Origin of the sequence: Bacillus sp. ISO11 (assembly GCF_003458115.1) — a bacterium.
GTDB lineage: Bacteria > Bacillota > Bacilli > Bacillales > Bacillaceae_G > Bacillus_A > Bacillus_A cereus.
The window spans coordinates 1-57,671 of record NZ_QXCO01000030.1; the positions used below are offsets into that span (position 1 = coordinate 1).

Here is a 57,671-nt window from a genome sequence, read left to right on the forward strand (position 1 = left end):
GCTTTTTTTATATTATAAAATCCCCAAAATTTTATTTACGCAACTTATAATAATAACCATAGATACGGCAACGCACATGACAACCGTATTACGATCTTGCTTTTCTTTTTTTGAAATTTCTTCTTTTGAATTCATGTGTATGATCTCCTTTTAAAAAAAGTGTGAGATAGGAAATTTTTCTTATCCGATGCGAGGTGAATACGAAAACCCTCTCTATCTCACATACACAATAGAATGGAATTGTCATTTTATAAATAAAATGACATGACGTTATGTCGCAACATAGGGTATTTTGTGTCGCTACGTTTTTTATTATAAAAAATAGTTGTGCAAAACTAGTGCATTTTTTATGTCAATTACTCCGAGCGAAAAAATCATCCCTCCATTCAATCACATAAAAAGAGTTTTTTATTATTTTCATGTAAACTATACAAGTAGAATGAACAGTTTGGGGTGCACAAGATTATGGTAAAAATTTTATTAGTAGACGATGAAGAACGTATGTTACGATTATTAGATCTATTCTTAAGCCCTCGCGGCTATTTTTGTATGAAAGCTACCTCTGGCCTTGAAGCACTAAAATTAATCGAACAAAAAGAATTCGATATTATTTTATTAGATGTTATGATGCCGAATATGGATGGATGGGATACTTGCTATCAAATTCGTCAAATTTCTAACGTTCCTATCATTATGTTAACAGCTCGCAACCAAAACTACGATATGGTGAAAGGCCTCACGATGGGCGCAGATGATTATATTACAAAACCATTTGATGAGCATGTATTAGTCGCACGAATCGAGGCTATATTACGCCGTACAAAAAAAGATGGCTTTGTTAGTTTCAATGGTATTGAGTGGGATAAAACAAAACATACCGTCACAGTGTACGATGAAAAAATCTCGCTAACTCCTATCGAATTTTCGTTACTCGGACTATTTTTGCAAAATACAAACCGTGCTTATAGCCGAGATGATTTAATCGAAAAAATTTGGGGCTATGAAACAGATATCGAATATAGAACAATTGATTCACACATTCGTAATATCCGTGATAAACTACGCAAAAAAGGATTTCCGATTGAAGATTACCTAGAAACGGTCTATAAAGTCGGATATAAATGGAAAAGTGAATAATTACTTCGGTCAGTGGGAAATCGTATACCACTGACTCTTTATTATGAATAAGGTATGGTGAGAAAATGAGTAAACTTTCCCTTAAAATTGGGACATACTTTTTAATATTAGCTTTATGTATTGAAACAATTGCTTTCGTATCTTTTTATAAAAGCCTTTCAACAATGCGTGTGAAAGAAGAAACCGATGCTCTATTAGAGAAAGGTAATCGGTATCGTGATAAGATTGTAAACCGTGCAAGATGGAATGATCATTCTAAACAACAGCAATACACAGAACGTCCTAAACACCCTCGGTATCAGGATTTCACTATCGAGCATGCAGCTGAAGATTTAATCGGTTCCGAATTAATTGCTAATACTGATATCACAATCATTATAACTGACAATAACGGCAAAATTATTTCTAACTCAGAACCCATAACGAAAGAAATGCAAAAACAACTTATTTGTAAAACAAAATCTATTCCAAAAAGCGGGTTAATTGTAGAAAGAAACTGGAAAAAATCAAAATTCATCTCAACAGTAAGTCCACTTGAAATTCAAGGATTTCAAGGTAATTTACATATGTTATTAAAAACATCTTTCTTAGAAAAGATGTTACTTAAACTCCTGCATCAATTTCTTATCATTAGTATTTTGACGATTATTTTAACAACTATTTCTGTCTTTGTTTTTTCTAAACTTATTACAGATCCTCTTATAAAAATGAAGAGAGCGACAGAAAAAATGTCAAAATTAAACAAGCCAATTCAATTAGGTATTAAACGAAATGATGAACTCGGAAGTTTAGCAAAAACAATTGAAGATTTATCGAGTGAGCTTACGTATATGAAAAAAGAGCGCAATGAATTTCTCGCTAGTGTCGCTCATGAACTATTAACTCCATTGACCTATATGAAAGGTTATGCAAAGGTAGCAAAGAGAGACTCTTTAACAAAAGCGGAGCGAGAAGAATACTTACAAATCATTGAGGATGAAACGGATAGTGTAACCGATCTCGTCCAAGATTTATTTATGCTTGTACAATTAGAACAACACCAATTTGTTATAAAAAAACAAAAAGTGCTTCTTCAGCCATTTTTAGAACGAATGGTTGAAAAGACAAAAACAACATTAACGAATAAGCAAATGCAACTTCATGTATATTGCAAAGATGATTTAGAAGTTTGTATAGACGAAAGACGTATGGAACAAGTTATGTTAAATTTATTACACAACGCTTATCAACATTCGCCAGAAAACACATCCATTACGATACGTGTACTCATAGAAACAGATTCTTTTACAATAAGTGTACAAGATGAAGGTGAAGGTATTCCTGAAGAAGATATCCCGCATATTTTTGACCGTTTTTATCGTGTTGATAAATCTAGAACACGAGCTACAGGCGGAAAAGGCATCGGGCTAGCTGTTGCAAAGGAAATTGTAGAATTGCATAACGGTTCTATTCTAGTAACAAGCCAATTAGGAGCGGGAACAAACTTTATAATCGAGCTACCTTTTGAATAATATGCGTGTGAAAACACCAGTAGTAGTAAACACTACTGGTGTTATTTTGTTCATAAAAACAGCTCATATAAGCTAAGCTTTTGAAATTATTCTTATTTCAATATAAAATAAAGGTACATTTGCAAAGATTTGGAGGGTGATATAATTGGATATCCATGTATTAACAAAAGACGAAGCAGAAATTTACTTAGAACTTCGCGTAGAAGGATTAAAGCAAAACCCTGAAGCATTCAGCTCTTCTTATGAAGATATTATTAATAAAGAGTGTGCGATTGAATATAAAGCACAAAAATTAGCACAAGATGAAAACTATACGCTAGGTGCATTTAAAGATGGAAAATTAATCGGGGTTGCAACACTGGAAACGAAACCATATGTAAAACAAGAACATAAAGCTAAAATCGGTTCTGTATATGTATCTCCAAAAGCACGCGGACTTGGAGCAGGAAAAGCACTTATTAAAGAATGTCTTGAGCTTGCTAAATCTTTAGAAGTAGAACAAGTTATGCTTGATGTTGTTGTTGGCAACGATGGAGCGAAAAAACTTTATGAATCATTAGGTTTTAAAACATTCGGTGTACAAGAACGTTCATTAAAATATAACGGACAATATTGGGACGAAGAGCATATGGTCTTATTCTTAGATGAAAATAAATAATAAAAAACATCCTCATGTTTGGAGGATGTTTTTTACTTTCTTGTAAACCATGCCGTGTGTAATAATTGAATCGCTTTCGCAATCTCTTCCTCTGATAATATCGCAAACCCAAGTAAAACTACACTCTCAGGCGCCATACCGTCTTTATAGTACGTAGACACAGGATATATTTTAATACTATATTTCGCAGCTTCTTGAATTAATTCTTCTTCCCGCATTCCATTATGCACTTTTAATAAAATGTGTAATCCCGAATCTTCTCCTATCACTTCAACACGATTAGAGAAATACTTCTCTATTTCAAAAACAAGTCTATCTCTCTTCTTTCGGTAGACAACACGCATTTTATGAATATGTTTTTCCCAATATCCTTCATTTAAAAATCTTCTAATCACTTCTTGATCTATTCTTGAAACACTTTGTGTATAAAATAAATATTGCTGTTGATACTTTTTAATTAATTTCTTCGGCAACACCATATAGCTCATCCGTAGCGATGGCAATAATGCTTTAGATAGCGTCCCCATATAAATAACTTTCCCCTCTGTATCTAACCCTTGCAGCGCCGGTATAGGCTTTCCAGAATAACGAAATTCACTATCGTAATCATCTTCAATAATATACCTGCTCTCTTCTTTCTTTGCCCATTGTAAAAGCTGCATCCTTCTCGTAATAGGCATAATCATTCCATATGGAAACTGATGGGAAGGTGTAACAAATACAACATTCGCATTGCTATTTTCTAAATCTGCAATACAAATTCCATCTCTATCTAAAGATAACATTTTGACTCTTGCTTCTCCCTGTTCAAAAACAACCATCTTCCTATGATACCCTGGGTTTTCAACTGCATAATTGCTTCCCTTTAACAATTGAAACAATAGTTTCACTAATATTTGTGTTCCCGCTCCTAATACAATTTGACTAGCTGAACAACGCACACCTCTAGATTCATACAAATAATTCGTAATCTCTTCTCTTAAGCTTGCTTCCCCTTGAGGGTGTCCTAGAAAGAGAAGTTCGTTATTATGCGGCTGCCATACTTCATTTACAATTTTCCGATACATATTAAATGGAAAAGCATTTGTATCAATTCCTGTTTGTGTAAAGTCAAATTTATAACACTTCTCCTGAAACGGGACTTCTTCTATCCTCTCTTCGCTATCCTCTACATGAACCATTTGCTCAATCTTGCATACAAAATAACCTTTTCTCGATATCGATTCAATATAACCTTCTGCAAGTAATTGTTCGTAGGCTGCCTCTACTGTATTTTTACTTACTTGTAAATGTATCGCTAACTTTCGCTTAGCCGGTAATTTCGTAAAAGGGACAATCGATCCATCTTTAATCTCTTTTTTTATATACTCATACAATTGCACATACAATGCCTTTTTACTATTCACATTTAAATTAGGCGTTAATTCTAACATAATATCTGACCCCTTAATAAAATTAAAATCTGATACTTTTTACAGTACCAGATTTTATATATAATTCCTTTTATCATGTCACACATCAAAAATCAAATACCGGAGAGGAGAAACATGATAATGAACAATGGTAGACGTATCGGACTCATTATGATTATTACAGGGGCTACATTATGGGGATTATCTGGTCCAATGATTCAGTGGCTATTTCAGCATACTAATGTATCCTCAATTGATTTTTTAACAATTCGATTGTTACTTGCAGGAATATTTATTTTGTCTTTCTTACTTATAAAGAAACAAAACATATTTCAAATTTGGAAACATCCTAGATATTCTATACAACTTATTATTTTCTCTATTCTCGGCATGCTTGGTGCGCAATACGCCTTTATCGAAACGGTTCATATTAGTAACGCGGTCACAGCAACGCTATTTCAATTTCTAGGTCCTGTTCTTATTACCATGTATGTTGCATTTGAACAAAGAAAATTCCCTGCTTCCATGCAACTATTCGCAATTATAGCCGCGCTAATAGGAACATACTTTATTATTACAAATGGCTCAATTGAAAATATTGTTTTATCTAAAGAAGCTATTATTTTTGGACTATTAACAGCAATTGGATTTGCATTTTATACCCTTCATCCAGCTTCACTTATTAAAGCATGCGGAACAACTATAGTAATTGGTTGGGGGATGTTAATCGGAGGAATTGCACTACTTATTTATAATCATTCATTCGGGTGGAATCAATTTTCACAAACCTTTACACTAAAAACTTTTTCTATGCTTATTCTTATCATTATTAGTGGTACCCTTTCTTTCCTTCTGTATATCGGTAGTCTTAAATATTTAGCAGCAACAGAAACAAGCATTTTATCTAGCATTGAACCCCTTGTAGCTGCCATCGTTTCAATCACTTGGCTAAATGAATCTTTTGGAGCATATCAATTATTAGGCGGCATATGTATCGTTCTGTCCGTTATTTTTTTGACGATGCCTCAAAAAGAAACCGAACCAACCTATACAACGGAACAAATATAAAATGAAACTTTAATTAGTCGAGCTATCTCCCACTGATTATTAACCTACACCAATCGGGCTTTTACGGGATACAAAATGTCAAAAGAGGTCGTACAAAACTTACGACCTCTTTTGACATTTTAAAGGAATTGTCCCGCCTTCTAGCAAATACAATTACACTAACAATAAAAACTAGGAGTGTGGCACCATGAAAAAAATCGGAACTATGCTACTTCTCTCCTTCCTCATCACTGGATGCACACAAGCACAACCTGATTCAAAAGCATCTAAAACTGAAGCTGTCGCAACGTCCAATCAAGTGAACGCACCTTCCTTCTTTCATCTTAGTGTTTTAAAAGATGTAAATTGGGAAGAAGCACCCTCATTCATAGACGGAAAAATACCTTTAAAAGGCATCGAAGGAAAAATCGCAATGGCTGATAGTCCTATTATCGCAAATGAACAAAATGAAATAATGTGGTACTTTCTAGATTCTGAAATACCAACTGGAAAATTGTCTATTATTGCGCTAAAACAAGGATCTGTAACGCCAACACCAGTACTCTTTCAAAAAGAAATTTCCAAACAAACTTGGACTACTTCAAATACAATCAATTCTACTACAAGCGAACTCCCTCTCGCTATGTCACTACCTTCATCTGGATTATGGTTATTAAATATATATGTGAATGAAAAATATTATGATCAGTTTGTAATCACCGCTGAGTAAAGTGACAAAAATAAACCACTTTCTTACAACAATGTAATTTCTACGTCATGTACTTCGATAGTTGAATTATCTCTCTTCTCTTATACTTAAAGTAAGAAATGAACGAGGAGAGATGAGAGATGAAAAAAATGATAGAAGTAATCGTAGCAGTAACTGAGGTTTTAGTGAATGGTAAACAAGTTGCAATGGAATTAAATAAATAGTGAAGAAACATAAATAATTCTACACTTCTTCATTATTTTGATTTCTTATCTCAAAAAAGCAGTGCCTTTTAGGCACTGCTTTTAGCTATTAATAACGTGGTATTTTCGTAATTTGTGCCACGCCTGAATCAATAGCTGCTTTCGCTACTGCTTCCGCAACACTTGGAACAACTCTTTTATCTAATGGATTCGGGATTACATAATTCGCATTACGTTCTTCATCAGTAATGATGTTAGCGATCCCATATGCTGCCGCTAATTTCATCTCTTCTGTAATATCAGTTGCGCGCACATCTAACGCACCGCGGAATATTCCGGGAAACGCCAATACATTATTTACTTGATTCGCATAATCCGAGCGCCCAGTTCCTACTACAGCTGCCCCAGCCTCTAATGCATCCTCAGGGAAGATTTCTGGAATTGGATTCGCCATTGCAAACACAATTGCTTTCTCATTCATCGTCTGTACAAGTTCTTTCGTTAATACGTTAGGAGCAGATACGCCAATAAAAATATCAGCTTGGTTAATCGCTTCTTTTAACGTTCCACGCACATGTTCACGATTTGTCTTTTTTGAAACTTCAATTTGTGCTTCGTTCATCCATGTTTCACCTTCACAAACAATACCTTCTAGGCTAACTAGCGTAATGTGCTTTGCACCAGCCTTTAATAATAATTTTCCAATTGCAATTCCTGCCGAACCCGCACCGTTAATAACGATTTTCACATTATCCATTTGTTTGCTAACAACTTTTAATGCATTAATAACAGCTGCTAAAACGACAATAGCTGTTCCATGTTGATCATCATGGAATACAGGAATATTCGTTTCTTCTTTTAATCGTTTTTCAATTTCAAAACAACGCGGTGCTGCAATATCTTCTAAATTAATCCCTGCAAATGTAGGCTCTAAATTTTTCACAAGGGTAACGATTTCATCTACATCCGTTGTGCCTAAACATAATGGGAAAGCATCTACATTCGCAAACTTCTTAAACAAAATACTTTTTCCTTCCATAACAGGCATAGCCGCTTTCGGTCCAATGTTTCCTAAACCGAGTACCGCTGTTCCATCTGAGACAACTGCCACCATATTACCACGTGCTGTATAGTCATACACCGTTTCTTCATCTGCCGCAATTGCTTTACAAGACTCCGCTACACCTGGTGTATACGTCAGGCTTAAATCATCCGCTGAATTTACTTCTACTTTACTTGTAATTTCAATTTTCCCTACTAATTCTTTATGCAATAACAATGATCTTTCATTAATTTGATTTGCTAACATACTTATAATCTCCCCTTAATTTGACAAGCTAGCTATATGAATATAGCTAGCTTGTTTGATCATGAAAACATCTTTAATAATATTGTCGCTGTTACAACCATTGCCGCTCCGCCTAAACGAGTCGAAATTTGCGCGAACGGCATTAATTCCATACGATTTGAAGCTGATAAAATAGCAACATCTCCAGTTCCACCTAAACCGCTATGACATCCAGTTACAATCGCTGATTCAACTGGATACATTTTCATCACTTTCCCTACAAGAAAACCTGATGCTACCATTGTAAGAACAACCGATGCGCACACAACAACATATCCTACTGAAAGAACTGCTGCTACGTCTTTTAACGGAATATATAGCAATCCTAATCCAACCATTAAAGGCCAAGTTAAATTCTTCGAAATAAATTTATATAAATGGAATGCTCCTTGCTCCATTTTTGCTGGCATTAATTTAAAGTATTTCACAAGCGCTGCTGAGAAAATCATAATGATTGCCCCAGGAATACCGATGAACTTAGAAGCAAATCCTCCGAAGATGAAGAACGTACACGCAATTAATAAACCTGCTCCCATTAATGAGAAGTCAATTGGCTTCTCTGTATTTTGTTCTTTTAATAATTCTGCTTGATTGTCTGTTTTCACTAATACACCGTTACCACTAAGCTCCGGTTTCTTCTCACCTAAACGCTTCATATACCCTGCACTTACAATTGCGAACATATTTCCAATAATAGCTGCTGGAATAAGCTGTGATACAAACGTTGCTGATGATTCATTTAAAATATCACTATAAGCTAGCGACAATGGTAAAATCCCTTCCCCGATACCACCACTCACAATTGGTACGATGATAAAGAAGAATGTGTGCTTCATTTCAAATCCAAATAATGAACCGACCAATAATCCTACTGCTACAGAAGCTAACGTCCCTACTACTAAAGGAATAAACATGCGAACGAAACCTTGTACTAACACTTTACGGTTCATTCCTAAAATACTTCCGACTACTAAACAAGAAATATATAAATATAAAAAGTTCGATTTTTTCATTAACATAGTCGCAGCTTCCATTGAAGCTGGATTCATCCAGTTAAAAAATACAAGTAATGATGGAATAAATAACGAAAGTATTGCTGGACCACCGATATTTTTTAAAATTGGAATTCTCATCCCAATATCACCTAAGAAAATCCCCATGATCATAATAACTGCAAATCCACCAATCATATCTGCTGGCAATTTATTATATACAGATGCCCCATAAATAATAGCAGCCAATACTACATATAACGGTAAAGGTATAACACCGATTTTTACATTCATAATTTTAGAAGCGAAAGATTCTCTTTGTACTTCATTTCCTTCAGAAAATGATACCGCTTCCACATTCTTTTGAATTCCCATATGGCACCCCCTCGTTTTCTTAATAACAATATTAAAACGCTTTCAATAGTAAAAATAGTTTTTGTAAGTTTTGTAATTGATTTTGTAATTAAAAAAAGTATAAGCGACTTATATTAAATCGCTTATACGTAAAACTCTATTTTCTTTTGATCAACACATCTTAATTTACTTACAGGTCTTCCCACATGTTGGTACATCATTTCGTTTTCTAACACCCCAATGTCAGTCAGAAACATTACATATTTTCGAATAGAAACTCTTGAAATTCCAACTAATTGTGCCATTTCATCTGTTGTAAATACTCTTCCATTCAGAGACTCGATCTTCTGCCAAATTAATTGCAACGTTTGCTTCGTTAACCCTTTTGGAAGCTCTTTCGTCACAGTAGGCTCCCTTTTTTCTTTTTGTAAAATTAACGAATCTAATTCCGATTGACTAATTTTTTGTTGTTCTTTCATGAAAGTAAGTTTTTCTCGATATATAGTTAATGCCTCTTTAAATCGTTCAAATGTAAATGGTTTAATTAAATAATCTACTACGCCATATTGTAATGCTTTTTTTATACTTCCCATATCATGTACAGCTGAAATCATTATAATATCGCTTTCTTTTTCTTGGTTCCGGATATACATTAAAAGCTCAAACCCAGTCTCTTCAGGCATAAAAATATCAAGTAATACTAAATCTACTCGTGATTTCTCTAATATTTCTATCGCTGACTTTACTGAGTTAACTGCTTGAACAAGTTCAAACCCTCCTACTTGCTCTAAATAATGCGTATTTAACATTGCTACCATCGGGTCATCTTCTACAATTAAAACTTTAATCATATTTGCCTCTCATCCCTACCTTTAGGTATTTCAATCGTTATCGTTGTTCCCTTTCCTACTAATGAATGCATATGAATTTCCCCATTTATTCGCTGTATACTTTCTTTTACAAGATACAAACCATAACCGCGGTTATCTCCCTTTGTGGAATAACCTTTCGTAAATAATTCCTCTATTTCTTTTTCTTGTATACCTTTTCCCGTATCTTGCACTGTAATAGTTAGTATATCCCCATGTTGTATCTTAACTTCAACTCGCTTCTTTTCACAATTCGTAACTGCCTCTAATGCATTATCAATTAAATTTCCGACAATCGTAATAAGTTCATGAGTAATACTTTCATCATCTATTTCCGGCATATAAGAATCTTCACTTATAATTAATTTTATATTTTTCTCTCTAGCATAGCTGAGCTTACCTAGTAAAAAACCAGCAAATACTGGACTTTTTATTCTTTTCATAACTCCACCAATTTCATATTGATGCTCTGATACCATGCCGCTTATATACTTCTGTAATTCTTCATACTGTTTCATATGTGTAAGCCCTAATACGACATGCATCTTATTCATAAACTCATGAGATTGTGCCCGTAATGCTTCTGCATATAGTCTAATACCAGTTAGTTCCTCTGCTAGTTTTCTAATCTCTGTTTTATCACGAAATGTTGCAATTGCACCAACTATTTCTCCTTTTACATATAAAGGAACTCGATTCGTCACAATCGTAATTCCATAAATATTTTGTTCTTCGTTTAATTGTACTTCTCCCGTTTGCAATACTTCTTTTATACGTGAATTTGGCATATACAACTCAACATCTTTACCGATAAAATCTTCTTCAAGTCCGCTTTTTTTAAATAGACGTTTCGCTTCATTATTAATTAACGTTACTCTAGCCTCTTTATCTACAGCAATAATACCTTCCTTTACAGATTGTAGCATCGTATTTCTTTCTTCAAGAATTTTTGCTATCCTGTGCGGCTCAAGACCGAATAAACTTTTCTTTATATGTCTAGCTAGCAATATTGCTCCTATAATTCCGACTAATACACCCACTCCGACACCAATATAAATGATATGTCTACTTTCCTTAACTCTCTCTTTTACATTATCTGCTGAAATACCAACAGCCACTGCTCCAAGTTGTTCACCTGTTTCAGAAAATATTGGTACAAACACTCGCATGGAAATACCTAAAGTTCCTTCTGCTAACGATACATGTTCTTTTCCTTTCAATGCAGGCCCTTCATCTCCCCCAATAAAATGATGCCCTATTTTTTGAGGATTTGGATGTGACTTTCTTATTCCATTCATGTCCATAACTACAATAAATTGAACACCTGTGTTTTGTAATATTCTATTTGTATACGTTTGGATTGCAGAGGGATCTGCTTTCCCAACCAAGCCATCGATTACAATCGAATCATTCGCCACAATGTGTGCAATTGTTTTTGCTTTCTCTGCTTGGCTATCCTCCGTCGTCCGTTCTACATTATGACTAATTAATATATCTGTCACAAGTAAAGAAAAAATTACAACTGTACAAACTAACAATGTAATCGTTTTCCATAAATTCCATAGTCTTTTTCTTTTTTTCATCCTGTTAATGACTCCCCTAATTGCTGAATAGAAAAATAAGTAAGGTGATATTATTTTCACCTTACTTATCTGCTGTTATTATACTTTAAATTTACTAGTCATCGCTTGTAGTTCTTCTGCCATCTCAGCTAAGTTTTGCGAAGCTGAACTAATTTCCTCCATGGAATTAACCTGTTCTTCTGTTGAAGCTGCAACACTTTGCATACTAGCTGTATTTTCTTCTGCAGCAGCTGCAATTTCATCAATAGCATTTGTCACTTCATTTGCATCTCCAGCAATTCTCTTCGTTGTTTCTACCATTTGATTAACTTGAGAAACAATATGTGTAGTAGCACTTAAAATTTCCGTAAAACTTACTTTCGTTTTTGTTACAACATCAAGGCCTTGTTGAACTTCTCCATTCACATTATCCATCGCCTTAACAGTATGTTCAATATCCGCCTTAATTTCTGCAATTAAATTTGCAATCTCTCCAGATGACTCTCCTGATTGCTCTGCTAATTTTCTAACCTCATCTGCTACAATAGCAAATCCTCGTCCCTGTTCACCTGCTCTTGCTGCTTCAATAGCCGCATTTAAAGCTAATAAGTTTGTTTGAGTTGCAATGTTTTGAATTGCTTCAGAAATAGCTCCTACTTGCTTTGATTTCTCATCAAGAAGTTTAATAATAGCATCTGACTCGGATACCGACCTAGAAATAGACTGCATTTGTTTTGCGGTTTGTTCAACTAAATCTTCTCCCTCTTCAGCTCTTTCACGGGCATGTAATGAGGAAATAGAAATTGACTCTGCGCTTCCAGTTACATCTTGAATTGCTGTATTTACTTGTTGTAATGTAGCAGCACCTTCTTCAACACCTTGACTTTGTGACTCAGCCCCACCTGATACTTGTTCCATCGCAATTGTAATTTGATCTGTCGCATCATTTGCTTGCTGTACGCTCGCTGTTAACTCTTCAGCCGATGCTGCAACATGTTCTGCTGAAAAGCTAATTTGGGTAATAACATCTTGTAAAGACGTAGACATTTCATTAAATGAATTCCCTAATTTCCCTATGTCATCCTTGGAATGGATTGTAATTTTCTCTGTTAAATCTCCCTTACTAATTTTATATGCCGATTCAGCTATTTTTCGTAATGGCCCTGTAATAGACTTTGTAATGAAATAAATTAATATACTACCAAATGCAATAGCAATAGCAATGACAATCAAAGTCTTATAAAACACTGGACTGGCAGCTTGGTTAATTTCTTCATCGAACATAACACCAACTACTTTCCAGCCTGTTTTCTCATTTGTTGCAAAGATTAAATTCTTTTTATCATCTTGTTCTGTATAAGAGACATTTCCTTGTTTTTCTTCATAAATTGGTTTAATCCAAGGATCAGTAACTTTTGCACCTGGTTTTCTAGATGGATGACTAACAATTTGCTTATTTTGATCTAAAATAACTGCATAACCTTTTTCACCAATGTTAATCATTTTGGAAATTTTCAAGATGTTATCTAGATTTAAGTTAATTCCTATAACACCTTTACCATCTTTTACTTCTTTAGCAATTGTCACTACCATATTTTTTGTAGATGCTGATTGATATGGTGCAGTAACAATTACTTTCCCTTTATTTTCATGTGCTTCTTTATACCAAGATCTATCTCTTGGATTGTATCCATCAGCCATTTGGATAAATGGTTCTCTTATAAACTTTCCCGTCTCTGTTCCAATATAAATACCTTCTACTTCTGGATGAAGTTTTATATATTGCGCTAGCTTCGTTCTTACTATTTCTTCCTGTCCATTTAGATATGTATCTTCTGTTAAGATGTCTGCAAAGTACGTCGCATCAACAAATTTCTCTTCTATATTTTGAGAAATAACAGTATTTAAAATCGAAATATTCTCCTTTGCTTTAGCTGTCATTTGATGTTCAAAATTTGTTTTGGCAGTTTGATATGAAACACCACCAATAATAATTCCTGGTATAGTTAAAATAATAAAGAATGAAATGATTAATTTTTTATTGATACTCATACATTTAACCCAGTTAAATATTTTTTGCATAATAAGCCTCCTTTATGTAATGTGGATACTTGTGTCATTTTATACAATTAACATGCATAAAACAATATATAATGATAACATGTAAATTTTTCGTCAATTATGCATTTTTGCATATCCACTCCTTATACGTATTTTAATCATAAAAATAAGAGAACTTTAGCATTATATATGCTAAAGTTCTCTTATTTCTTAACAGCTTCTACTCTATAAAACTTCTCTTATAATCCTTAAATCTTTACCCTTCGCCTTATAGTCATATTACTAAAACTCTTCGTCCTAATTTATTTGACGCTCTTTACATAACTAATTGCCTGACTTCCCATTTGTACCCATGCCTGTTCAAAGGTTTCTCTCGGTACTTTTACATCTAAGCTATCCTCAAGTGGATCTCGAATATATACAGATTCCTGATCATATCCAATAAGTACAACACAATGTTCATTATACGTAATAGAAACATCTCCACTATTTGTTTCCCATGTAGTAAATTCAGCTGCATCTAATGGTGCAAATGTTGCATTTGTGATCATGACTACAGGTTGCCCTGCTTTTATCCTCTTATAAATTTCTTCTATATTCTTCCCTGTTAAGTCTACAGCTTTATTAGGTAAATATTTTTCCGCTAACTGAAAAAGTGGCCCATGATATACACCATATCCCGATTCAGAAAATGTATAAATATTACCTACAAATCCTTCATTTGGATTCCCTCGCACACCATCGTCTATAAAATCAACTTTTTTTATTTCATTTGCTAATGTCATCTTATCCACTGAAACACCAGCGTATTGTAACATCATCGCTAAGCTTGTCACTTCACAGCCTCTATCTAGCTCTGGTAGTTGCTGAATTAATGGTACACTTGATAAAATGGCCTTTTCATCATTATTACTAAATTCCGGTTCTTTCCCGTTTTGTATATTGAAGAATGTCCACTTCTCCCCATACTTTGTAATTCCATTTGTATATACACTCCATACCGCTATAGCTAGTAATGCTATACATATATACCACTTAAACCTCCGTATCACTCTCACGCCCTTTTTAGTTAGTTAAATAAGAATAAAATGCGTCAGCATCCGTTCGAATCACTGGTACAAAATTTAGTTCTTTTTCTCTCTCAGGTTGATCTTTTTTTATTTTTTCTGTTAGCTCTTGAATATTCATGTTCGCTTTGTCCATATTAAGCTCATCTGCCAATTGTAGCACCTTTTGTTCATTAATTTCTCTTAATACTTGATATATATCTTTCCCATATAAATCAATATTATATTTTTTTGCTTCTTCCTGCACTTTTTGTTCGTACACCTCTTGTGCTAACACTTCTATCTCTTTTCCTTTTGGTGAAATACCTAACTTCCCTGCTTCCTCTCTTACTTTCGTTCCATAGATTTCTTCTGCAATGTCCTCTATTTCTTTTCCATTTGTCGAAATACCTAATTTATCCGCTTCATCATTAATTTTAATCGTATTAATTTGATTAATTAAATTTACAATTGATGTATTTTCTATAGATATGCCTAGTTTTAACGCTTCTTGCTTTACTTTTGTTTCATAGATTTCTTCTGACAGCGTCCCAACATCTTTTCCTTCAATCGAAATTCCTAGCTGCTTCGCTTCTCTTCCTACTTCTGTCTCATGAATTTCTTTTTCTAACGTAATTTGTTCTTTCCCTTCCGTTTCAATACCTAGATTCTCCGCCTTTTCTTCTGTATGCACAGCATGTATCTTTCCATTATTTAATTGTTCTTTGCTACGTTGTGTGTAATCTGTCTTTCCTTTTGATGTTTCAGAAGGAGAGGCACCCCCTAATATACTTAAGCTCATTACTCCAATAGTGAATACCGTCATCATTTTCTTTTTCAAAATTAATTCCTCCCTCTTATACTTTCTTTCCCATCATTCCCCTAGTTTTTTTAATACTATACATACATCTCATCGCTTTTTGAGATAACATTATGATTGATAAACCCCACTCACATACACCTAGTCTCTTCTTCATGTAACGAACTTTCTTCATGCCATATATAATATAAATAGTTTCTTAACTTTGTCTTAAAAAAAGACGACCTTGTAAAAACAAGATCGTCTTCTTACTTATATTTTTTGGTTTTTAGGGAAAATCACTTCAAAACAAGTGCCATCTCCCCATTTGCTCTCTACTGATATTTTTCCGTAATGCTTTTCTACAATCCAATTTGCGATTGAAAGACCTAATCCAGCTCCTTCTGACGTACTTCTTGCTCTATCCCCTTGATAAAAACGATCAAATAATTTCGGAATATCTTCCTCTTTCACTCCTATCCCGTCATCTTTCACCTGTATGCGAATCGAACTACTCGTCTGCGTGCAATCAATTTGAATATGCCCGCCTTCGTTTGTATACTTCATCGCATTATCTAACAGTATGACCATCATTTGATGAATCCGCTCTCTATCAGCCATAAAAGATACGTCACGTTCTACTTTTAGTATCATTTCTTTTTCTTGATAAGAAGCAATCTCTTTATATGGAGCTACTATTTCTTCTAACAATTTATCAAGTTCAAATGTTTTTTTATCCATCTCAATTTGATTAGAATCAGAACGTGCTAGTAATAATAAATTACTAACGAGTTTTGATAACCGCCTACATTCTTTTGAAATTGTAGAAATATCCATCGCTTTTTCTTCTATCGTAGCGGATGGTGACTGAAATAACACATCCGTTTTTGATTGAATAACTGCAAGCGGTGTCCTTAGTTCATGTGATGCATCAGAAACGAATTGCTGCTGTTTCTCCCATGAATTTTGAATAGGTACGAGTGCTCTGCCAGCTAGGAAAAAGCCGATACCTATCGCACATAAACTTCCTATGCTACAACCTATAACGAGGATTAAAAATAAAGTATTTAACATTCCTTCTTCCGCTGTTATATCTCGCACGATTTGAACTATTTCTCCATCTTTTTGAAGCGAAAATGCTCTAAAATATCGTCCTTGTACTTTGATATCTTGTAACTCCCCTATTTTTTCCGGAGAAAACTTTTCCAAATTCTCTTCAAAAATTGAACGGAATTTACGATTATCGCCCTCTATTTTCACTATTTTCCCATTCCAAGTTATTCTAGTTACTCGCGGATCTCCAATTTGGATATTCTCCATACGTTTTCTTGGTGGTATTTTAACATCTAATTTTTCTCTATACTGAGCCATCATTTTTATAGATTGATCCACTTCATTATAAATACGCTTATATGTGTATGAATAAATAATACTACCTAATATACCTATTAATAGGATAAATACTAATGAATTCACTATAGTCAAACGAATGCGTGTCTTTTGAAACATACTTCCCTTTTTCATTGTTCTTTTAATATATATCCAATACCTCGAACAGTTTGAATATCTTTCTGATAACCGAATGGTTCTAATTTTTTACGCAAATGATGCACATACACTTCCACAATGGCTACTGTCGTATCTGAATCAAATCCCCAAACACGATCAAAAATTTGTTCACGCATTAAAATCTTCCCGCTATTTTGAATGAGATACTCTAGTAGCTCATATTGTTTCAATGTCAACTTAATACTTTGTCCATCTACTTGAACGTCTTTATCTTTTCCGAACAATTCAATCCCTTTATAACGAATCGTTTGCTGCGTTGTTAAACTACCACTTCTGCGTAGTAAAGCGCGAATTCTCGCTTTTAATTCAGGGGCCTGAAATGGCTTAACGATATAGTCATCTCCACCAAAATCCAATCCCTTCACCCGATCTTCTAAAGAATCTCTCGCTGTCAAAAACAGGACTGGTGTTTCAATCTTTTCATCACGTATTTTTTGAATTACTTCAAATCCATCCATCCCTGGCATCATCACATCCAGCAAAATTGCATCATATATATTTTGAAGCGCTAAAAACAATCCATCTTCTCCATTTATTGCCGTATCTACTTCAAATTCATCACGCAAAATTTGTACGATAGACTCTAATAACGAGGCATTATCTTCTACTACAAGTAAGCGCATGCTCTCACCTTCCATCAAATAGTTCAATTCTATTTATTATTACATTTCTTCTCTTCATAACAAAAGAATGTAGTTACATTACGTATTTTCATTTTTAACTATTTCCTTCTAAAATTTTGAAATTTTATTATAAAAACTTTGTCTTAAATTTAGCTTAATAAAAAATTGAAAGAAATAAGATTCCTCTTATCTCTTTCAATTTTTTATTACATATACCTTTTTACTCGGCAATTCCAAACAATTTAGCTGACCACCGTACACAGCCCCGCCATCAATTCCAATAATACGATTACTACCAAAATACACTCCGCACTCCTCACTACCATGAAGCGTTTTTGTTTCCGTATGCCCAAATACAACAACCTTTTCACCGCTATATCCATTATGAAATTCATTACGGATCCACATTAACGTATATGGTTCAGATTCAGAAACTCGTTTCATCGGTTCAACCCCAGCATGTACAAATATATACTCTTCTGTTTCAATGTAATGATCTAATTCTTGAATAAACTTTATATGTTCCTCTAATACACGAGAGTGTAAAATCGGTTTTTGGAAGTCTTTCTCATTAACCGCAATATCTTCTTCTACAAATCCATAGCTATATAATGTCTTATCTCCACCATTTCTTTTTACCCAATGGTTCCATGAATGTTCCTCATTTGTCGTTAACGCCTTAATCATCATATCTTCATGATTTCCCTTTAAAATGAGTGCTCCCTCTTCTTTCAATTCTCTTACCTTTTCAATTACAGCACGCGCATTTGGACCACGATCTACATAATCTCCCAGTAAGATTAATTGATCCTGTTTCGCATCATATTGAGCTTCTTCCAATAACTGTTCAAACTTTTTTATCTCTCCATGAATATCACTAATAACAAGAATTCTTTTCATATTATCCCCCTCTTTCTAATTATAGTTCAAAACGACAGAAAGTTCAGAATTGAAATCCCGAATCATATTTATCTCGCATTAATGGGCCGTAAGACCCCCGCTGATTAAAGTTTCACTTTATTACAAACTAAACTATTATCCTTACAACAATGTAAGTCTCTTGTCATCCAATTCGATAGTTGTAATTACTGTATCTCCTTATACTGAAAGTAAGAAATGAAACAAAAAACAAGGAGAGATGAGAGATGAAAAAAGTAATGGAAGTTGTAGTAGCGGTAGTAGAGGTTTTCGTAAATGGTAAACAAGTCGCAATGGAGTTAAATAAATAATGAAAAGGACAACATTCACTCTAGACCCTTTACTCATATAAAAGAGATAAGACTTCATCATTTCTTTGATCCCTTATCTCCCTATAAAGAAAGCCGTATCCCTTTTAAGGATACGGCTTTCTCTTATTTTTGACTTGTACGAGCTGAAATGCTAATTGCTCTATCTGTTGCTTTGGCAGCTTCATCTAACGCTTCTTTACTATTCTTCCCGTCATACATCGCTTCTAATGCTTTTACAACTGCATCTCGTGATTCTGGGAATACACTAATTAAAGCCCCTTGTGTTGCTGGAGATTGCTTCGTTGCTTGCAGTTGATCTACTGTTACTTTCAACTGTGGGTATTTTTCATATTGCTCTTTTACTAATGGCTCATTATATGCATCTGGATTAATTGAGAAATAGCCTGTTGCAGTATGCCATTTTGCTTGTACGTCTGGCTTCGTTAAATATTTCATAAAGTCCCAAGCACCTTGTTGCGTTTCTTCTGAAACCATATTCGTCATCCATAATGATGCTCCACCAATAACAACACCATTTTGTTTCGAATCCTCTGGATATGGAATATATGAAACACCTACATTAAACTTAGATGCATCAATTAAATCACGAACACCAGCTGAAGAATCTAAATACATAGCAACTTGTCCAGACTGGAACGCGGCACGAATATCATCCCAACTTGCTCCATACTTTCCAAGGACACCAGCTTTATTTAAATCATCTAACATTCCAAATACTTTCTGTCCTTCTTTACCATTAAATACCGCCTTTTTTGCAGCATCCTTACGACCGTTTTCGTTATCTACATATAAAGCACCTTGTGTCGCTAACAATTCTTCAAAGAACCAACCGTAGTTAAGCATGGAGAATCCATATTGTTTTACATTTCCGCCTTCTTTAATCGTTAACTTTTTCGCTGCTTCTTGTAATTCAGCATATGTTTTTGGAGCTTTCTCTGGATCTAAGCCCGCCTTTGCGAAAGCATCTTTATTATAAATTAATACTGGTGTAGATGAATTAAATGGCATAGAATACATTTTTCCATCAACTGAATAATAATTTGTAATTGCTTTTTCTAATTTTGACGTATCGTACTTATCTTTTTTTATCCAGCTATCAATTGGTGTGATTTTTTTACTATCAATCATATATTTCGTTGTAATTTCACTCGATTGAACAAGAGCTGGCGCTTCTTTCGTTGCAGATATCGTTCTAAATTTCGTTAAAGACTCTTCATATGTTCCTTGGAACTCTGCCTTTATCTCATATTTATTTTGTGACTTATTATAGTCTGCAACAAGACTATCTAGTACTCCTTGTGTTTTTCCACCCATCGCATGCCAGAAGCGAATTACAGTTTTATCACCATTTTTTTCAACTGGTGCTACTTTTGCCTGTGCTTCAGGTTTTCCTTCTGTTTTACTATTTGAACAAGCGGCACTAGATAATGCCATTGTTGCTACCATTAATAGAGCAGCACCTTTTTTAACTAGACTCATTTAAATCTCACCTTCTCTTAGTTATTTAATTGCACCTTTTGTTAATCCTTGTTGTAATTGCTTTTGCCCTAAAAATAGTAAAATCAATGTTGGAATAACGATAACCGTAACACCGGCCATTACGCTTCCCCAATCAGTTGCAACTTCTTGAGACTGAAGCTGCTTCACACCGATTTGCACTGTTCTTACTTTTTCATCAGTGGTCACTAAAAGTGGCCATAAATACATATTCCATGTTGTTAAAAAGCTATATACTCCAAGCGTAATAAAACTCGTTTTACAATACGGAATTACAACGCTGAATAAAAATCTTATATTTCCAATCCCTTCAATAAAAGCAGCTTCTTTCAGTTCATTCGGAAGTGTCATAAAATGTTGACGTAACAAGAAAATACCGAAAGCTGTTGCAAAAAACGGCACTGTCATCCCGGCGAAACTATTGATCCAACCAAAGTTTTGAATTGTTAAAAAGTTAGGCACCATCGTTGCTTCCCACGGAATCAGCATCGTTGAAATAAACAGGAAGAAAATTAAGTTTCTCCCTTTAAACTGAAGAAAAACAAAAGCATAAGCTGCTAAACTTGATACGATAAGTTGTCCAATCATAACGACTGTCGATACAATTAAACTGTTATATAAGTATGTAAAAAGTGGTACTTTTTGAAAAATATTAATGAAATTATCAAAAGTAAACTGGGTCGGAAATAACCTTCTCATTTGAATATCGTCTGGTGTCATAAAGCTTATTAAAAATGAATACAGTACAGGAAAAAATACCATTACTGCACTAATAATGAGCAGCATGTATAATAGGAAATTTTGTTTCCACTGTTTAACAATCATTTATAATGCACCTTTCTCTCAGCAAACTTAAATTGAAGTAATGTAGCAAGGAAAATGAAAACAAATAATACCATTGCTTGTGCACTTGCTGTTCCAAATTGATGATTCACAAACGCCTCTTTGTAAATCGAGTACACAATCAAATTCGTTGCATCATTTGGTCCACCGTGCGTTAAAATATCAATTTGCCCAAAGCTTTGGAACGCACTAATTAATGTTACTGTTACAATAAAGAATAAAGTTGGTGATAGCATCGGTAATGTAACACGGCGAAGTTTATATAAATAACTAGCACCATCTATAGATGCACTCTCATATAACGACGTATCGATATTTTGTAAACCACCTAATATAACTAAAAATGCAAAACCTGTATTCACCCAAACTGTTGTAACTGATACAGAGAATAGTGCCCAGTCCGGACTCGTTAACCATGGGATTGCAGGAAGGTTCATAGAGGCTAATATATTATTAAATAATCCTACACTTGGATGAAATAAAAATAGCCAAATCACTGCACTAGCAGCTACTGATATTCCCATCGTCGAAGAAAACAGAACTCGGAATAACCCAATACCTCTTACTTTTCCATTTGCAATCAATGCAAGAAACAAAGCAAATATAATACTCGTAGGCACTGTATATAAAACAAATAATAAAGTTGATTTTATACTTTTGTAGAAGGCTGGATCAGAGAATAAGTATTGATAATTTTCTAAGCCAACGAAAAGATTAGCTTCCCCATGTATATCGGTTAAATAAAAGCTATAGTAAATTGTCCTAAACAATGGATAGAACAAAAAAATCGAAAATAACAAAATAGATGGCGCCAAAAACAATAATCCTATTCTTAAATCTTTCGTTCTCCCCCATAATTTTTTCTTTTTTGACACCTTTGTTTGAACTGGTAACTTACTTACATCGATCATTATTTCGCCACCACTTTCAACTCTTCTTCAGCTACCACTTTTAAGCGTTCATTCGTGTTTTCATTAAAGAAGCATAACTTTTCTTGCGAGAATAATAATTTTACTTTGTCACCTTTGTTCAAGAGTAACTGTCCGATGACTTTCGCACTCCAAGTTGTTCCATTTACCGCAAAGTTCAATATAGATTCATTCCCTAATACTTCTACAGATTGCAACGTCACTTCTTGTCCCTCCTCAGACAGTGCAATATGCTCAGGGCGCATGCCTATGCGAATTGTTCCTTCTGGTAATTGCTTTAACTGTCTAATAGATAATGGAATTTGCAATTGCCCTATATGTAATACACCTTTTTCTTTATTTACTTCCCCATCATTTATATTCATAGAAGGAGAACCTATAAAGCTTGCAACAAATTCGTTTGCTGGTTCGTTATATATGTCAAGTGGTGTTCCAACTTGCTGTATACTTCCTTTATTTAAAACCATGATACGATCTCCCATAGTCATCGCTTCTATTTGATCGTGGGTAACGTAAATCATCGTAATTCCTAATCGCTGCTGAATTTCTCTAATTTCAATTCTCATTTGCGCACGTAATTTCGCATCCAAATTCGAAAGTGGTTCATCCATTAAACAGATTGGTGCTTGACTCACAATTGCCCTGGCAAGTGCAACACGCTGTCTTTGTCCGCCTGATAATTGGCCTGGTTTCATTTTCACATACTCTTTCAGTCCTACCATTTCAATAGCTTCCATTAATCGCTTTTGTCGCTCTTCTTTTTGTACTTTTCTTACCTTAAGTCCAAATAAAATATTTTCTTCTACAGATAAGTGTGGATATAATGCATAATTTTGAAATACCATTGATAGATTACGGTCTTTCGGCTCTAGATCATTTGCAACACGTTCATTAATAATTAAATCTCCTGAAGAAATCTCTTCTAAGCCAGCGATCATTCGTAATAATGTGCTTTTCCCGCATCCCGAAGGTCCAACTAAAACAAAAAATTCACCCTTCTTAATATGAACCGATACGCCTTTAACCGCTGTCTCTTCTGCATTTTTATATACCTTTGAAACATTTTTCAATTCAATCACAAGGTTGCACTCCTTTTTTCTTCTTGTATCCATACTTCATAATGACTTGTTGAAATCGCACTTGCTCCTGCATGAATTGCAATTTCCGCATCTTCTCGCGTTTGAATCAGCCCACCTGCAATAATAGGAAACTCTATTTCCTCTACTAGCTGTTTAATTATAGAAGGCATAATCCCCGGCATAATCTCTACTGCATTTGGTTTAGTCGTTTTACAATTTTCAATTGATTTAGTAAGGGATAAAGTATCTACAAAAAAAATACGTTGAATTGTTTTCAATCCAATTTTATTAGCATTTCGAATTGTTGAACCCTTTGTTGAAATAATACCTTGTGCCCCGATAACATCTTGAATATACAAAAGCGCTTCCTCTGTATTCGTATTTAAGCCTTGTATAAAATCACAATGAAGAAATACATCATGTCCATGTTTCTGCAATTCATATACACGCTCTGGTAATTCCAGCATTGAACCAGTCATAAGAAAAACTGTTTTCGGCAATTTTTTGTATGCTTTGTATCCTTTCCAATCCTTTATCATCGCAATATAAGGTTCTTTAAACATTTTTTCCACCTAACTGTTCTCTTTTTATCCAAACTAAAAACACCTACTTACATAGAACGCCTTTCTCCTTATTTGAACTCTAGGGAATAGAGCACACCTAAGAAAGTGGCACATTATATGTAAGTGGGTGTTCTCAAATGTTCTCTACCCTATTTATTTTGTTACCTTTACTATATTACGCATTTATTAAGTCAGTTTTGATAGATTGTTAATTAGGTGTTAACCGAATGTTAATATTCACCATATCACTATTTACATTAATCCATATATTTGAATACAAACGAATAGAACGAAACAATACTTAAAATTCAATCAATATGTAAATTCATTCCATAGTTAATAAGTTTTAGTTTTCTCGCAACGGCTTGTGAAGCATAATTATTCCAAGAAGTACTATAAAGTGGAATGCTTTTTTCTTCTTTTATTGATATCGCCCAGGCTGTAACACCATCAGTACCATATCCGTTCCCTTGAAACTCCGCTAAAGTTTCCACACTTGCCTCAGCAGCTACGGGCGTACTTCTGGCACTGCAACAAACAGAAACTACCTTTTCATTTTTTACAATTGCCAAATAAGGTTGCCTCCTTATTTACTCCATTTACCATCCATTCATAATCTATTTTTCATATTCAAAATAAAAATCCCATTCAAATACACATTACTGAATCCATCATACTAACTGATTTCTTCATTCTGTCTATCTAAATGGGATTATTTTTCGTTTTTTACTCTACTGGCTGTTGTGGCTGTACTACTTCATTCGCTCCAGCTACCCTCAACATATTTACAATATCTTTAAAACCTCTTTTTTCAGCGTATTGCAGTGGCGTCAGATGTTCCTTGTTAGCCATGTTTACATCTGCACCGTGATCAATAAGCAATTGAATTACTTTCTTATGGTTTTCACTACCATTTCCTAATACAATTGCTTCTAATAACGCTGTTCCACCACGTTCATTTGTATAATTCACATCAATATCTGTATGCTCTAATAATTCTTTAACAACCTCTACATGGCCACGCTCAGATGCAGAAATAAGTGCTGTCCCACCTGACCTAGTCGTTTCTTTCGTATTAACTCCTGCATTAATTAATACTTTTACAATATCCGTATATCCTTCTCTACTTGCATAAAGAAGTGGATTACTTTTTTTCTCATCTTTAATTTCAATATTAGCACCTGCACCAATTAATGCTTTAACTGTCTCTACATGATTTTGGTACGTCGCTGCAAGGACAGGCGTTTCTCCGTTGTCACCTTCTACGTTTATATTCGCTCCATCCTGAATCAACTTCATAGCTGTCTCTGTATCTCCAAGGGTAGCTGAAAGTAACAACTGTTTGTCCATTAAATTTATACTTTTCTCTTCTTTAGATTCTTCCTGTTCTTTATGCTTCTCTTTTTTCTTTTCATTTTTCACATGAACCGGTTTCGATTCTGGTTCTTCTTGCTTATCGCAAGCCACTACCGTCATTAAAAGTCCTAATAAAATACATAATAAAATTTTTTGTTTTCTCACAACTACAGCTCCTATGAAAGATAATGTTTTCTTAACCATTCCTCCATCACATACAATAACTCTTCTTGAGTACATTTATCCATAAGCCCTTTATATTCCTTCTTTAATCGGATTATCTTAAGCTTATACTATGTTTCTCAACCTATTGAAATGATACGCCTGATGGCCCCATCATTAACATTATGAAGCAATTAGTTTAGCACGTTTTTACCGCATTTGTATACATTTCTAAAAAGTACATAAAGTGAAACTTTAATTAGTGGGGGTTTTGTTCATCCACCACTAATTATTAGCCCACACCAATCGGGCTTTTACGGGCAGCCCGACTCCACCTAACTTCTTTGCTTTCACTAAATTTTGAGGTGGGGATCTTATTGCCCGTTAATGCGGGATAAATGATTGCTTTAGGTTACTATATTCCATTGTAACCGTTCTTCTAAAAATTTTACACCTTTTCTATATTTGCACCTGAGTAATAATAGAAAAAGACAACTATATAGTTGTCTTTTTCTATCATTAATGATGTCCACCATGATTTCCTGCTTTCGGTTTCCCCATCATCTCTTTATTCATTTCCCATTTATGCTCTGCTAGCTCTTTATATGAAAGAACTTTCCCCTTATAGTTAGATACAAAGCTCTCTGCATCTTTTTTATTTTTAAATGAAATGACATTATAAGCCATCGGTGTCGTTATTGTTTTATCATATACGTAAGTAGCGTCTTCTAACGAAATCCAATCTTTCGAATCATAATCTCGAACAAATTTCTCTTTCGTCTTTTCACCTGAGTTGATCTCCATCCATTTATACATACAACCGATATCATCAAACTTTAACGCTTTTCCATTTTCTAAAATAATTTCTGTTGCAAATTGATTATCTGTTACCCCAATTTGACAAATATCACATTTATCATGTTTCTCATCAATGGCAACAGCTGCTGTTTCCTTTTTCCCACACCCGACTACCGTAAATACGAAACATAAACATATAGCAAGTACGACATATTTTACTTTCATCAATATTCCTCCCTAGAAACCGTATACTCCACGAAAAGAATACCAAAAGGTTGTGTGAGATTTGTGAAAAAACAATGTGCTTTTTGTAATAGGAAACAAAAAAAGATGTGTAGTTATTTCTACACATCTCTCATCACTCACAACCTGTAATTAATAAATCATCTTCTAATTTAACTAATAATGTATCCTCACTAATTTCCTGTCCAACTTCTACATTTACCAATCTTATATTTCCACTAATCCCGACTGCAATTTTTTTAAGCTCACCGTCATTTTTTCGGATCATCAGTAATTTCTCCCATTCATATACGTAAGAAGATTCATTAATAAAAATCTCCTCTACTTTTCCTTCATAAGAGCTATAAATCTCTTCAATTCTCGTTTTCATATAACATCTACTCCCTATTTCACACTTCACTATTTTCATCTTATTCTACCATTCTTACGAGGAGCAGCTTACTTTTTAAAAATTCAAATTAACTACCATGAACAAAATGAACAAAATAAAAATTATGCTTCTAATGATGTTATTTTTCAAATTATTTACCATTTGAATAGATGCTTTTATTATAAATAAAAAACCTTTTTCTGAATTTTTATTCTATTTTGAAAGCGCAATCATTCTTTTGAGGGGGAAATTACATGTTAGCACTACTTGGATTTGCGATGGTATTTGTCTTTATGTTTTTAATTATGACGAAACGTATGTCAGCGCTAGTAGCATTAATATTAATTCCGAGTGTTTTTGCATTAATTGGCGGATTCTATGCCAATATGGGGCCTATGATGTTAGAGGGAATTCAAAAATTAGCACCTACTGGTATTATGCTTATGTTCGCTATTTTATATTTTGGGATTATGATTGATAGCGGTTTATTCGATCCTGTCATTAGTAAGATTTTAAAATTTGTAAAAGGAGATCCTTTAAAAATCGTTGTCGGAACAGCTATATTGACTATTATCGTTTCTCTAGATGGTGACGGTACAACAACATACATGATTACAGTTTCCGCAATGTATCCACTATATAAGCGCCTTGGAATGAACCCCCTCATATTAGCTGGAGTTGTTATGTTAGGGGCGGGGGTAACAAATCTTACACCTTGGGGTGGACCCACAGCTCGTGTTATGAGCGCACTTGGACTTGAGGCTTCTGAATTATTTACACCTCTTATTCCAGGAATGATTGCTGGTGCAATTTGGGTTGTTTTCGTTGCTTACTATCTTGGAAAAAAAGAAAGAAAACGTTTAGGAATTATGGATGTACAGTATTTAAAACAAATGCAAACAATGGATGAGCAAGCTGCAACTGTCGAAGCCGCAGTGCATAAACGTCCTAAACTTCTATGGATTAACTTTTTATTAACCGCTACATTACTTGTCTGTCTCATACTAGAAGTTATGCCGTTACCTGTTTTATTTACAGTCGCTTTTGCTATTGCTGTTATGATTAACTATCCAAACTTAGAACAACAGAAAGAACGTATTGCTTCTCATGCAGGGAATGTATTAGCAGTTGTTTCTCTCGTATTTGCTGCCGGTATTTTCACTGGTATTTTATCTGGAACAAAAATGGTAGATGCAATGGCTAACAGTGTAGTAACTCTTATACCAGATGCACTTGGACCACAATTGCCAATTATTACAGCTCTTCTTAGTATGCCATTCACATTTTTCATGTCCAATGATGCATTTTACTTTGGGGTATTACCTATTTTAACTAAGGCTGCTGCTACTTACGGAATTAGTGCAGCTGAAATGGGACGTGCTTCCTTACTTGGGCAACCCGTTCACTTATTAAGTCCTCTTGTTGCATCCACTTATTTATTAGTTGGGATGGCAAAAGTTGATTTTGGTGAACATCAACGTTTTACTTTATTGTGGGCAGTTGGAACGACAATGGTGATGTTGATTACTGGCATTGTAATTGGGATTATTCCAATATAAGACGCAAAAAACAGTAGAAGAAATAAATCCTCTACTGTTTTTTATTATGAAGAAACAAGAAAATACCGTCTCTCCGGTCTCCCCACACTCCCATATATTAGCTCTGCGTGGACTTTCTTCCCAGATATTAAATACTCTAAATAGCGCCTTGCAGTTGATCGACTTACGCCTACCATTGAACTTAGTACCTCTGCTGTAATCCCTTCTTCATTAACTGTTAACATATGTTTTTTTATTTTTGCTAAAGTTAAGGGGTCTATCCCTTTCGGGGCATATTCCATTTCATTTCCCTTTACGCCTCTTTGAGACCATAAATGTTCTATTTGTTCTGTAGATAATTGATTATTTTTCTTCAGCTGCACAATCTTTTTTTGATAACTTTCCAAACTCGCCTTAAATCGATCAAACATTAGTGGCTTTACAATATAATCTGTTACTCCGCCCCGCAGGGCGTGCCTCACTACATCTGTTTCCGATGCCGCTGTAATCATAATAATATCTGTATCGTGCAAATGATGCCTAATATATGTGACAAGTTCCGTTCCTTGCATATCAGGTAAGTACACATCTAATAACACAAGCTGTGGCTTCACAAGCTCTAGCCATTCTTTCGCTTGTTCTCCAGTCGTTGCCGTTCCAATTACTTTAAATCCCTCAATTTTTTCAGTAAAACGACGATGAATGTCAGCAATCCGAATATCATCTTCTACAATTAATACTTCAATCTCCTCACCCATTACTATTCGCCTCTCTCTTTCGGTAGTGCAATAATAAATAACGCACCACCTAAATCCCCTTTTTCGATTGCAATACTTCCATTTAAATCTTCTACTAACTCTTTCACTTTTGCTAATCCATATCCTCGCTCTCCTCCTTCTTTCGTCGAAAAGCCTTTATAGAATATGCTAGTAATTATTTCATCATGAATCCCTTGCCCTGAATCTTCCACTTCAATTAATATTTCTTCTCCAATATCAGTTACAAACATCCTTACTCTCTTATCATTCTCTTCATTTTTTTCAATTGCTTCAAATGCATTCGTAATTAAATTTCCTAAAATAGAAACGACATAATTACTCTCAATATGTGGACTTAATTTGTCTAAACCACTTTCTCTATCTAGCATAAAATCAATCTTCAACTCTCGTGCTCTATTATAAAATCCAATTAAAATTCCACCTAGCCATGGATTTTGAATCCGCTTCATAATAAATTGAACAAAATCTTGATATACCGCTGTTTCCTTATGAATAAGCTCTAAAGCATCTTCGTATGATTCTAATTGGATAAGACCCGAAAGCGTATACAATAAATTGTTATATTCGTGCGCTTGCGCTCGTAATGCCTCTGTATATTGCTTCGTCTGAGATAATTCTGCTGTTAACTGATCCATTTCAGATTTCAAACGTAAGCTCGATACAACGCCAGTTACTTTATTCTTTACTTTAATAGGTAGACGGTTCGCAATAACAGCCTGTCCTTTTATATTTAATTGGCGATCAAACTGTTCTTCACCAGTTTGAAGTACATCTAGTATCGTTGAATTAGGAATTACATTTAAAATAAATTCCCCAATAATATTTTGTTGTTTATCTAGCGAAAGAATATCATAAGCTGCTTGATTGACTAAACTAATCATGCCATTTTTATCGATTACAATAATCCCTTCACGTACAGATTGAATCACTGTACTATGCTCTTCATATAAAGATGAAATTTCTTCTGGTTCCATACCGAACATCATTCTTTTTATACTTGCCGCTAAATATATAGAGCCGATTACTCCAATTAATAGCCCTATTATTGTAATCCAAAATACACGCTTTCCATACACCTCTACCGCTCCATGAATATCATCCATTGAAAATCCAACAGACACCACACCAATGATTTCATTTTCCTGATTACGGATTGGAACTTTTCCGCGTAATGAAGGGCCTAATGATCCAGTTGCTTTCGAAACATATGATTTTCCTTCTAATAAAACGCCTTTGTTATCTCCACCAATCATCGCTTCTCCTATTTTATCTCGCTCAGGATGTGCATATCGAATCCCCTCTTTATTTCCAACTACAATGAAGTCAGCCTCTGTATCCATTCGAATTCTTTCTGCAATCGGCTGAATAATAGAAGCTGGGTTTTCTTTTTGAAAAGCTTCCTTTATTTCAGGTATAGCAGCAACTGTTTTCGCAACATGCAAAGCCCTTTTGCCAATTTGCTCTTCTACCGTTTCAGATAATATGTAATAAAATAAATAACTCGTTAGCATAAGTACAACTAAAATAAGTGTACTAATAGTTAATGTAATTCTCGGTTGGAGTTTTAATTTTTTTAATTTCAAAACCATTCCCCTAACATGATTAAAGATAGAATTTAAAGAATATACAGTCTCTTTAATTATACTTAATCATAACACGGTTACTCTATATTTCTTTCTTTTTCTCTTCATAAAAAAAGAAACGAAGTAAAATTACTACCTCGTTTCTTAACATTCGTTATTACACTTTAAACTTACTAATCATCTCTTGTAATTCTTCTGCCATTTGTGATAAATGGACTGCTGCTGCATTTATTTCATCTACTGAAGCTAATTGTTCCTCAGAGGAACCAGCAATATTTTGAACGCTTGCTGCATTTTCTTCAATTGTAGCTGCAATTTCATTAATAGATGCACTTACTTGTTTTGCATCTACCGTCATTTGTTTTGCTACATCTACCATGTTATCAATTTGTACAACTGTATCATCCGTAGATTTCAATATTTCAGCAAAGCTTTGCTTCGTTTCATTTGCAACTACAAGTCCTGATTGTACTTCTACTCCAACTTGATTCATAGAGCTTACTGTTTCTTTTATATCAAATTGAATCTCTTTCACTAGTTTCCCAATTTCCGTAGAAGACTGTCCTGATTGTTCTGCTAGCTTTCGCACTTCATCTGCTACAATTGCAAATCCTCTTCCTTGCTCTCCAGCTCTCGCAGCCTCAATTGCCGCATTTAACGCTAATAAATTTGTCTGTTCAGCAATATGTTGAATCACTTCAAGGATTGCTCCAATTTGTTTCGACTTATCGTCTAACAAACCAATGATTTTGTCTGACTGCGAAACAGACTCATGAATTAATTGCATTTGATTCACAGTTTGTTCAACTAACTTCCCACCATTTTCAGCTTTTTTCTTCGTATACATAGAGGCTGTAGATACTAATGAAGAACTATCTGCAACACGCTGAATTCCTTCTGTAACTTCTTCTAACAATGTTGCTCCTTCTTCAACTTCTTTCGTTTGTATTTCTGCACCACTTGATACTTGCTCTATCGCCTGTGTAATTTGTTCCGTTGCTTCGCTTGTCTGCTTCATACTAGCTGTTAATTCTTCTGAAGATGCCGCTACATGACTTGCTGAAGTGTTTATATTGGAAATGACACTTTGTAACGATGCAGCCATCTCGTTAAAACTTTCTCCTAGCTGCCCAATTTCATCTTTAGAATGAACTGTAATTGACTCTGTTAAATCGCCTTCACTAATCTTTTTCGATGATATAACAAGTTGTTTTAACGGACTAATAATAGAAGCAATTATGAAGTAAATTAAAATCCCACCAATTACTAATGAAATACCAATAACAGTTATTGTTTTATAGAAAATAGGGTTAGCTGCTTCGATAATTTCTTTTGAAGGCATAATTCCTGCTATTTTCCATCCAGTTTTCTTATTCGTTTTAAAAGTGATATTGCGATCTTCACCATCTAATGAATAATAAAAATCTCCAGCTTCCTGTTTATACAATTCTTTACTAAGTTTCTCTTCTAATTTCTCTCCTGGCTTCATTTTCGGGTGCGCTACTACATTTTTATCTTGATCAAATATCGCTACATATCCTTCCTTACCGATATTAACCATCTTGGAAGTAGTAACAATATTATTAATGATTAAGTCAATCCCAAGAACTCCACTTTTATCCTCGTTTTGTTTTGCTAGTGTAATAACAATATTCCCTGTCGTTTTTGACTTATATGGAGCAGTTACAATTACCTCTCCACTTTTCTTCACGGCCTCTTTATACCAATCTCTTTCTGTAGGATTATATCCATCTGGCATCTGAATAGCTGGTGATTGAATGAACTGTCCATTACTAGATCCTGTATAGATTGCTTCCATTTCTGGATGCAGTTTATTGTATTCTTCTAGTTTATTTTGTATGTTTTGAATTTGATCTGCTTGGTAACTTGATTGTGTGAATAATTTCGTAAAATAAGTTGCATCTACTTTTTTACTATCCAATTCTTTATTAATTACATTATCCAAAATTTTTATATTATCTTTCGCCGAGTTTAAAATCGTTTCATTAAAATTCGTCTTCGCCTGTTGATAAGACGTCCAACCAATTACAATACTTGGAAGAATTAAAATGATAACAAATGACACAAGTAACTTTGTTTTTAAACTACTACTCCTTAATTTCCCTTGAAACATATTTCTACCCCTCCATACCGTTTTAAATGTAATTATCTCACATTTAATTTATTTATATAAATTACACGATTAATTGTATTAACTCTTTGTCTCTTTTTCTATTAAAGAGTTAATACATACCTTTTTCATTCTATATAAATTAAATAATTAAAACAATATATAAAAATGTATATTATTCGAAATATTATAATTCACAGAAGAACCTCCAGTATTTCACTTACTAGAGGTTCTTTCCACCTTACTATTCTTTATCTTTTTCTACTTCTTTTTTCTCATCTTCTACTACAGATACAACAGGTTTATCACTTGATAATTGTTGTACCGCTCCTTTTCCAGCAAATCCTTCTAATAGCTCTTTTAAGTCAATTCCAGAAGAAGCTTTTAACGTTTCTTGCATCGTTGCCATTAAATCAGTTGCATAACCCGCAACTTTTCCGGCGCCGCTATTTTTACCACCGCCGCCTGTATCAACAACTGTAATTTTATCAATGTTACTAAGCGGACTTGCAACTTCCTTCGCATAACTTGGAAGCATTTTAAGAACCATATCCATAATTGCCGCTTGGCCATATAACTCAAATGCCTCTGCAATTTTTTGCTTCGCTTCTGCTTCTGCTAAACCTTTTAATCTAATAACATCTGCTTCCGCCGTACCTTGTGCTTTTTGTACTTCCGCTTTCGCTTGACCTTGCGCTTTTTCGATTTCCGCCTTCGCTAAACCTTCTACACGTACTTCTTCCGCACGAGCTCTCGCTTCAGCTTCAATCTTATATTGATCCGCATCTGCCTTTTTAATTTGTTTTACTTTTTCTGCTTCCGCTGATTGCTCAACAGCATAGCGATCTGCATCTGCTTTTTTCTTAACTTCTGCATCATATTGCTTTTCACGACGCGCAATCTCTTTTTCTTCTAACTCGATTTGCTTTTCACGCTCAATGATTTTAACGCGCATTTGCTCTTCTGTAACACCTTGTTGTGCTTTCGCTTGTTGTAATTCGTAAGAAAGATCCGCATCTGCACGGGCTTGCTCTTGTTCCCTCTTATAGGACTGTACTTTTAATTCTTTATGTTTTTCAGCTTCAGCGATTTGTGCATCACGTTGATATTCTGCTTCTTTTGCCTCTTTTTCAGCACGTGCTTTTTCAATACGTGCTTCTTTTTCACGCTCTGCGTTCGCAATTGTTGCATCACGCTTAACGGTCGCAATTTGCGGCTGACCAAGCGCATCTAAGTATCCGTTTTTATCCATTATTTCTTTAATTGTGAAAGAAACAATGCGAAGTCCCATCTTCTTTAAATCTGTAGAAGCTACTTCATGTACCTTTTGAGCAAATTGCTCTCTATTACTATACGCATCCTCTACTGTCATAGAAGATAAGATTGCACGTAAGTGACCTTCTAAAACCTCTTTTGCTTCTACTTTTAACTCTTCCGTTTCTTTTCCTAAATATTGCTCAGCTGCAGTAGATACTTCTTCAATTGTAGAACCTACTTTAATAATAGAAACACCATTTACTGTAACTGGAACACCTTGCTTCGTATACGTATCACGTGTACCAACTTCTAATTTGTAGTTTAATAGGCTTAAAGGTTCTGCTCTTTGCATAATTGGAACTACGAAAGTACCGCCCCCGCGGATAATCTTAATCTTCTTTCCATCATCAGTGGTAACAACATTCTTTCCTCCACCAAGCCAGTTCCCTGTAACAATTAACGCTTCATCTGGACCAACCGTACGATACTTCGTAATGAATACTAAAATGAGTAGAATTAAAATTGCCAGTAAAACTCCACCGATAATTAATGGAATCGTCATGTAAATTCCCCCTTATAATTTTGGTTTCTTTAAAGAATAAGCGATGTTTTGTACAAGTAAAACACCATCTTGGACTCCCTCGATAATAACCTCTGTTCCTTGCGAAATATCTTTTTTTCCAACTGTTTTAGCTGGGATTGCATTACTTCCAAATTGGGATGAAATTAATACTTCACCAAATCCTTCTGTAGGAATTGTCGTAATGACTTCTCCTTTGCAACCGATAAATTCATCCATACGTTGTACGGTATTTTGCTCTGCTTCTGCAATCGGTTTTAAAATTAGTATTTTCATGATGAAAACACCGATAAAAGATATAGCAAATGCAGCCCCAAAAATAGTAATACTATTAAAGGAAAACAAATATTCTCCTATATAACTAAGCCCACATAACATGGCGAAGAAACTAAGTAATAAAGTAACAACGGATACAGCTCCGCCCCCAAAACTAAATATCGATTCAAATATATCTCCAAAGAAGATATAAATAACAGTGAGTATAGTAGCAATAATAAATCCATATAAATAAATTGTTTCAAGTGGATAACCAAACAAGACCATTTCTTATCCCCCTTTCTTAAACAATCCCTTTTTTGTTATATGTATGCCCCACCTCTTTCAAAGATTATAGTTCTTAATTTTCAGTTATTTACCTTTTAAAGAAAAGCCTGTAAGACAGGCCTCTAAAAAAGAACAGGAGAAACCTATTGTGACAGGCTCCTCCTAGAAAATAACCGATATATTATATATCTATATAATATACTATTTTCCACAAAAAGTAAAGTTAAACATACATTGGAAAGACACTTATTTTACTGATAATTTGTACGTTCCATCACCATTATCATATTTATATACATACAAGTAATACTTGCCTGGTTTTGCATTAAATTTCGCTTCTATATGATTCCCATTGGCTTGACCGTAAGCTGCATAATTTTGCATATCTGATTCATGGTGAAGTACCCATGTCATCCCAATTCCATACTCATTTAAAACAGAAATGTCGATATCTTTCGCTGATGCTACATTAAATGTATAAACATCAGTGTGGTCCCCGCCAATAAGACTGCCTTTTATCGTACTATTTAGCCCGATACGATTTGCTTCTTCTAGACGATTATTTGGTTCTGATTCTGTTAAACTTCCATCTTTAATCGTAACAGTTGTTTCGCTTCTGCTCTCTTTGCCTTTATCATCTTTTACTCTTAACGATACTTTATAAGAACCTTCTCTTTCATATACATGTACTGGATTCACTTCTGCACTTGTGCTTCCATCTCCAAATTCCCATAAATAAGAAACAATTTTTCCATCTTCATCGTTTGAGCCATCACTTTTAAATTGAATTCCCTCTTTTACAAGACCGCTATAAGGGCCATTTATATTAACCGTTGGAGCTTTATTTTCTCCATCATCTTTTGCGATTCCATGGAAGACTACATCATATTCAAATTCATTTGAACTATTCACACGATAATTGACGAAGTATGCTGTAACAGTTTTGTAGCCACTCCATTCTTTTTGCGCCAATTGTTCTAAAGATTCATTTACTCTTTTACTCATTGCTTTCCAATCTTCTGATTCACCTTTTGTGACACTACCTGTATACGTACCTTCTAATGTAAATGTATTAAAGAATTGAGAATTATGTTTTGTCATTTTTGTATCTTTCATAGGCAACGTATCACTAATTTCTTTTTTCACTTCAGTTAACGATTTTGGTGCATGTTCAGCTAAATAATCATCTGCTACTTCCGGTACATTATATTTATCTTGATTATCAATTAACTGCTGCATATACTCTTGATACTCTTTATTTAACTTAGGATCTTTACTTAGATTTTCACGATATGCATCATAATTTTTCACGTCATTCGCACGAATCAAATCTTGAATTTTATCAAATGTTTCAAACTGATGCGTATATAAGTAAGACTGCAATGCGAACGAGTAATTATAGAAATCCCAAGAACCGTATTTAGCAAATAGTGTACGCTCTGCTGTATAACGGCTTGCAGGATCAGATGATAATCCGCTAATTATACTCTTTCTTGGTACAACGTTATTCGTACGAGTAGATCCTGCGAAAAACTCTGCATTTCCTTCTTGAAACCAAGTTAGCCTTTCATTTTGATACATATCTCCTCTTCCAAATAAACCAGGAACTTCATATCTCCCTTGCAGATAATGAGTAAATTCATGACGGAATAACTCTTCTAAACTATAAATACTTTGCTCTGGTGTACGCTCATATGTAAAGAATGTACCTGTCTCTTCAATATAAATTCCACCGTTGTTTGTTTCATATCCATACAATTGTCTATTTAACTGATATTCATCTGGACTATTATAAATTACGATCGTTAATACATCATCCGCATTTCCTGGCTCTAACGCTTTGTCATTTCCAATTACACGGTGATACTGTGCCTTTACTTCCTTCGCAGCCCAATATAGTCTCTTAATTTTTTCTTCTGATACTTTATCTCCTGTTTTGAACACAATTGATCCATCGTCGAATGTATACGTTTTTGGTAAGTATTGCTCTTTTCCTTCTTTACGTATTTTCTCTAAATCTACTGTATTCCCGCTATAATCTTTACCATTATAATTTGTTGTAATTTGTTCTACCGCAACAAAATACGGTTCACTTAAGCGCGGGTACATATGCATTGCTTGTGTAACAACCTCTAATCCTTTATTTGGATTACTATGAAACTTCCCTAAACGGCTAGCAAAATAAATGCCATTATTAACGAGCCATTTATTTTCTGGCGTTACTTCATTTAGAAGAGCAATACGATTTATTTCATTAATAAACCCATCTACTTTTCCATACCACATCGTTTCATTCGCTTCTTTACGAGCTTCAGTTAAGTACGACTGTATATCATAGTCAATACCTTGCATGATATCGTATATTGCTTGTCCCTTCATTCGATCATTTACATAAGTAGTATAATTATCATTGTATTGCTTTAAAATATTCGATGCGTATTGAACCGTTTCAACATCGCTTGAAGCATTACTAATTAATTTACCGTATGCAGATACGACTGTATCTTGTTCAACTGTACCAAGCTTAAAGTTTGGATTGTTTGCGATTGCTTTTAAAGCAGGTAAACATTTATCCTGGAAGCTTCTTTCATTTAAGTCGCTTAATTCACTATTATAAAATGCAAGATAAAAAGCTGAACGCAGCACTTCAGTAAACGTTTGAATTCCTTTTGAATCATCTTTTGTAAATGTACTACCTCTATGAGCTAATTCATCTATAATGACTTGCATTTTTCCTTTATCTTTATAAAAAGCCTTTGCATCTTCATTAAACTGGAATAAGTCTGTAATTTGGTGCCACTTAATACTGCCTAACGTTTCAACTAATTCTCGATCATTCATTTTGTTTAAATCAGCCATTGAATAGCTTTCTTTAACTTGCTTTACTGCAGTTTTCTTCGTAATAGATGCTGGTCGCTGTGAAAAATCTCCTACTTTTAAACGTTCTTGAAATGATAAAGTTTCATCAACTTTTGAAATATGTCCAACTTCATCTACCGACTTTTCAATTCCAACCGGTTTCGTTTTCAACACGTTATACGGTACTTTTTCTTCCGCTGCTGCATGAGTTTGAAGTGCGCCTAACGATAAAGCCATTGTACTAATGCTAAGCATCACTTTATTGATCTTTGATTTCTTGTTCATATCCTTGCCCCCTATTTTAATATTCCATTCAAGAATTTAACATAAAATCTGGATGTAACAATATAAAATGCAATATTTCATATTATTTCTTCCTATAATTTGTACATATCGTGAACACATTGCTCTTTACCTCCCTAAAACAAATTGCATCCTTTCACATTATAAAAAGGTAATTTTTTGACAATTAAAAACTTAATTGTTATGATTATTATAATTGTTAACTTTATTAAATAAGGGTGGGATTCTATGATAAAAAAAGAAAACAGTGTATTTTATATCTCCTTCTTGCTAACAACATTATTCATTATATGGGGAATTACCCCAGCAAGTTGGATACAAGGCTACGATTTACAAAGTGTTACATCTTCTTTAAACTCATTTATCCTCAATAAATTTGGGTGGTTTTACTCTCTACTTATGACTACAATGATTATTTTGGCTGTTTATTTAGCATTTTCTAAGTACGGTTCTATTCGTCTTGGTAAAGATGGAGAAAAGCCAAAATATAATTATCCATCTTGGCTATCCATGTTGTTTGGGGCAGGAATGGGAATTGGACTCCTCTTTTATGGAATCGCTGAACCGATTTCACATTTTACAGATCCATTAACAGGAAAAGCGGGGACAGAGGAAAGTGCCAAACTCGCTATGCAATATTCATTTTTCCACTGGGGACTCTTTCCGTGGTCACTATACGCAATGGTCGCTTTAACAATTGCATATTTCACATTCCGCAAACAAAAAGGTAGCACTATCGGGGCTACAGTTACTCCATTATTTAATCGATCGAAAAATTCTCGTATCGGAAAAACAGTTGATATTCTAGCTGTTTTAGCCACAGTATTTGGCATTGTGCCATCTGTTGGGATTGGTGCTCAACAAATTGCTGGAGGATTAAGCTATTTATTCCCTTCCATTCATAACACTTTACTTACTCAGCTCGTACTTATAGCTATCTTCGCTGTTTTATATTTAACGAGTGCACAAACTGGCTTAGATCGTGGGATTAAATATTTGAGTAACTTGAATTTCTCTCTTGCAGGTATTTTACTCATCTCTTTCTTACTTTTAGGACCAACTGTATTTATTATGAAATATTTCACATCTACACTCGGTTCTTATATCGGCGCTTTACCTAGTATGGGATTAAATTTAGGAGCATTTAATGAAAAATCTTCTTCTTGGATTGAAAACTGGACTATTTTCTATTGGGGATGGTGGATTTCTTGGTCTCCATTCGTCGGTACATTCATCGCTCGTATTTCTAAAGGGCGCACAATAAAAGAATTTATTTTTGGAGTTGTATTAGTCCCGACTCTTATCTGTACATTTTGGTTTGCAGTATTTGGTGGTACCGCAATCCATATGGAAATGTTCCAATCGCTTGGAATAGCTGATGAAATTGCAAAAAATGGTACAGAGATTGGATTATTTGCTGTTATTTCACACCTACCATTCTCTACATTTTTAACGATTATCGGGTTGATTCTAGTAGCCACATTTTTCGTTACTTCTGCCGATTCAGCAACATTTGTCGTTTCCATGCAAACGAGTAACGGAAGCTTATCACCGAAAAATAGTTTAAAACTTATATGGGGATTAACAATCGCGATAATTGCCGCTATTTTATTACAAGCTGGAGGATTAAATGCACTACAAATCGCAGCTATAATTGCTGCGCTACCATTTTCTATTGTAGTCGTTCTTATGGTTACTTCACTCTTTAAAGAGCTACGAAAAGAAGATGTTAATTTGCAAACGAAAGAAGTGCCGAAAAAAATAAAAAAGGTTATGTAACGATTGGCGCCTCAAATCACTTCTAAATCCGTAATAAAACCCATTCATATGAAATATCATTTTCATATGAATGGGTTTTTCACTCTATTATATAGTGTTGTAAACATGCTTTTTCCTCAAAACCTACTTTCTTGTACAATTTCATCGCACGATCATTATTCGTATTCAAACATAGTACTATCTCTCTCATCCCTTGGAAGGAGAAAATATACTGAATTGCCCCTTGTAATATCCGCTCTCCGACACCTTTTCTTCTACTATTTTCAGCGGTTGCAATAAATTCAATATTCGCTTCATGAAACTCCGGATTTACTTCAACATATACATAACCTTCTAACTTACCATTCTTCATACTTACAAATAATTTATTCGTATCACTTAAACGTTCAATGATTTCATTTCCTTCATAATATGTATTAGGAAAAATATTATTATGTAAAACAATAAACTGCTCAAATACTTGTTGAGATGCTTCCTCTACTTGATTTATTGTACATTGCTCCACATTAGTTTTCTTTAAAATTAAAACGCTATGTTTCTCTTGTTTTTTAGCTTGTAAATATTTCATAAAGTCGATGCCATTACTATTTTTCACGTGATAAAATCCATGAAACTTTTGAATATGAAGTGGAATTTTCTCGATAAGTTTCTTCCACATACTTAAAGCAATCTCTCCCCAATTCGAAGCTATAATAAAAGGCCCCCAAATCTCCGCACTTTCGCTTACCTTATCTATATCAAATCCTAATACACCTACAATTTCATTATTATCATTATAAGAAACGACAAAAGACTTCTCCCACCCTATATCAGAAAAACCATGAAGAATAGCGTCCAATATTTCTTCATGATTTTCCCCGCAATAACCAACATGCTGCGTAATATCTTTATTCATCATCGAAATAAATTCTGTAGCTTCTTCGATCTTTGAAATAGAATTAATATGCATAACTTCCCCTCCTTTTCTAATACACTTAGACAATCACTAGTAATATCCTTCTCTAGTAAAAAAAGACATCATCATATGCATGTTTCAAAAAAAACCGCCATGATAATGTCTTCTCAAAAAAGCAAAAATTAATTATATATAATAATAAGATTAAACGTTATTTATTTCTTAAATAATCTCTTTCTAAATACGAACATACTTAGTGCGGAAAGAACAAGTGTTATGCCAGAAAGTAAAGTCGAAGTGCTAGCTTCACCGCCTGTTGATGGTAAAAATTTCTTACCTTCCTCTGGCTTATTAGTATGTTGTTTATTTAAAGTGTCTGCTTTTCTTCCCTCGTTTTCAACAACTTGATTATTCCCTTTTGGCTCTTGATCCAATCCTGTTGCTGATTCTTTTACTTCTTTCTTTGGTTCTTTCGCTTCTTCAACTTCTTTTGTTGGCTCTTTTTCTTCTTCTTTTGTACCTTCAACTTCTTTTACCGGCTCTTTCACTTCTTCTTTTGTTTCTTCAACTTCTTTTACTGGTTCTTTCACTTCTTCTTTTGTTTCTTCAACTTCTTTTACCGGCTCTTTTTCTTCTTCTTTCGATTCTTCAACTTCTTTTACTGGTTCTTTCACTTCTTCTTTTGTTTCTTCAACTTCTTTTACCGGTTCTTTCACTTCTTCTTTTGTTCCTTCAACTTCTTTTACCGGTTCTTTCACTTCTTCTTTCGATCCTTCAACTTCTTTTACCGGTTCCTTCACTTCTTCTTTCGATCCTTCAACTTCTTTTACCGGTTCCTTCACTTCTTCTTTCGATCCTTCAACTTCTTTTATCGGTTCTTTCACTTCTTCTTTTGTTTCTTCAACTTCTTTTACCGGCTCTTTTTCTTCTTCTTTTGTTTCTTCAACTTCTTTTACCAGCTCTTTTTCTTCTTCTTTTGTTTCTTCAACTTCTTTTACCGGCTCTTTTTCTTCTTCTTTTGTTTCTTCAACTTCTTTTACTGGTTCTTTCACTTCTTCTTTTTCAATTATATTTTGAATTACCGTTCCGTTAAACCTTATGCTAATTTCATCAGAATCTAAATCAAATTTATACACCTTTTCACCTGGGGTATTCCATTTTATTACTCCGTTATTAAACGTCCCTCCCTCACTTGCCAATTGAATATTTTCAATACTTTCTCCTTCTAAATCATATACAGGAACTTGAATTTCTTCGTTTATTTTTGCATTATTTAAAATGATATTTTGTCTTCCAACATCAATTGTAAACCACTGACCTAATTGTATTAACGGCCTTACATCACGAATCTCATTCCCAGCTAAATTTAAGCTAAATAAGTTTAGCATGGAACCAATAACCGTTACATCTTTAATATGATTGTCCGCAAGATTTAACCACTGTAAATTTTCCAATGAAGATAATGGTGTTATATCTTCAATTTGATTATGAGATACATTCACATTATTCAATTGTTTCAAGTTTGAGATGAACTCAATATTTTTCAGACCTACTCCTTCTAAAGTGAGTTTTTCTAAGTTCGTCATGTATTCTAAACCTGTTATATCTTTTATCTCATTTCCTTTTTCTTTAAGTATCTCTAATTTTTTAATCTGTAATAAATCTTCTTTTGTGATAAGAGCGTTTAAATTCTCTCTACCTAAATTCTCTTTATTAATATGTTGTTGTAAAGTTTTATCGAGAATTACATTTTGACTTTCTTTTTGTTTTTCAACTATATTCTGTATAACCGTACCATTAAATCTTATTTTACTTTCAGTAGAATTAGTATCTAGTTTAAATTCATATATTTTTTCTCCAGGACTATTCCATTTTATAAATCCGTTATTCAGAGTAGCCCCTTCACTTTGCAAATTAATATTTTGAAGTGGCTCTCCTTTAAGGTTGTATACTGGGATTTTTATTTCTTCATCTAAGCTTCCTTCATTTAAAAAGATTTTTTGTCTTTGAATATCAATTGAAATTCGCTTACCTAATTCCTCAACAGGCCTTACGTCAAAAATTTCATTTGCTCCAAGATTTATCTCATGTAAATTTGTTAAAGTGCTCAACGGCGATATATCAGAGATATAATTCTCTTCTAAATTCAGCACTTGTAAATTTCCTAATTGCGATAATGATGATATATCTTTTATTTCACTATCAGAAATTTCTAGTTTAATAAGATTACTCATTTTACTAATAGATTCAACATTATTAATTTTATTGTTCCCTATCCATAATAATTCCACATTATTTAATCGATCAATTCCCGTAAGATCACTGATTTGATTATTTGCTAAGTATAATTGTTTCATAGTTGATACTGTAAATAATGGCTGGATATCTTTAATGTTATTACCGATTAAATCTAATGTTTTAATTTTTTTCATTTTACTTAATGGTGTAAGATCAGAAATTTTATTATCTCTTAAAAAAAGCATATTAATATTCTCTAACTGCTCAATTGGGTGAATACTTTCAATTGAATTAGACGTTAAATCAACGTACTTCAAACCTCTCAACTTCGAGATGGCTGATATGTCTTTTACATTAGACTCTCGTAACGTCAACTTCTCTAAGTTTGTCATATACTCTAAACCAGTTATTTTATTTATTCCTTTACCTGAATAAATGGATAACGTTTTAATTTGTAATAAATCTTTCTTTGTGATTGGCGCATCTACATTATCTCTATTTAAGTTATATTTATTAATATATTTTTGTAATTGCTTATCTAATATTACATTTCCGTTTTCATCTTGTTGCTCCTCTTTATTTTCCTTTTGTTTTTCTGGAACATTGTTCTCTAAATTCAATGTATTTACTTCAAACTGTACTTGATACTTATTGTCATAGGCCATCGTTGGAATATAAATATGCATTTGCATATTGTATCTTTTTCCTAATTCTCCAACTTCAAATTGAATAACCTTCGTCCCATTTTTCTTTTTGTCTTCTGATATGACCTTTACATCATGAAACACACCTGGAGTGTGAATATCCTCTGTCTTCAAGTATTGAAAGAAATCACTATCACTTAACGTTGCTGTTACAATTTTCTTTCCATTCTCAATTGTTAATTTCGGATCCTTTATATAAACAGCTGCCATAGACTCTTCATTCGTTTTATCTTTATACGCTTTAATAACAGCGTCATATGTACCATCTTCTAAACCTTGTCCCGTTTTATTCGCCTCAATTGCTACTGCCGCTAAAGCAGGTGTTGAATAAACAGCAAACGGAAGTGATAACGCCGCCGCTATAATCATTGCATTTATACGTTTTCTTTTATTTTGTTTCAATTTTACATCTCCTCCGAAATATATAATTCGAAATGTAATCATTTCTCGAATAAACGATAATGATTTTCATTATCATTGTCAACTAGAAAAATAAAAAGTTTACAAAAAAAGAACCTCTTTAAAAGAGGTTATGCCATTTTCTCACCTGATTCTTCTCTAAAAAAGCTTTTCATCGCATGAAATACGTCTGCTTTTTGCTTTAAAATATAGTATCTAAAGTTTTCATCTTTAATATTTTTATAGGCTGACATGAGTGTACTATGGCGGTTGTACTGATTCACTTCCCCATACCCAAACATATTACACTTCTTCATTAGCTCTTCAACAAGTTTTACACATCTAGCATTATCTGATGTTAAATTATCACCATCTGAAAAATGGAATGGATAAATATTATAGCGGTCTGGTGAATATTTATTATCGATAAGTTCGAGTGCTTTTTTGTATACAGAAGAACAAATCGTTCCGCCACTTTCTCCTTTTGAGAAAAACTCTTCCTCTGGAACTACTTTTGCCTCCGTATGATGGGCAATAAATTCAATATCTACTGTTTCATACTTTGTGCGTAAAAATCTTGTCATCCAGAAAAAGAAGCTACGTGCCATATATTTCTCCCATATTCCCATCGATCCACTCGTATCCATCATCGCTAATACAACAGCTTTTGAATCTGGCTTTAATACTTCATTCCAAGTGCGGAACTTTAAGTCTTCTTGGTGAATTGGATGAAAAGATGCTTTACCACTCATTGCATTTCGTTTATATGCGGATATCATTGTTCTTTTCTTATCGATATTTCCCCATAATCCTGTTTTTCTAATGTCATTAAATTCAACATGTTCAATCCGGTTTTCATCCATTTCTTTTCTCTTTAAATTAGGCAGTTCTAACTCTCTGAAAAACGCTTGCTCTAATTCTAAAATAGAGACTTCAGCTTCATAGTAATCTTCCCCAGCTGCATCTCCTGCTCCTTGCCCTTTTCCTGGCCCTTTTTGTTTTTGACCACCTGATCCATCTCTCGCAACGACATCACCAACTTTGCTGTCACCGTTTCCTTGCCCAACATGTTTATTTTTATCATAATTGTATCTAATCTTATATTCATCTAGAGAACGAATTGGTATTTTTACAACATCCTTGCCATTAGACATAACTATACTTTCTTCTGTTACAAGATCGGGTAAATTATTCTTAATTGCCTCTTGTACTTTTTCTTGATGGCGCTGTTGGTCGTCATATCCTTTGCGATGGAGGGACCAGTTTTCCTGTGAAATCGTATAATTTGGTTGATTTTCTTCGCCCATTCCTTTCCCTCCTTACTGTAATTGTCTTCCTGTATGAACAGCAATCTATAAATTTTGTTCTGTAATGTGCAAGCTAGAATGTTTGAAAGGTAACTGCCCACAGAAAATCATCCCATAAACATTTATAACGTTTTTCATACAATACCCCGAGCATCCTAAACAAAATTTTGCCACTCACATAATAGAAAGAAATATTCAGCCACTGATAAGAAAGAAACACAATGCATTGTTGCACATATTTTTACTTTGCAACATATTGTATTGTGTTGGCTTTTTTCGTATGAATGGTTGGTTACTCTATCATATGCATATTGTAAAAATAATTGACAATAAATTCATAAAATTGCATCTTAATTTATTACATTTGGACAAGGTATGACACTTTATACACATATGAACGGATAATAAAACGCTGTCCCGCAAAATACAAGAGACAGCGTTTTGTTATCAAACTATCTGTTTAACAAGCTACCTACATAGCGTAGTAATTCATTTGCTGAAGAAGAATTATAGCCATGCTCATCAATTAAACGCGCAACAACATCATTGATTTTCTTAAGCTGATTTTCGTCCGGCGTTTTCGTTGACGTTGTAATTTTCACTATATCTTTTAAATCAGCAAATAGTTTTTTCTGAATCGCTTCACGAAGACGTTCATGTGAATTATAATCAAAGCGTTTTCCTTTACGGGCATAAGCAGAAATGCGAATTAAAATCTCTTCACGGAACGCTTTCTTAGCATTTTCTGAAATTCCAATTTGCTCTTCAATTGAGCGCATTAATTTTTCATCTGGACTCATTTCTTCTCCTGTTAACGGATCACGTAATTTCGATTTATTGCAGTACGCCTCGACGTTATCTAAGTAATTATCCATAAGCGTCTTAGCTGATTCTTCATATGAATAAACAAACGCTTTTTGTACTTCTTTCTTCGCGATTTCATCGTATTCTTTTCTCGCTAATGAGATGAAGTTCATGTAACGTTCACGGTCTTCATTACTAATGGATGGATGCTGATCTAGCCCATCTTTTAAAGATCTAAGTACATCTAACGCGTTAATAGATGGTACCTCTTTTCGAATGATTGTAGACGAAATTCGGTTAATGACATAACGAGGATCAATACCCTTCATACCTTCATCTTGATATTCGCGTTGTAATTCTTCTACATCAATCGCATTATAACCTTCTACCGTTTCTCCATCATACAAACGCATCTTTTTAATTAAATCAATATCCGGACGCTTCGGATCTTTTAAACGAGTTAAAATGGTGAACATTGCTGCAACGCGAAGTGTGTGTGGTGCAATGTGAACATTCGATACATCACTTTCACGAATCATTTTTTCATAAATATGTTCTTCTTCACTTACTCGTAAATTATAAGGAACTGGCATTACAATAATTCTTGAGTGCAATGCTTCATTTTTCTTATTTGCTATAAATGAGCGATACTCTGTTTCATTCGTATGCGCTACAATTAATTCATCTGCTGAAATAAGCGCAAATCTTCCCGCTTTGAAATTCCCTTCTTGCGTAAGCGATAATAAGTGCCATAAAAACTTCTCATCGCATTTTAACATCTCTTGGAACTCCATCATTCCTCGGTTTGCCTTATTTAATTCTCCATCAAATCGATACGCACGCGGATCTGATTCTGAACCATATTCTGCAATCGTAGAAAAGTCCAGACTACCTGTTAAATCTGCAATATCTTGTGATTTTGGATCAGACGGGCTAAATGTACCAATCCCTGTACGACGATCTTCAGAGAAGAAAATACGCTCTACAACTACATCCTCAATTCTTGATCCGTATTCTTGCTCTAAACGCATGACATTTAGTGGTGATAAATTCCCTTCAATTCTAACCCCATACTCATCAAAGAAATCATCTCGTAAATGATGTGGAATTAAATGCAGTGGATCCTCGTGCATTGGGCATCCTTTAATTGCAAAAATTGCTCCGCGATCTGTTCTTGAATATGTTTCTAATCCTCGTTTCAACATTGTAACTAACGTTGATTTCCCTCCACTAACAGGACCCATTAATAATAAAATTCTTTTTCTAACATCTAATCGTTTTGCAGATGGATGAAAATATTCCTCTACAAGACGTTCTAGAGCATCCTCTAATCCAAAGAGCTGATTACTAAAGAAGTTATACTTTCTTCTACCATCGACTTCTTCAATTCCAGCATCTTTTATCATATTGTAAATGCGAGAGTGTGCTGTTTGAGCCACCCATGGTCTTTCTTTCACAAGCTCCAAATACTCCGCAAACGTACCTTCCCATTGTAAACGCTCTTCTGCTGCTCGATGCTGTTCAATCTTTTTTAGAATATCCATTATAGCTCCTCCCCCATCTCCTTGTTCAATCGGATTATTATAAAAGGTATGCTAGGATGTCCTTAAACATTCTTTAAATCAAAACGAAATATATAATAGCACACTAAAATTCTCTCCAAAATTCAAAGAAAATTCTGTATAATATAGGTATTAACGTTTTTACACTGCTATTCATTATAAATAAATTCTTTTCTTCTAAGAACCTTACATACATTTTGGATAATAAATAAAACTCATGAACCGAAAAAAGTAAGGAGGATATTAGTATGAAATTATTATTAATTTTAGGTGTATCACTCACATTTCTTACAGCTATTTTTACATCCGGTTACAATGACAAACCAGGTACACATAAAAAATGATGTGCTTTTAGCACATCATTTTTTTATTTATAATATATATTTTCCATATCATATTTGGATAGTGGTCGGCTATAATAATAACCTTGTACAAGCTTCACATTCTTTTCTTTCAAAAACTGTATTTGCTCCTTTTTTTCTACTCCTTCTGCAATTACATTCAATTCTAAAGTATGAGCTAAATGAATAATTGCAGCTGTAATATTCGTATCACGTTCATCTATATGTATACCTTCCATAAAAGAACGATCAATTTTTAAAGTATCAATTGGATATGTTTTTAAATAACTTAAAGATGAATAGCCTGTTCCAAAATCATCTAAATGAATCTTTAAATTTTGCTCTTTTAATTGTAGTAACACTCTCTTCGATATATCTTTATGTATAAGAGCTCCTTCTGTAACCTCTATCGCTAATAAATGAGTTGGTACATTGTACTTATTTAAAGCCCGTGTAATCATCTCTATTAATGTAATAGAACGAAAGTGTCTAGCTGAAATATTAACTGCAATTGGGACCACATCATACCCTTTATTTAACCATTCGCGCAATTGCTGACACACTTGATTTACTACCCATTCATCCAGCTTAATAATAAATCCTGTTCTTTCTGCCAACGGAATGAATTGGTTTGGAGAAACAAATCCTAATTCCTTATTCTCCCACCTTATTAAAGCTTCCATACTAGCTATTTTTTTCGTTTCAATATTAATTTGTGGCTGATAATATAAGAAAAATTCATTTTTTTCTATAGCACGATGTAACTGGTTTTCTATTATAAACCTTTGTTCACGCTCACAGTCTAATCCACTACAATAAAAATGATAATGTCCTTTTCCTTTTTCTTTTGCTTTTTCTAAAGCAGCATCGACTCTCTGAAATAGTATTTTTTCATCTTCTCCATCTGCTGGAGCCATTACAATTCCAATTGACGCACTTAAATATACATCTTCTTCTTCGATTACAAAATATTCACTAATATTTTTCAGTATGCTTTTTGCAACTTCCTCTACATATTCTTTCGTTATATTTTCTATCAACATAACAAATTGATCATCGTGTTCTCTAAATAAGTGCATATCTTCTATTTTTAGATTGCTTAAACATTCTGTAACTTTTTGTAATACTTTATCTCCCTCTTTATGACCAAATGTATCATTAATACGATGAAACTCATCTAAATCTATAAATACAAGTGCAAAATTTACACTCTCATTTAAAAAAGTATTTAACTTATTTGTACATGAAATTCTATTCATTAATCCCGTTAACTGGTCATAGTAAGCTAAATATTCTGTTCGCATTTCGTTTAATACTTGCCTTGTAACATCTCTCGTAACAATATAAATCCCAACAATTTCACCGTTCACAATAATCGGGATAGTTCTCAAAGAAATATATAGCTCGTACCCTTCTTTATGAACATATTTCTTTGAAACAATTTGTTTTGCTTTTCCTTGCATCGATCCCTTAAATATAATTTGAAAATCTTTTTCATATTCTTTATTAATGAATTCAAAAATAAATTTATTATTTAATTCCTCATACCGGTATCCAAATATTTCATACGTTGCCGGATTTGCATATGTAACTCTCCCTATAGAATCTATAGATATAATTGAGTCATTATTATATTCCAGTAACGACTTAAATAACATTTGTTTTTCCTCTATCTCTGTCTTCTCCTCAATTTGAGCTGTAATATCTCTTGTAATACAAATAACAAATTGACATATTCCTTCTTCGTCGCAGACAGGATTAAGTGAAGATTCATAGTGTATCTCACCTTTTGGTAAATTGACTACATCACAAAAGGTGTGTGCTTTCGCTTCTCTCACTACTTTTGCATATTGCCTTTGCAATATCCCCGCTATATCTTTTGGTAATACTTCTGCAAAGGTTTTTCCATAGCACTCTTCGCTTAACCTAGCATAATCCATTCCTATTTTATTCACATACATATATTGAAACGTTTCATTATCAATAACTTTCAATATGAATACTAAATCTTGAATAGCATGTAATAATCCTTGTCTAATTAAATCCATATCTATCATACTTAAAAAGGTATTTTGATTACTATATTCTTCCTTCATATTTATCTCAACCCGTCTTATCTATTTTTAATCATATATCCCATTCTATATGATTATGTCCTCTCTTTTAAATGTATGATTATATATTATTTTTATTTTATAAAAAAAAGTCGCCATATGGCGACTTTTAATAAACGATTTCTAAATCTAATCCAGGGTAATTTTGTTGACGGAACGCTTCATAAATTAAAATTGCTGCTGTATTAGATAAATTTAATGAACGTACTTTATCTGTCATTGGAATACGTAAACAATGATCAAAGTTTTCTTCGATTACATTAGCTGGTAAGCCGTTTGTTTCTCTTCCAAATACAAAATAGTAATCCTTCTCGCGCTTGCTATAGTCAAACGCTGTATGAGCTTTCTCGCCATACTTTGTTAAATAGAAGAATTCACCGTCTTTATTTTTTTCATAAAATTCTTCAATTGAATCATAGTACGTAATTTTTACGTGCTGCCAATAATCTAATCCTGCACGCTTTAACATTTTATCATCCGTTGAAAATCCAAGCGGTCTAATCAAATGTAATTCTGTTCCAGTTGCTGCACAAGTACGAGCAATATTCCCTGTATTTGCTGGAATTTCTGGCTGATATAAAACAACATGTACTCCCACGCGATATTCACCTCTGTTTTTTGTCTACTACGTATTATACCACTTGAGCGAAAAATCTCTACCCATTAATAATATGAAAGAATTTATATTTCATTTGTGGTGTATATTTACTAGAGTCTTCATAGTTCCAATAACGTCGACGGCTATTCGCTGAATGTGCATTTACAAGCGGCATACCATCTGCATCTTTTGCTACTACAATCGTCGTATGATTCCATCTTCCGTCATCCTCGAAATCATAAGCAATGACATCTCCAAGAATAAGTTCTTCTGGCCTCTCTACCGCCTCTGCTCGAAGTCCTGTTGTAGCACCTGACAAATACCAATAAAAAGAATGTGCAACAGCCCAGCTCCAGCTCCACTGATTCTCCCTTTGCCACCATCCTTTACGAATATTAGGATATCCGCTCATAGGTACTTCTCCAGTATGAAGACATTGAGAAATGAAATTCGTACAATTATCAGGGAAATTACGATACATAGGATTTCGGTCATCCCACCAACGCTCTGCATATTTCACTGCCTCTAAACGATTATACTGATAAGAACCGTACTTCTCTTTCGTAATTTCCCTTTCTAATGTCTCACCCATTCTAATTTCTTCTGACACTTCAATAGCATAATCGCCTATAATCCGACTATTATTTAAACAAACTCTTCGTTTTAATTGTTCCTCTTCAATATAAAATAATTCTTTATGCTTAATTAAATATTTAAAATGTATTTGATAATCAATTTCTTGATGGTCATTACTATTTAATTGTCTAATGAAAGAAACATCCGCAGTTGCTTTCACTATATGTGCACTACGTCTTTGAAACAATTGTTTCTTTCTCAGTGCCATTTGTAGTAAATCCTCAGCAATACCATCCACATTCGTTCTTTTCTCCGTTATATATGCTAAAAATTGTTGTACTTGGTTTTCAATCTTCGTTTTTACAACCATTCTGTCTCCCTCCCATATTACAATATGAAAAAGGGAAATATTATCTACTCTTTTTTCTGTGCTAACAATTCAAGCCCGCGATTCATTTCATGAAGCACTTCTTCATCTTTCTCACGTTCCATCGCTTTCTCAATCGCTTCGCCTACTCCATCTCCGCCAATTTTCCCAAGTGCCCATGCTGCCGTTCCGCGTAGTACTGGTCTTGGGTCATCTTTCATAACACCAATTAAATCAGGAATTGCCGATGTTTCTTTAAAATGTGCTAATGCTAAAATCGCATTTCTTTGCAGTGGCTTTTTCCCTCTCCATGACCCTGACATAATCCCATATTTCTCTTTAAAATCACGATTACTAATTGTTAAAAGTGGCGTTAATAATGGTTTAACTAGCTCAGGATCCGGCTCCATCTCAGGATGATTATGAAAATCCATTCCTTTGTTTTTCGGGCAAACAGTCTGACACGTATCACATCCATATATACGATTTCCTATTTTATCGCGATATTCTTCAGGTAGGAATCCTTTCGTCTGTGTTAAAAACGCAATGCACTTCTTCGAATCTAACTGTCCCCCCTGTATTAAAGCACCGGTAGGACAAATATCGATACATTTCGTACAGCCCCCGCATTGATCTTCTATCGGCTTATCTGGCGGGAATGGAACATTTGTAATCATTTCCCCTAAGTATACGTACGAACCAAATTCAGGTGTAATAATAGAGCAGTTTTTACCGCTCCATCCAATGCCTGCACGCTCTGATACAGCTCGATCACTTAATTCACCTGTATCAACCATGGACTTCACTTCTATATCCGGAAGTTTTTCAATTAAATATGCTTCTAATTTTTGCAAACGATCTCGTAAAACAAGATGATAATCTTGTCCCCAAGAAGCACGACAAAAAATCCCACGGCGTTCTCCACGCTTACTTAATGGTGCATTTTTTAATTTTGAAGGATATGCTAAAGCAATCGCAATAATTGATTTAGCACCCGGTAATAACAGTTGCGGATTCGTTCTCTTCTCTATATCAGGCTCTTCAAATCCAGATTGATAATTTAATTGTTGTTGCTGGATTAAGCGCTGCTTTAATTCCTCAAAAGGAGAAGCACTCGCAAAGCCTATTTTATCTATGCCAATTGTTTTACTATACGCAATTACATCTTGCTTTAATTGTTCAAAATCCACTCTTAATCGCCTCCTCAGATGAATCCATCCCTTATGTAACGACTCTATTGGTTAGTAATTCACTTTTGGAATACTATTATTTACTTCTATTTTCGCATGTAATTAGGTTTTTCAAACATTAAAAAACGCAATGCCTCGTTTATCTCGGAAACGAAACACTGCGTTGATCACAATTTATAGAAAAACATTTAATAAAATTTGGAGCGGGTGAAGAGAATCGAACTCTCGACCAGAGCTTGGAAGGCTCTTGTTTTACCACTAAACTACACCCGCAAATATGAATTACATATAAGATATTAGAATAACTTATGTAAAGTAGTATAGCATGTAAAAAAAGTAGAGGCAAGAATTTTATCGAAAAAAGTCGAAAAAGTGATGAGAGACCTCATCACTTTTTCAATTCTTTATCAATTGCCTTCTTCATACTATCGAAATCAGGGTTTGCAAGATTTCCGTTTACATATACAGAAGGAGCACCTTGAACTTTTAATTTTTGAGCACGATCTGAATCTTTACGTACTTTTTCTTTAATGTCTTTACTGTGTAAATCTTTCTTAAATTGCTCTACATCAACTTTTGGAAGTTTCTCTTTCACAATGCTAAGAAGCAAATCTTCTGTAATCCATTCTTCCGTATCTTTCTTTTGATTTTGATAAATCTCATCATAGAAAATCCAGAATGAATCTTTATCTTGTTTATAAATTGCTTCACCAGCTGCTGCACCTAAATCCGAGTCTTTTCCGATAAATGGGAAGTTAATAAAATATAACTGCACTTTGCCTTTATCAATATACTCTTCTTTTAATCGAGGTAATACTGTTACATCCCAAGTACGACAAGCAGGACATTTAAAGTCTCCAAATTCAACTACCTTAACTGGAGCATCATCTTTCCCTAAAGATTGTTGCGTAGAATAAGCAAACATCTCATTCCCTTTATCTTTTTTGTCATTTATGATGCTATACGCAATTGTTCCAATTACAATCAATACTGCGATAGAAAAAACTATACCAAGAGCCATGAGTTTATTTGATTTCATATACATTCCTCTTTAAATTCATATTCTGTATACAGCATTGTACACAATACACATAATATCAACACTTATATACGTCACGCAATGAACACGCTCACATAAATTACAAAAACACAATAATTGTGACGATATTGTGTCACAATTTGTCACAATTTATTCAAAAAAAGAAGCTCCTCTGTAGGAACTTCTCTTAACTTACTGCTTTTTTACGCGCGCTATTTAACATCGACTGCTCTATTTTTATATCATGACGAATTACTAATTTCTCACTAACTGCTTGAACATACTCATCATGGCTTATATAGCCTTCTTTCTCCATTAGTCTCAAAACGACATTTCGTCTCTCTACTGCTTTATCATAGTTTTGGGCAGGTGAGTAATAAGCAGGTGCTTTTACTACAGCAGCCATCATTGCACTTTCAGCCAACGTTAATTGGTTCACCTTTTTACCGAAGTAAAGGTTTGCTGCTTTTTCAATTCCCCACGCTCCTTCTCCATAATAAATATTACTTACATATAATTTTAAAATTTCATCCTTCGTAAATGTGCGTTCAATTTTTTTCGTATAAAAAATCTCTTTCCACTTACGAGAAAATGTACGTTCATTTGTTAAAAAAGCATTTTTAGATAGCTGTTGTGTAATCGTGCTTCCTCCTTGCACGACACCACCAGCCTTTATATTCTCAACTGAGGCTCTAATAATTGCTATATAATCTAAACCGTTATGATGATAAAATCTTTTATCTTCTGTCGCAATAAATGCATGTGTTAATGATTCTGGCACCTCTAACTTAGCCGGTACATGTAATTTACTAATATCACTTTTCTCAATCATTACATTTCCAATGAATAATAACGTACAACTTAACAATAATAATAATATAATGGCTTTATAAAAAAGTTTAGTCATTGGATTTAATGCAACTTTTTGATGATAGTTCACCCTAGATAATACTCGTTCTTTCATCTTGAACACCTCTTTTCCACACAGCATATAACTCTTACTTTAAGAATACATTGTTGTAAAAAAATATCCCATCGATTTCTCTTACACGTACCTTACATCATTGTAAGGTATAAAGTGAAACTTTAATGAGCCCTCATCAATCAGGCTTACTGCCCAGCAAATAGTGGGATAAAAAAGTATTGTATCACAGTATTTTTTTATCTACTATTCATCTGAAATATTGAATATAGGTTATGTTAAAGCACGAATAACCAATAAAAGAGAAACCCTTAAGACTATTATATTTTCACTTTACACTTTAATTATATCATCTACAAATATATATACTTTTGACTATCTAGTAATCTAAATGTATATAACATATAGATTTATTATACAGAACAAACGTTCTGCAAATCAATACTAGTGCTATTATTATTTTGACCTTTTTCTTAAACAGTATACAAAAAAGAGTAGTGATTCGAATGTATCTCAAATCGGCTACTCTTTTCTTTACAATCTTCCTATTAAATTATACGGCTGTACTTCCCACGTTTCATACGGAATAAAATGTGTTGCTCTCATTGCATCAAGCGTTCTGGATTTCATATGAGGACGCGTTATATACTCATCTATGTTCTCTTCATTTAAATCAACAAATTTAGCCTCTTGTATCTCTTCAGGTTGAGTTTTTATTTCACCACTTATATATGCTACTTTAAAAACAACAGCTAGAATATGCATAGAGGTATTATAATAAACCCCTGTAATTCCGATAGGCTTCACCGTTAACCCTGTTTCCTCTTTTATTTCCCTACAGACAGCTTGATCGAGCGCTTCGCCTTCTTCTACCTGTCCTCCTGGCAACTCCCACGTATCAGCTCGCCAGTGCACTTTTGTTAATAACACTTCATTTTTTTCATTTGTTAAATAACCTGCTACAGCAACTATATGCTTTGGTGTCTTATGTTCCATATTAAGCCTCCTAGAGATAATGAATATTTTATATATCCCTATAATCATATTCACTACCTACAACAAAATACCTTTAATACTTCATCACTTTAATTAACTTCATAAAAAAAGACCCTATCCGCTAAGCGAAAAGGGTCATCTATCGTATTACTCTCCTAAGTCTACGTTGTGATAAACTTGTTGAACATCTTCCAAATCTTCTAATGCATCAACCATTTTCTCAAATTGTGCTTGAGCATCTTCAGGAAGTGTTACATCACTTTGTGCAAGCATTGTTAATTCTGCAACTGTAAACTCCTCAACGCCAGCACCTTTAAGTGCAGATTGTACTGCATGGAATTGATCTGGTTCAGCATACACGATAACAGAATCTTCTTCTTCTAGAATGTCACGTGCATCTACATCTGCTTCCATTAAAATTTCAAGAACTTCATCTGATGTTTTACCTTCAAGGCCGATAACAGCTGTCGCATCAAACATGTAAGCTACAGAACCGTTCACACCCATATTACCACTGTTTTTGCTAAATGCAGCTCGTACATCTGCTGCAGTACGGTTTACGTTATTTGTAAGTGTATCTACAATAACCATAGCTCCATTTGGTCCGAATCCTTCATAACGAAGCTCGTCATAATTTTCTTCTGAACCGCCTTTTGCTTTTTCAACTGCACGATCAATAATTGTTCTTGGAACATTGTATGTTTTCGCACGCTCTAATACAACTCTTAGCGCTTGGTTTGATTCTGGATCTGGCTCGCCTTGTTTTGCTGCCACATAAATTTCACGCCCAAATTTCGCGTATATACGGCTTGTATTTGCATCTTTTGATGCTTTTTTGTCTTTAATATTGTTCCATTTACGGCCCATACTTTCCACTCTCTTTCCCGTTTTAAATCTACATAAAAATATTAATATGAAATATAATGTGTGTTCAACACATTTTTAAAAGAAATATAAAAAGTTCATTTTTGATTCATATTACAGACATAATATAAATCACTATCATTTTGTTCTTTCGACAAGTTATATTATACATGAATTCCTACGTTTATTACGAATTTTAGAAGCACATAGTATAATTTAACAAAAAGACTCTAACATTTCTGTTAGAGTCTTTTTATATTGCTGACACCTTTTTCCATAATATTCCCATAATTACTTTCTATTGCTGTATAATAAAAATAGGGGAAAATTTGAAGAAAAGAGAGAGGGAGAATTATGACACATTCAAATGAGAAAAAAGCACATAGTCTTAAAGGGATAGAAGAAAAGTTAAA

At 34.0% G+C, this 57,671-nt stretch carries 46 protein-coding genes, 1 tRNA gene and 3 pseudogenes (1 of these 50 running past the window's edge); 8 read left to right on the plus strand and 42 right to left on the minus strand.

Annotation, left to right across the window (positions count from 1 at the left end; genetic code table 11):
* Positions 1 to 12: 12 nt before the first annotated feature.
* Positions 13 to 135: a hypothetical protein gene (locus tag D1166_RS31935; protein ID WP_001085006.1), complete on the minus strand. Its 123-nt coding sequence runs from the start codon at positions 133 to 135 to the stop codon at positions 13 to 15.
* A 330-nt stretch (positions 136 to 465) separates the two neighbouring features.
* Between D1166_RS31935 and D1166_RS24295 the strand changes: the two genes are divergently transcribed.
* The 3 genes from D1166_RS24295 (at position 466) to D1166_RS24305 (ending at position 3,306) form a co-directional block, all read left to right on the plus strand.
* Entirely contained in the window at positions 466 to 1,137 is a 672-nt protein-coding gene (locus D1166_RS24295) for a response regulator transcription factor (RefSeq protein ID WP_000238956.1), read from the plus strand.
* 65 nt (positions 1,138 to 1,202) lie between these two features.
* Entirely contained in the window at positions 1,203 to 2,648 is a 1,446-nt protein-coding gene (locus D1166_RS24300) for a HAMP domain-containing sensor histidine kinase (protein WP_097856370.1), read from the plus strand.
* A gap of 145 nt (positions 2,649 to 2,793) precedes the next feature.
* Entirely contained in the window at positions 2,794 to 3,306 is a 513-nt protein-coding gene (locus D1166_RS24305) for a GNAT family N-acetyltransferase (RefSeq protein WP_000351212.1), read from the plus strand.
* Positions 3,307 to 3,338: 32 nt separating this feature from the next.
* Here D1166_RS24305 and pdxR read toward each other — a convergent pair whose 3' ends face one another.
* Positions 3,339 to 4,739, minus strand: a complete 1,401-nt coding sequence (gene pdxR / locus D1166_RS24310; RefSeq protein WP_000891925.1) for a MocR-like pyridoxine biosynthesis transcription factor PdxR — start codon at positions 4,737 to 4,739, stop codon at positions 3,339 to 3,341.
* A 120-nt stretch (positions 4,740 to 4,859) separates the two neighbouring features.
* Here pdxR and D1166_RS24315 point away from each other — a divergent pair, with 120 nt between their 5' ends.
* Both D1166_RS24315 and D1166_RS24320 read left to right on the plus strand, forming a co-directional pair.
* Complete coding sequence (locus D1166_RS24315) at positions 4,860 to 5,786, plus strand: DMT family transporter (protein WP_097856369.1); 927 nt, start codon at positions 4,860 to 4,862, stop codon at positions 5,784 to 5,786.
* Between the two features lie 187 nt (positions 5,787 to 5,973).
* Entirely contained in the window at positions 5,974 to 6,495 is a 522-nt protein-coding gene (locus tag D1166_RS24320) for a DUF4871 domain-containing protein (RefSeq protein ID WP_000719682.1), read from the plus strand.
* A 291-nt stretch (positions 6,496 to 6,786) separates the two neighbouring features.
* Here the strand turns inward: D1166_RS24320 and D1166_RS24325 are convergent, their stop codons facing one another.
* From D1166_RS24325 to D1166_RS24415, 20 genes and pseudogenes are all read right to left on the minus strand, one after another.
* The gene (locus D1166_RS24325) at positions 6,787 to 7,986 is read right to left on the minus strand and encodes an NAD(P)-dependent malic enzyme (RefSeq protein WP_000880782.1); all 1,200 of its coding nucleotides are present in this window, start codon (positions 7,984 to 7,986) and stop codon (positions 6,787 to 6,789) included.
* A 59-nt stretch (positions 7,987 to 8,045) separates the two neighbouring features.
* Positions 8,046 to 9,392 carry a 2-hydroxycarboxylate transporter family protein gene (locus D1166_RS24330; RefSeq protein WP_000512722.1) on the minus strand — a complete coding sequence of 449 codons (1,347 nt, stop codon included), beginning with the start codon at positions 9,390 to 9,392 and terminating at the stop codon, positions 8,046 to 8,048.
* A 122-nt stretch (positions 9,393 to 9,514) separates the two neighbouring features.
* Entirely contained in the window at positions 9,515 to 10,222 is a 708-nt protein-coding gene (locus D1166_RS24335; protein ID WP_000598668.1) for a response regulator, read from the minus strand.
* The gene (locus tag D1166_RS24340) at positions 10,219 to 11,823 is read right to left on the minus strand and encodes a sensor histidine kinase (protein ID WP_097856368.1); all 1,605 of its coding nucleotides are present in this window, start codon (positions 11,821 to 11,823) and stop codon (positions 10,219 to 10,221) included. Before D1166_RS24340 ends, D1166_RS24335 begins: the two co-directional genes overlap by 4 nt.
* Before the next feature lie 78 nt (positions 11,824 to 11,901).
* Positions 11,902 to 12,849 (minus strand): methyl-accepting chemotaxis protein, encoded by a 948-nt coding sequence (locus D1166_RS32410; RefSeq protein WP_439328677.1) that lies wholly within the window; start codon positions 12,847 to 12,849, stop codon positions 11,902 to 11,904.
* Positions 12,841 to 13,884 (minus strand): annotated as a pseudogene (locus D1166_RS32415) (HAMP domain-containing protein); the annotation flags it as partial. The pseudogene D1166_RS32415 and the gene D1166_RS32410, both read right to left, overlap by 9 nt.
* A gap of 281 nt (positions 13,885 to 14,165) precedes the next feature.
* The gene (locus D1166_RS24350; RefSeq protein ID WP_423734367.1) at positions 14,166 to 14,915 is read right to left on the minus strand and encodes a C39 family peptidase; all 750 of its coding nucleotides are present in this window, start codon (positions 14,913 to 14,915) and stop codon (positions 14,166 to 14,168) included.
* 13 nt (positions 14,916 to 14,928) lie between these two features.
* Positions 14,929 to 15,750, minus strand: coding sequence for a transporter (locus D1166_RS24355; RefSeq protein ID WP_097856365.1), 822 nt, complete (start codon positions 15,748 to 15,750; stop codon positions 14,929 to 14,931).
* Positions 15,751 to 15,981: 231 nt separating this feature from the next.
* On the minus strand, positions 15,982 to 17,232 hold the full coding sequence (locus D1166_RS24360) for a sensor histidine kinase (protein ID WP_000715830.1): 1,251 nt from the start codon (positions 17,230 to 17,232) through the stop codon (positions 15,982 to 15,984).
* Positions 17,229 to 17,900: a response regulator transcription factor gene (locus D1166_RS24365; RefSeq protein WP_001238623.1), complete on the minus strand. Its 672-nt coding sequence runs from the start codon at positions 17,898 to 17,900 to the stop codon at positions 17,229 to 17,231. The genes D1166_RS24360 and D1166_RS24365 overlap by 4 nt, the downstream gene beginning before the upstream one ends.
* A 195-nt stretch (positions 17,901 to 18,095) precedes the next feature.
* Positions 18,096 to 18,800 (minus strand): metallophosphoesterase family protein, encoded by a 705-nt coding sequence (locus D1166_RS24370; RefSeq protein WP_000821994.1) that lies wholly within the window; start codon positions 18,798 to 18,800, stop codon positions 18,096 to 18,098.
* Between the two features lie 452 nt (positions 18,801 to 19,252).
* Positions 19,253 to 20,629 carry an ABC transporter substrate-binding protein gene (locus D1166_RS24375; RefSeq protein ID WP_097861495.1) on the minus strand — a complete coding sequence of 459 codons (1,377 nt, stop codon included), beginning with the start codon at positions 20,627 to 20,629 and terminating at the stop codon, positions 19,253 to 19,255.
* Positions 20,630 to 20,650: 21 nt separating this feature from the next.
* Positions 20,651 to 21,472 (minus strand): carbohydrate ABC transporter permease, encoded by an 822-nt coding sequence (locus tag D1166_RS24380; RefSeq protein ID WP_097856363.1) that lies wholly within the window; start codon positions 21,470 to 21,472, stop codon positions 20,651 to 20,653.
* Positions 21,469 to 22,401 (minus strand): carbohydrate ABC transporter permease, encoded by a 933-nt coding sequence (locus D1166_RS24385; RefSeq protein WP_097856362.1) that lies wholly within the window; start codon positions 22,399 to 22,401, stop codon positions 21,469 to 21,471. Before D1166_RS24385 ends, D1166_RS24380 begins: the two co-directional genes overlap by 4 nt.
* A complete protein-coding gene (locus D1166_RS24390; RefSeq protein ID WP_000571387.1) occupies positions 22,401 to 23,498 on the minus strand; it encodes an ABC transporter ATP-binding protein in 1,098 nt (365 codons plus the stop codon). The genes D1166_RS24385 and D1166_RS24390 overlap by 1 nt, the downstream gene beginning before the upstream one ends.
* Positions 23,495 to 24,061, minus strand: a complete 567-nt coding sequence (locus tag D1166_RS24395) for a glycerol-3-phosphate responsive antiterminator (RefSeq protein WP_097856361.1) — start codon at positions 24,059 to 24,061, stop codon at positions 23,495 to 23,497. Before D1166_RS24395 ends, D1166_RS24390 begins: the two co-directional genes overlap by 4 nt.
* Positions 24,062 to 24,369: 308 nt before the next feature.
* Positions 24,370 to 24,645, minus strand: a pseudogene (locus tag D1166_RS24400) (GNAT family N-acetyltransferase); the annotation flags it as partial.
* A 142-nt stretch (positions 24,646 to 24,787) separates the two neighbouring features.
* Positions 24,788 to 25,657 (minus strand): ankyrin repeat domain-containing protein, encoded by an 870-nt coding sequence (locus D1166_RS24405; protein ID WP_000287338.1) that lies wholly within the window; start codon positions 25,655 to 25,657, stop codon positions 24,788 to 24,790.
* A 441-nt stretch (positions 25,658 to 26,098) separates the two neighbouring features.
* Positions 26,099 to 26,602 carry a nitrous oxide reductase accessory protein NosL gene (locus D1166_RS24410; protein ID WP_000865666.1) on the minus strand — a complete coding sequence of 168 codons (504 nt, stop codon included), beginning with the start codon at positions 26,600 to 26,602 and terminating at the stop codon, positions 26,099 to 26,101.
* 133 nt (positions 26,603 to 26,735) lie between these two features.
* Entirely contained in the window at positions 26,736 to 26,990 is a 255-nt protein-coding gene (locus tag D1166_RS24415) for a hypothetical protein (RefSeq protein ID WP_000857377.1), read from the minus strand.
* Positions 26,991 to 27,244: 254 nt separating this feature from the next.
* On the opposite strand from D1166_RS24415, the gene D1166_RS24420 reads away from it, so the two are divergent.
* Positions 27,245 to 28,549 (plus strand): CitMHS family transporter, encoded by a 1,305-nt coding sequence (locus tag D1166_RS24420; RefSeq protein WP_000880474.1) that lies wholly within the window; start codon positions 27,245 to 27,247, stop codon positions 28,547 to 28,549.
* A 44-nt stretch (positions 28,550 to 28,593) separates the two neighbouring features.
* Here D1166_RS24420 and D1166_RS24425 read toward each other — a convergent pair whose 3' ends face one another.
* The 7 genes and pseudogenes from D1166_RS24425 to colA form a co-directional block, all read right to left on the minus strand.
* Positions 28,594 to 29,286, minus strand: a complete 693-nt coding sequence (locus tag D1166_RS24425) for a response regulator (protein WP_000503463.1) — start codon at positions 29,284 to 29,286, stop codon at positions 28,594 to 28,596.
* 2 nt (positions 29,287 to 29,288) lie between these two features.
* Positions 29,289 to 30,896 carry an ATP-binding protein gene (locus tag D1166_RS24430; RefSeq protein ID WP_002060713.1) on the minus strand — a complete coding sequence of 536 codons (1,608 nt, stop codon included), beginning with the start codon at positions 30,894 to 30,896 and terminating at the stop codon, positions 29,289 to 29,291.
* A gap of 151 nt (positions 30,897 to 31,047) precedes the next feature.
* Positions 31,048 to 31,995, minus strand: coding sequence for a methyl-accepting chemotaxis protein (locus D1166_RS32420; protein WP_372584125.1), 948 nt, complete (start codon positions 31,993 to 31,995; stop codon positions 31,048 to 31,050).
* Positions 31,990 to 33,024, minus strand: a pseudogene (locus D1166_RS32425) (HAMP domain-containing protein); the annotation flags it as partial. The gene D1166_RS32420 and the pseudogene D1166_RS32425, both read right to left, overlap by 6 nt.
* Before the next feature lie 241 nt (positions 33,025 to 33,265).
* Entirely contained in the window at positions 33,266 to 34,840 is a 1,575-nt protein-coding gene (locus D1166_RS24440; RefSeq protein WP_000155019.1) for a flotillin family protein, read from the minus strand.
* A 12-nt stretch (positions 34,841 to 34,852) separates the two neighbouring features.
* Entirely contained in the window at positions 34,853 to 35,401 is a 549-nt protein-coding gene (locus D1166_RS24445) for an NfeD family protein (protein WP_000242433.1), read from the minus strand.
* Between the two features lie 246 nt (positions 35,402 to 35,647).
* Positions 35,648 to 38,545: a collagenase ColA gene (gene colA / locus D1166_RS24450; RefSeq protein WP_001036424.1), complete on the minus strand. Its 2,898-nt coding sequence runs from the start codon at positions 38,543 to 38,545 to the stop codon at positions 35,648 to 35,650.
* Between the two features lie 246 nt (positions 38,546 to 38,791).
* On the opposite strand from colA, the gene opuD reads away from it, so the two are divergent.
* Complete coding sequence (opuD, locus tag D1166_RS24455) at positions 38,792 to 40,342, plus strand: glycine betaine transporter OpuD (protein ID WP_000591579.1); 1,551 nt, start codon at positions 38,792 to 38,794, stop codon at positions 40,340 to 40,342.
* A gap of 79 nt (positions 40,343 to 40,421) precedes the next feature.
* On the opposite strand, the gene D1166_RS24460 is transcribed toward opuD, so the two are convergent.
* From D1166_RS24460 to D1166_RS24520, 13 genes are all read right to left on the minus strand, one after another.
* Entirely contained in the window at positions 40,422 to 41,291 is an 870-nt protein-coding gene (locus tag D1166_RS24460; protein ID WP_000547924.1) for a GNAT family N-acetyltransferase, read from the minus strand.
* Between the two features lie 161 nt (positions 41,292 to 41,452).
* Entirely contained in the window at positions 41,453 to 44,581 is a 3,129-nt protein-coding gene (locus D1166_RS24465; RefSeq protein WP_118043446.1) for an NEAT domain-containing protein, read from the minus strand.
* Between the two features lie 128 nt (positions 44,582 to 44,709).
* Complete coding sequence (gene yhbH, locus D1166_RS24470; protein ID WP_000503518.1) at positions 44,710 to 45,885, minus strand: sporulation protein YhbH; 1,176 nt, start codon at positions 45,883 to 45,885, stop codon at positions 44,710 to 44,712.
* A 452-nt stretch (positions 45,886 to 46,337) separates the two neighbouring features.
* Positions 46,338 to 48,233 carry a PrkA family serine protein kinase gene (locus D1166_RS24475; RefSeq protein ID WP_000353273.1) on the minus strand — a complete coding sequence of 632 codons (1,896 nt, stop codon included), beginning with the start codon at positions 48,231 to 48,233 and terminating at the stop codon, positions 46,338 to 46,340.
* Between the two features lie 385 nt (positions 48,234 to 48,618).
* Positions 48,619 to 50,688 (minus strand): sensor domain-containing protein, encoded by a 2,070-nt coding sequence (locus D1166_RS24480; RefSeq protein WP_097856358.1) that lies wholly within the window; start codon positions 50,686 to 50,688, stop codon positions 48,619 to 48,621.
* Positions 50,689 to 50,815: 127 nt separating this feature from the next.
* Positions 50,816 to 51,304: a tRNA (uridine(34)/cytosine(34)/5-carboxymethylaminomethyluridine(34)-2'-O)-methyltransferase TrmL gene (trmL, locus tag D1166_RS24485; RefSeq protein ID WP_000538147.1), complete on the minus strand. Its 489-nt coding sequence runs from the start codon at positions 51,302 to 51,304 to the stop codon at positions 50,816 to 50,818.
* Positions 51,305 to 51,362: 58 nt separating this feature from the next.
* A complete protein-coding gene (locus D1166_RS24490) occupies positions 51,363 to 52,250 on the minus strand; it encodes an amidase domain-containing protein (RefSeq protein WP_000260592.1) in 888 nt (295 codons plus the stop codon).
* Positions 52,251 to 52,294: 44 nt separating this feature from the next.
* Positions 52,295 to 53,437 (minus strand): tRNA epoxyqueuosine(34) reductase QueG, encoded by a 1,143-nt coding sequence (queG, locus tag D1166_RS24495; protein ID WP_000345216.1) that lies wholly within the window; start codon positions 53,435 to 53,437, stop codon positions 52,295 to 52,297.
* A gap of 199 nt (positions 53,438 to 53,636) precedes the next feature.
* Positions 53,637 to 53,710 (minus strand) — tRNA-Gly (locus D1166_RS24500).
* A 115-nt stretch (positions 53,711 to 53,825) separates the two neighbouring features.
* Positions 53,826 to 54,476, minus strand: coding sequence for a DsbA family protein (locus D1166_RS24505; RefSeq protein WP_000841306.1), 651 nt, complete (start codon positions 54,474 to 54,476; stop codon positions 53,826 to 53,828).
* Positions 54,477 to 54,663: 187 nt separating this feature from the next.
* Positions 54,664 to 55,440 carry a transglycosylase domain-containing protein gene (locus D1166_RS24510; RefSeq protein ID WP_000664715.1) on the minus strand — a complete coding sequence of 259 codons (777 nt, stop codon included), beginning with the start codon at positions 55,438 to 55,440 and terminating at the stop codon, positions 54,664 to 54,666.
* A 492-nt stretch (positions 55,441 to 55,932) separates the two neighbouring features.
* Positions 55,933 to 56,394, minus strand: coding sequence for an NUDIX hydrolase (locus D1166_RS24515; protein WP_000400456.1), 462 nt, complete (start codon positions 56,392 to 56,394; stop codon positions 55,933 to 55,935).
* Positions 56,395 to 56,541: 147 nt separating this feature from the next.
* On the minus strand, positions 56,542 to 57,261 hold the full coding sequence (locus D1166_RS24520) for a YebC/PmpR family DNA-binding transcriptional regulator (protein ID WP_000532952.1): 720 nt from the start codon (positions 57,259 to 57,261) through the stop codon (positions 56,542 to 56,544).
* 351 nt (positions 57,262 to 57,612) lie between these two features.
* On the opposite strand from D1166_RS24520, the gene D1166_RS24525 reads away from it, so the two are divergent.
* Positions 57,613 to 57,671: the 5' portion of a DUF3884 family protein gene (locus D1166_RS24525; protein WP_097797252.1), read on the plus strand. Its footprint extends 262 nt past the window's final position; 59 of the gene's 321 nt are visible here — the first part of the coding sequence; its start codon is at positions 57,613 to 57,615; its stop codon lies off the right edge, out of view.

Excerpts from the sequence above, each read along its gene's own strand:
- D1166_RS24335 (WP_000598668.1), bottom strand. The coding sequence starts at position 10,222 with ATGATTAAAGTTTTAATTGTAGAAGATGACCCGATGGTAGCAATGTTA.
- D1166_RS24315 (WP_097856369.1), top strand. The coding sequence starts at position 4,860 with ATGAACAATGGTAGACGTATCGGACTCATTATGATTATTACAGGGGCT.
- D1166_RS24520 (WP_000532952.1), bottom strand. The coding sequence starts at position 57,261 with ATGGGCCGTAAATGGAACAATATTAAAGACAAAAAAGCATCAAAAGAT.
- D1166_RS24385 (WP_097856362.1), bottom strand. The coding sequence starts at position 22,401 with ATGATCGATGTAAGTAAGTTACCAGTTCAAACAAAGGTGTCAAAAAAG.
- D1166_RS24505 (WP_000841306.1), bottom strand. The coding sequence starts at position 54,476 with ATGAAATCAAATAAACTCATGGCTCTTGGTATAGTTTTTTCTATCGCA.
- D1166_RS24410 (WP_000865666.1), bottom strand. The coding sequence starts at position 26,602 with ATGAAAGTAAAATATGTCGTACTTGCTATATGTTTATGTTTCGTATTT.
- D1166_RS24515 (WP_000400456.1), bottom strand. The coding sequence starts at position 56,394 with ATGGAACATAAGACACCAAAGCATATAGTTGCTGTAGCAGGTTATTTA.
- D1166_RS24430 (WP_002060713.1), bottom strand. The coding sequence starts at position 30,896 with ATGGTTTTGAAATTAAAAAAATTAAAACTCCAACCGAGAATTACATTA.
- D1166_RS24440 (WP_000155019.1), bottom strand. The coding sequence starts at position 34,840 with ATGACGATTCCATTAATTATCGGTGGAGTTTTACTGGCAATTTTAATT.
- D1166_RS24475 (WP_000353273.1), bottom strand. The coding sequence starts at position 48,233 with ATGGATATTCTAAAAAAGATTGAACAGCATCGAGCAGCAGAAGAGCGT.
- D1166_RS24295 (WP_000238956.1), top strand. The coding sequence starts at position 466 with ATGGTAAAAATTTTATTAGTAGACGATGAAGAACGTATGTTACGATTA.
- D1166_RS24490 (WP_000260592.1), bottom strand. The coding sequence starts at position 52,250 with ATGGTTGTAAAAACGAAGATTGAAAACCAAGTACAACAATTTTTAGCA.
- D1166_RS24420 (WP_000880474.1), top strand. The coding sequence starts at position 27,245 with ATGTTAGCACTACTTGGATTTGCGATGGTATTTGTCTTTATGTTTTTA.
- D1166_RS24405 (WP_000287338.1), bottom strand. The coding sequence starts at position 25,657 with ATGTACTCAAGAAGAGTTATTGTATGTGATGGAGGAATGGTTAAGAAA.
- D1166_RS32410 (WP_439328677.1), bottom strand. The coding sequence starts at position 12,849 with ATGTCTACGTCTTTACAAGATGTTATTACCCAAATTAGCTTTTCAGCA.
- D1166_RS24395 (WP_097856361.1), bottom strand. The coding sequence starts at position 24,061 with ATGTTTAAAGAACCTTATATTGCGATGATAAAGGATTGGAAAGGATAC.
- D1166_RS32420 (WP_372584125.1), bottom strand. The coding sequence starts at position 31,995 with ATGGCTGCATCGTTACAAAGTGTCATTTCCAATATAAACACTTCAGCA.
- yhbH (WP_000503518.1), bottom strand. The coding sequence starts at position 45,885 with ATGGGCGAAGAAAATCAACCAAATTATACGATTTCACAGGAAAACTGG.
- D1166_RS24510 (WP_000664715.1), bottom strand. The coding sequence starts at position 55,440 with ATGAAAGAACGAGTATTATCTAGGGTGAACTATCATCAAAAAGTTGCA.
- D1166_RS24460 (WP_000547924.1), bottom strand. The coding sequence starts at position 41,291 with ATGCATATTAATTCTATTTCAAAGATCGAAGAAGCTACAGAATTTATT.
- D1166_RS24415 (WP_000857377.1), bottom strand. The coding sequence starts at position 26,990 with ATGAAAACGAGAATTGAAGAGATTTATAGCTCTTATGAAGGAAAAGTA.
- D1166_RS24480 (WP_097856358.1), bottom strand. The coding sequence starts at position 50,688 with ATGAAGGAAGAATATAGTAATCAAAATACCTTTTTAAGTATGATAGAT.
- D1166_RS24365 (WP_001238623.1), bottom strand. The coding sequence starts at position 17,900 with ATGCGCTTACTTGTAGTAGAAGATAATGCCTCGTTATTAGAGTCTATC.
- D1166_RS24300 (WP_097856370.1), top strand. The coding sequence starts at position 1,203 with ATGAGTAAACTTTCCCTTAAAATTGGGACATACTTTTTAATATTAGCT.
- D1166_RS24370 (WP_000821994.1), bottom strand. The coding sequence starts at position 18,800 with ATGAAAAGAATTCTTGTTATTAGTGATATTCATGGAGAGATAAAAAAG.
- D1166_RS24380 (WP_097856363.1), bottom strand. The coding sequence starts at position 21,472 with ATGATTGTTAAACAGTGGAAACAAAATTTCCTATTATACATGCTGCTC.
- D1166_RS24340 (WP_097856368.1), bottom strand. The coding sequence starts at position 11,823 with ATGAAAAAAAGAAAAAGACTATGGAATTTATGGAAAACGATTACATTG.
- D1166_RS24325 (WP_000880782.1), bottom strand. The coding sequence starts at position 7,986 with ATGTTAGCAAATCAAATTAATGAAAGATCATTGTTATTGCATAAAGAA.
- pdxR (WP_000891925.1), bottom strand. The coding sequence starts at position 4,739 with ATGTTAGAATTAACGCCTAATTTAAATGTGAATAGTAAAAAGGCATTG.
- D1166_RS24375 (WP_097861495.1), bottom strand. The coding sequence starts at position 20,629 with ATGAGTCTAGTTAAAAAAGGTGCTGCTCTATTAATGGTAGCAACAATG.
- D1166_RS24445 (WP_000242433.1), bottom strand. The coding sequence starts at position 35,401 with ATGGTCTTGTTTGGTTATCCACTTGAAACAATTTATTTATATGGATTT.
- opuD (WP_000591579.1), top strand. The coding sequence starts at position 38,792 with ATGATAAAAAAAGAAAACAGTGTATTTTATATCTCCTTCTTGCTAACA.
- D1166_RS24330 (WP_000512722.1), bottom strand. The coding sequence starts at position 9,392 with ATGGGAATTCAAAAGAATGTGGAAGCGGTATCATTTTCTGAAGGAAAT.
- colA (WP_001036424.1), bottom strand. The coding sequence starts at position 38,545 with ATGAACAAGAAATCAAAGATCAATAAAGTGATGCTTAGCATTAGTACA.
- D1166_RS24425 (WP_000503463.1), bottom strand. The coding sequence starts at position 29,286 with ATGGGTGAGGAGATTGAAGTATTAATTGTAGAAGATGATATTCGGATT.
- D1166_RS24360 (WP_000715830.1), bottom strand. The coding sequence starts at position 17,232 with ATGAAAAAGGGAAGTATGTTTCAAAAGACACGCATTCGTTTGACTATA.
- D1166_RS24320 (WP_000719682.1), top strand. The coding sequence starts at position 5,974 with ATGAAAAAAATCGGAACTATGCTACTTCTCTCCTTCCTCATCACTGGA.
- D1166_RS31935 (WP_001085006.1), bottom strand. The coding sequence starts at position 135 with ATGAATTCAAAAGAAGAAATTTCAAAAAAAGAAAAGCAAGATCGTAAT.